The sequence below is a fragment of the Rhodococcus sp. Z13 genome (assembly GCF_025837095.1).
In the GTDB taxonomy this organism is placed as follows: Bacteria; Actinomycetota; Actinomycetes; order Mycobacteriales; family Mycobacteriaceae; genus Rhodococcus; species Rhodococcus sacchari.
The window spans coordinates 3736587-3792596 of the sequence record NZ_CP107551.1; the positions used below are offsets into that span (position 1 = coordinate 3736587).

Genomic DNA, 56010 nt, shown 5'->3' on the forward strand with positions numbered 1-56010 from the left:
CGCCACCAGCTCGATGGAGCGTCGCGGCAGCAGCCGTGCCAGCAGGTCGAGCATCGTGGCGTCCTTCCCGATGCACACCCGGAAGGTGCCCTTCTCGATCGCGTCGACGATCCGGTAGGCCGCCGTCGCCGACGAGGTGATGTTCGCGGCGGCGTCGGTGTCGCGGCCGGGGATCGATGCCCCGGAGTTCTCGGCGATGCCCGTGCGGACGGCGCCGGGGAAGACCAGGGTCACCGCGACGTTCGTCGTGCGCAGTTCGGCGTAGAGGCCCTCGGTGAGCAGTTTGACCGCAGCCTTGCTCGCCCCGTAGACGGACTGCCCGGGCACCGGCACGAACGCGCCCATGCTGGACACGTTGAGCAGGCTCGCCTCGGGCCGGCCCAACAGAACGGGCAGGAAGGCCTTGCACATGTGCACGACGCCCCAGTAGTTGACGTCGAGGACCTTCGTCATCTCCTCGTACGACAGCTCGGCGAAGGGCACGAACTTCTGGATGATGCCGGCGACATTGGCGACGCCGTCCACCTGCCCGTGCGCTGTGGTCACCTCGTCGACGAGTGTTTCGACGGCCCCACGGTCGGAGACGTCGACGGTGTGGGAGGTGAGCCGGTCCACGTAGGCGGCGGCCAGCGCGCGTGTGCCGTCGAGCCCGTCGGCCCGGAGATCGACGGCGGCGACCCGCGCTCCCCGGGCGAGCAGTTCGAGCACGACGTCGCGCCCGATACCGTTGCCGCCGCCGGTGACGACGAAGACCTTGTCCCGGATCTGCATGCTGTCTCCTCACATCGCTGCCCCCCCCACAGTGAATCCGCTCCGGGACGACATCGCCACCCCGACGTGTGCCGGGGTGCGCCGGTGGGTACCCGTCGGGGCACGCATCGGGCCGGACACGGAGGTGGACATGGGCACGTCGAAGAAGGAGAACGAGGAGGTCCGCAAGGACCCGCCAGGCCCCGTTGACCATGGTCGCGACGGTGGGATGGCCACCCGGGAGAACGCCCCCGAGGTGGTCGAGCGGTCGGACGACGAGAAGAAGTGAGCCGGCGACGGTCCGCCCGCCGAAACGAGGTTCGCCCGTGCTGCAGCAGGGGCGAACCTCGTTTCGGTGCGTCAGGACACCGGTCGCGTCAGTCGATCGTCACGGTGATCGACGACAGCGCACTGCCGAGGATCTGCGGGATGTTGTTGATCGGCCGATGGGTCTCGAACTGCACCTCGTAGGGCACGCGCAGGAGGGCCTCGAGCGTCGGCCAGTCGTGTTCGACGGTGTACCGGTACTTCGGCAGCAGTTCGGTGGTGATGTAGTCCCAGCGGTCGTCGAACACCGACCAGTCCCAGGACGGCAGCGGCGTGGTCAGCGTCGCCGCGCGCCCGTCGGGCAGGACACCGCTCACCCGGATCGGCTTGTAGTTCCGGGGATACACCACTCCGGCGACCGAGGGTGATCCGGCGAGGGTGGTCGCGTAGGTGAGGGCCTTGCCGATGCCGTCGCGGTAGTTGCGGGCCTCGTCCCACATCGCGCCGACCACGGTGTACTGCTCGCGGCGCAGCAGCGCGGCGTTCCCGGCTGCGACCCGGTCGGGTTCGCCGGAGGCGATGTCGTACCAGGCCTGCAGGACGGCGTCGTCGATGAGCCCGGCGGCGTGGAATTCCTCGATGGCACCGAGCCCTTCGTGCACGTACATGTAGTGCAGGGGCATGAGGTCGGAGAAGATCGCCTTCTGCATCGCGAGGATCCGCCGGATGTACCAGCGCAGGTCCTCGGTGGTGATCTCCGCGCCGTGGTCGGCGAGTTCCCGCAGTCCCTCGGGGAGCTGCCCGACGGCCTCGGGCCCGAAGGCCGATTCGACGGCGCCGATGATCGCGCGGGCGTTCTCCTGCAGTCCCGGCAGGTCGTAGATGTCGGTGGCGAGTTCGAAATCAGCGACGCCGCCGCCGAAGTCGGCTCCGACCTGCCCTCCCATGCCGGCCCACTGCAGTTCGCGGCGGGCGAGCTGGAAGTCCTCGTAGTAGCGGTACGAACGGATGAGATTGTCGCGGTTGGCCGCCACCGTGGTGTTCGGATTCCAGGAGGCGAGGGCGATGCCCGCCTCCGTGGTGGCCTGCGCGAGCCGGTACTGCGCGAGCAGCGCCGCGTAGTCGGTGGCCGGCCGCCCGGAGGCGCGGGCCCGATCGACGAGCACCCCGAGTTCGGCCGGGTCGGTGGGCAACTCCGGATGCACGCCACCGATGTCGGTCGCGAACCGATTGTCGAGCGGCAGGTTCAGATACGGCTCGCTCCCCTCGGCGTGGGCCGGTGCGAGAACCACCGTCGCGGAGACCACGACGGGCACGACCGCGGCGGCGGCACGCGCGAGCAGACGGGAGGCAGACGACACGGTTTCTCCCCGGGTGAAAGGTGTGTCAGGACAGTTCGTTCGAGAGCCAGTCGATCGTCTGCATGCCGAACAGGTCGGTGCCCCAGCGGTAGAGGTTCGTGACCATGAGCAGCATGTTGCAGTCGGTCGGCCGGTACAGCACCTCGGTGCCCCGCGAGCGGTAGGTCTCGGCGAGATCCCGGGAGTCCTGGGCGGGAACCAGCGACATGAACGAGTCGTCGGCGCCGCACGAGGTGATGAGGACATTCGAGTCGGGTGTGCCGGTCACGCCGAGCCGGTTGTCGTCGTAGACGTGCTGGAAGTCGGCGATGTCGGCGGGGTTCTCCCCCGACGTGAACAAGGTTTCGAGCGGCAGGAAGGGGGTGAGGAAGTAGTTGTTCTGGCAGGTGCCGCGCCACGCGTCGGCGAGGGCCTTCCCGGCGGGGTTGAGCTTCTCGTCGATCCTCATCTCGGGATACTGCGGTTCGAGCCCGAGCAGGGTGGCGAAGGCGAAGCCGGAGCCGATGCTCCCGGCGGCGGTGCGCATGAAGTTGCGCTGATCGACGACCATGCCTTCGAGGACGGTGGCGCGGATGTCGAGTTCGGGTGCATAGGTGGGGGCGAGCTCGGCGGCGAAGGCACCACCGACACCGCCGCCGGCGATGCCGAAGATGCCGATCGGCGGCGCTTCCCCGAGGCCCGCCTCGTCGACGTCGAGTGCCGCACGGACCCCGTTGAGCAGTGCCTTGCCGGCGTACTTACCGGCGAACACGCCGTGCGGAGCGGGGTCGGCGTCGTTGCCGACGTCGGAGATCACGGTGGCCATGCCCTCACCCCACATGAGGGCGAGCGGGCCGAGCGCCGACCACGCCGAGGCGTCGCCGAGAGCACCGCCGGACCACTGCGAGGAAGGATGGCAGCGGGGGCCGACGCTGTCGTTGGCCTCCTGGTAGGCGACCACCGGACGGGTGGCGTTGTCGCGTCCGTCCTCCGGGATCATCAGCACGCCGGTGCTGATGTCGCGGCTGCCGTCGAGGTTCTCGGTGACGTACATGATCTTCCAGGCCGACACGTCGCCCGGTTTGACGCCGGTGAACATGACGTCGAACTTCTTGGCCTTCAGCAGGGTTCCGGGAGCCTCGTCGCCGCGCAGTGGAGGCTCGTCGTAGAACGGGTCGTGGCCGAACGCGCCCTCCATGAACTCCTCGGGGCTCGCGAGGGTCGCGGTTCCCAGGGCGCCGAGGACGTAGCCGTTGAAGATCTCGTCGGGCATCGGCGTGTCGATGGGAACCTCGTCGACGGGCTGGGCTGCGGCGGGTGCGCCGAAACCGAGCAGGGCGACGGCCGTGAGCACGGCAGGAAACCAGGTGCGGGCACCACGGGAACGACGCGTCGTGCGAGCCACTGAAACCCCCTCGGTCGGTGTTGTGATCCCCGACACCATAGTCGACGGACAGGTGATCCGGACAGACCGGTCTCGTCCGTTCGGGCAGCTACGGGCGGTGTTCCACCGTGGTCATGTGGGTGAAGCCCAGGCGGACCAGCTCCCGCAGCACGTCGAGGTCGACGTGCTCCAGGCGCGTGACGTACAGGCAGGCGGCGCCGCGTTTGTGCGGGCCGAGGGCAGCGAGGAGGTCCTCGGCGGCGGGCGCGATCGTCAGTCCGTAGAGCGCGAGGTTCGTCTTGCGGGGCGAGAAACCCACGGCGAGGGAGTCGCCCTCGCGGCCGCTGTCGTACCGGTAGTGGTACCGCCCGAAACCGACCATCGACGGCCCCCACATCACGGCGTTCTCGCCGGTGACCTCGTGCATCAGGTCGTGCAGGGTCCATCCGTCGGCGCGTCGCACCGGGTGCTCGACGGCGTCGAGGAAGTCCGGTACGGGACGGTCGGTGGGCTGGGTCTTGTTCTCGGCCATGCCGGGCAGTCTTCCCGCCCGGACCGACATCCGCCTGTCACGGCACGGCCCGCAGGTCGTCGATGCGGTGGTCGAACCCGCCGTCGGGGGCGACGACGGCGTCCTCGAGACGGCCGTTCTCGAGCGGCCGGTCCACGAACACGGTGTGCAGCCCCACCTCCCGGGCGGCCTCCAGGTCATAGGGGTGGGAGGCGACCATCGCGGCGCGGGACGGGTCGACGCCGAGGAAGCGGCAGGCGCGTTCGTAGACGACGGGTGCGGGTTTGAACGCCCCGAACAGTTCGGCGGTGAAGATCGCGTCGGCCTCGAGGTCCTGTTCCTTGAACAACCGCACCATGGTGGACATGTCGGTGTTCGACAGCGGTGCGACCAGCGCACGAGCACGCAGGGCCTTCAGACCGGGCCGCACGTCCGGCCACGGTTCGAGGCGCTGCCAGGCACGGGCCACCTCGACGCGGGTCTCCGGCGGCAGGTCGATGCCGAATTGCTCGCAGACGTCGCCGAGGCCGTCGACGTAGGCGTCCTGCAGGCGGTACCACTGCTCCACCGACTGCTCGAGCCGGAGGACGCGCTCGTAGTAGTCGCGGCGCCACGCGCGGGTCATGTCGCCGGCGGTGGCCGGGTCGGTGCCGGGGCCGAGGGCGTCGGCCAAGGCGCGGGAGACCGGTGTGAAGAAGTCCGTGAGGGTGCCCTGGACGTCGAACAGGTAGGCGTCGTAGCGGCTCATGCCGGCCGGGTACCCCCGCGGGCGGCTGCGCGAATCGCCCTCGAGGCCCTCCCGCGACTCGCATACTGGGTCCGAGGCGTCGTCGCGCTGCCGGGGGTACTCATGGACGACCTGTCGCAGTACCGGGCCGATCTCGATCGCATCGAACAGCGGGTCGCCGGGGAGCTGGTCCTCGGCCGTACCCGGGTGCGGATCCTGGCGGGATGTGTGGCCCTGCTGGTCGTGGGCCTGATCCTCCCGCAGGCGAGCTCGGTGACATCCCTGACCAGCATCGCCCGCTGGGACGCCGAGACGGTCGCGTTGCCGCTGCGGATCTTCGACCTGCTGGCACTGGTGTTCGGGGTGCTGGTGCCGATCGTCGCGTTGCTGCGCCGGCGGTGGCGGATCGCCGCGCTCGCGACGCTCGGCACGGGTGCGGCGTCGATGATCGGGTTGTTCGCGTACTGGTCGCAGGCCGGTGCGGACGTGCCTTCGCCGCACGTCGGGTTGTTCGTGTGTTGGGCCGCGGTGGTGCTCTCCACCGTCGCCTGGCTGCCGGCCGTGCTCGCCGCCCCTCCCCTGCGCACGGCTCCCCCACTCACCGGTGGGGTGCTCGTGCCCCGCCGCGGCACGCGCTGATCTCCGTCGTTCCGCTTCCATGGTGGCGCACGTCACAGTTGAGGTGCAACACTGTAATCAGTGCAACACGCACTTCCGTCGCGTCCCGAGGAGGACGTCATGCGACATCCACACATGCAAGGATTCGGCCGGCCCGGTGGCTGGCAGCAGGCCGACGTACCCGACGTGAGCGACGCTCCCCGGTGGTTCGCCGGTCGCCTGCCCGAGGACTGGTTCACCGGCCTGCCCGACATCGAGATCGACCGCGAGGAGATCGTCGTCGTCGGGGAACTCCCGGCGCCCGAGGGCACCGGCGACAGCGAGATCGACGGGCGCATCGCCCGCTTCCGCGAGACCACACGCCCCGACCGCATGCGCATCGCCGACGAGGCCGAGGCCCGCTACGGACGCAAGGTGGCGTGGGGTGTGAAGGTGGGCGACCGGAGCGTCCTGTTCACCCACCTCGCCGTCCCCGTCATGACGCGGCTCCGGCAGCCTGAACGGAAGGTGCTCGACACCCTTGTCGACGCGGGGGTCGCGCGGTCGCGGTCGGATGCCCTGAAGTGGACGGTCCGGCTCGCCGGGCAGCATTCGAAACAGTGGCTGGACGAGTTGAGGGAGGCCATGAAGAAGGTCGACGACCTGCGATCCGAGGGACCGCAGGTCTGACGTCGACGGGATCCGTGCCTCGCACCGGATGGGCGGTCAGCCCACCGGGTGCAGGGTTTTCTCGACGTTCGGTTCCGCCGCCCGGAAGTGCCCGCGCAGCGTCGACGTCTCGTATTCGTGCCGGTACAGGCCCCGCGCCCGGAGCAACGGGATCACCTCGTCCGCGATGACCTCGAGGCCGTCGACGAGGATGTCGGGCTGCAGGTTGAACCCGTCGCAGGCACCGGCGAGATACCACTGTTCGATCCGGTCGACGAGTTGTTCGGGCGTCCCGACGAATCCCCCGTGCCCGGACCCGGAGTACCGGGTCCGACGCAGATATTCACGCACCGTGGGACGCGTCTGACGGATCTGTTCGAGGATGGATTCCCGGAAACCGATACTGCCCTGGAAGGTTTCGTCGATTGGACCGTTGAGGACCTCGTCGGGGAACGGCTCGTCCAGCTCGAGTTTCGACACGTCCACGCCGATGGCGTGGGTGAGCCATGCGGCCGAGTACGCGGAGGGGCTCGTGTCGTACAGCTCGTCGACGCGGCGGCGCGCCTCCTCCTCGGTGGACCCCAGGGTGAGCAGCAGACCGGGCAGGATCTTCACGTCGCCGGGCCGGCGTCCGTATCCGGCCGCCGCCGACTTCACGAGCCCGTAGTGTTCGCGCGCGGTCTCCGGGGTGATCTCCGCGGCGAACACCCCGTCCGCGTACCTTGCGGCGATGTCGCGGCCGGCGGGCGACCCGCCCGCCTGGAAGAGCACCGGGCGTCCCTGCGGTGAGGCGGGGGCTCGGAAGTCGCCCTCGTAGTCGAAGTGGGAACCGTGGAAGCGCACGGTCTCACCGGTTTCCGCCGCGGTCCACAGCTTCCGGGTGAGATCGGCGAATTCGGCTGCCCGCTCGTACCGTTCGGTGCGCGCCACGATGCCGGACAGGCCGAAGTTCGCGGCCGAGCGGTTGTCGCGGGTGGTCACCAGATTCCACCCGGCGCGGCCTCCGGAGATGTGGTCGAGGGTGAGGATGCGGCTCGCGAGTTCCACCGGATCGTTGAAGGTCGTCGATGCGGTGGCGAGGAGACCGATCCGTTCGGTGGCCCGTGCGACGTGCGCCCACAGCACCGTCGGGTCGAGCCGGATGGGGTTGGCGTCGTAGGCCGGATCCCCCAGGCTCAGCGCGTCGGCGAGGAAGACCGCGTCGAGCGTCGCGCGTTCGGCGAGCCGGCCGATCCGCTCCCAGTAGGCGGGTTCGACGAAGTCACGCGAGTCCAGCCGCGGGGAACGCCACGCGGACGGGATGTACCCGTAGACGAGCACGTTCACGCCCAGGAGCACATGGCCCTCACGTCGGTTGCCCATCGTCTAGACCCCCTGTCCCTGCGGGCGGGCATACGGATTCGACCCACCGACCGGCACGGTGCCATTGACGTAGTAGTCACCGAGGACACGTTCCTTGAACACGCGCGGGTTGTGTGAGGACAGCGTCCGGGCGTTGCGCCAGTGCCGGTCGAGTGCCAACGAGACCGAAGTCGCCGAGGCGCCCAGGGCGTCGAAGATCGTCGCCGTGATCTCGAGAACGGAATCGACGATGACGGACTGGGCCTCGTGGGTGCGGACGGTGGCGTCCACCAGTGCTGTCTTCTCCCGCTCGGCGTCCCCGAGGGCGTGAGCGCGGGCGACGACGTCGAGGGTCGCGCTCTGCTTCTCCAGCGCAGCCTCCGCCTGGAACAGTCGTGTGCCGATGTACCCGATCTGCTGCTGCAGGAGCGGATCCTGCGGCGGCACCTCGTTCACGCCGAGCGGGTAGTTGCGGGTGCGGCGACGCAGGCCCTCGGAGCCGTCGCGGAAGGCGGCGCGGCCGATGCCGACCAGCACCGACAGCAGTGCCGTCTGATAGAAGAGCCCCTGGTACGCGAAACGCTGCTCGGCGGGGAAGATTCCGTGCTCGTCGACGACGGCGTCCTGGTAGCGGGCCGAACCGCTCGCCGTGGTCTGCTGTCCGAATCCGTCCCAGTCGTCGAGCAGGGTGACGCCGGCCTGTTCCCGCGGCACGAGCGCGGTGATCAGTTCGTCGTTCTCATTGCGGCCGATGACGTCGAGCCAGTCGGCGTAGAGGCTGCCGGTGGCGTAGAACTTGTTGCCGGTGATGCGGGTGACGCCCTCGGACGTGGTGATGCGGGTGCCGATCTCACCGAACTTGGCGTTGCTCGCCTCGGTCCATCCCCCGCCGACGAACTGTCCCTGCCGGAAACGCTCCAGCCAGACCTCGGTGGACGGATGGTCGGGCGAGTTGAGCCGGTCCTCCACGAACGCGAGGTGGTTGCGGAAGATGTGGGCCACGTTCGGGTCCGCCTCACCGAGTTCGGCGAGCAGCAGGAATACCTGCTGCAGCGTGGCTCCGTCGCCGCCGAGTTCGCGGGGGATCCGCAGCCGGGAGAAACCCGCGTCGATCAGCCAGCGGACCTGCTCGTAGGGGAATTCACGTGTCCGTTCACGCTGCAGATTCCCCTCGGCGATCCGGGTGAAGACGGGCCGGTACGTCGCAGCGAGGGTGTCGAACTCCGCGAAGGAGCCCGCGAGGAGCGTGCGGATGTCGGGGGAAGTGGGGGCGACCATTGTGTTCACTTTCTCGGTGGGTCGAAGACGACGGCGTCCACGAGACGCGGGCGTCGAGGGTCAGCGGTAGACGCTCGTCGTAGGGGGCGCGAACGCGGGGGTGGCGGATTCGAGCAGGGGGATCGGTGCCCCGATTCCGAGAAGCGCGCGGAGGGTGCTCCCGGTGTCGACCGGGGACGACTCCCCGAATGCACCGGCCACCGCACGGACCCGGTCGAGCAGACGAGCGGGATCGTCGGCTGCGGGCTCCGCCGAACGCAGCAGCACACCGTCCGCGCCGGCGCCGAGTGCAGCACCGACGGCGGTGTCGGTGCGTGTGGCATCCGTACCGACCGGAACCTCGATCAGCACAACGATGTTGGACGAGCCTCGTTCCGTCCGGAGGCGGCTCACCACAGTCCCGGGATCGGGAACGCCGCCGAGAACGACGAGGTCGGTGACCGCCGGGATCTCGGCGAGCAGATCGTCGTCGTCGGCGTACCACGCGAGGACCGGTGCGCCCTGCACCGACGCGGGGGCGCTCAGCGGCCCGGCGATGTCGACGACACCGTGGTGGTCGACCCGCCTGATCCGGTCGGACTGCACGAGGATGCCGGATTCCTTGTCGGCGACGATGGAGTCGAGCGGCCAGCTCTGCCACAGCCGTGCGATGGCCGATGCCGTGTCGGCAGCGGTGACGGCACCCAGCTCGGCGCCACCGTGCCAGGCGGTCTCACCGTGGCCGCGCGGATCACGTGCGCCGAACAGTAGTCCGGTGCGGCCGTGGGTGAGGTGGTCGAGCGACAGCACACGGCGCGCCAGATTGTAGGGCAGGTCGTGGTGCGCCGTGCCGGTGACGACGAGCGGCGGACCACCCGCGGTCGCCAGGGCCGTCGCCACGAGGGACGGATCGATGTCGGTGGGCTCCGGACCGGTGTCCGTCCGGGCGCTGCGGGCGATGCGGTCGATGCCGACCACCCCGAAGGCGGCACCGGTGCCGGCCCAACTGTCGTGGACCGCGGAGTCGTCGAGGAGACGCACTGCCTCCTGTCCGGTGAAACCGACTGCGACGATCGGCCTGCGGGCCGGTAGGGACGTCATGACGTGTGGAGCACCTTTCCTGAACCGAGGTCGGCGCGCAGCAGGTCGTGAACCTCCGGCGCCCTGTCGGTGTCGTAGAGATCTTCGGTGGGGAACGTGTCGACGAGGCGTCCTCGCGACATCACCCCGATGCGGTCGCACATCCACTCGACGAGACCCAGTCCGTGCCCGATGAACACGCACGTCAGGTCGAGTCGCTCCCGCAGGTCGAGCACGAGGTCGACGACCCCGGCCTGGGTGGACACGTCGAGGGCGGAGGTCGGTTCGTCGAGGATCAGCAGATCCGGCGACAGGGCCAGTGCCCGTGCCAGGCAGACCCTTTGCGCCTGACCTCCGGAGAGCGCATGCGGATAGCGATCGGCGAATGCGGCCGGCAGACCGACGAGTTCGAGGGCCTCGGCCACCGCGTCGGACACACCACTATTGTCGGGCACGGTCCCGAAACGCCGTAGTGGACGAGCGATCTGCTCACCCACCCGCACGGCCGGGTTGAGCGAACCGACGGGGTCCTGGAAGACGTACTGCAGGCGCGGGCGGGCGGCGCGGAACGTGTCACGGTCGGTGCCCGAGAGCGGCTCCCCCTGGAAGTGCACGCTCCCGGAGGTCACGTCGAGCAGACCTCCCATGAGTCGGGCCAGCGTGGACTTGCCCGAGCCGGATGCGCCGATCAGACCGTAGATCTCGCCGGGCCGTACCTCGAGGGACACGTCGTCGACGGCGACGAACTCCGAGCGGCGTGTGCCGGTGCCCCAGCCGCCGACCGTGAAACTGCGTGTGACGTTCTCGAGTTTCAACACCGGGGTGACCGGATCGGATGTCTCCGCAGCGGTTTCCGTCACTGCCTGGGTGACCGCACCGCCTGCCAGCGAGCGGGCACCGCGCCAATGCGGCAGGGTACGTCGCCTCCCGAGGCGGGGGACGGCGGCGAGCAACTGCTTCGTGTAGGGATCGCGGGGCGAGGACAGGATCTCGTCACGGGTCCCGGCTTCCACGACGGCACCGTTGCGCAGTACGACCACCGAATCGGCGAGGTGTTCCACCACGTCGAAATCGTGGGTGATGAGCAGCAGGGAGGCACCGGTGGAGGAGGCCACGTCGCGGAGCAGGTCGAGCACCTGCCGCTGCACGATCGTGTCGAGCGCGGTGGTCGGCTCGTCGGCGACGAGCAGCGTGGGCTCGGCCAGGCCGGCGAGTGCGAGCACGACGCGCTGGCGCATCCCGCCGCTGAGCTCATGCGGATACGAGTTCAGTACCCGCTCCGGATCGTCGAATCCGACCCGTCGCAGCCACTGGGCGGCGAGCTCGCGCCGTTCGGCGCGGCGCGTGCGCGGACGGTGCCGCACGAGCACCTCGTCGAGCTGGCTGCCGACCCGGAAGGACGGATCGAGCGAACTCAGCGGATTCTGGAAGACCATGCCGATGCCCGAGCCCCGGAAGGTGTTGAGCCGCTTCTCGCTCAACCCCGCGAGGTCGACGGCCTCGCCGGACCCGCTCCGGAACCGGATCGATCCGCCGGCGAGATACGCTCCCGGGGGCAGGAGGCCCAGGAGGGCCGCGGCCGTCAGGCTCTTCCCGGAACCGGACTCCCCGACGAGGGCGAGTACCTGACCCGACGCGATATCGAAGGACACGTCGCGGACCGTCGGCTCGTCGTGCGGGTCGCCGCGGAAGGCGATCCGCAGGTCGGTGACCGAGAGGATCCGATCGGACGGCTTGGGGCCGGGTACGGCCAGGACGTCGGTGTCGTGGAGTGTGCTCATCGCCGGGCTCCTCGCCGTGACCGGGGATCGAAGACGTCGTTCAGTCCGTCGCCGAGCCAGTTGAAGGCGAGCGCGACGAGCAGGACTGTCAGGCCGGGGATCAGCGCGACGTAGAGGTGACCCGAGATGACCACCTTGGCGCCGGACGCGATCATCTGCCCCCAGTCCGGCGCGGGCGGTTGGACACCGATGCCCACGGCACTGAGGCTGGCGGAGAACACGACCATCGCCCCCACGAGGCTCGTCGCGTAGACGACGATCGGGCCCACGACATTCGGCAGGCCCTCGCGGACCGTCAGCGACCACCGTCCCGCACCGAGCGACACCGCGGCCTCGACGTATTCACGGCCTCGCTGTTGTTTGACCTCGGCGAACACCACGCGTGTGATGTAGGGGACGACGGCGAAGCCGATGGCGAAGACCACGACACCGGCCCCGGGGCTGAGCAGCGCCGCGAGCGCGATCGCCACGAGGATCACCGGGAAGGCGAACAGCACGTCCACGACCCGCATGATCAGGCCGGACACGCGCGGACCGGCGAACCCCGCAGCCAGTGCGGCGGCCGATCCGACGACGGTCGCCGCGGCGACGGCGACGACGGCGAGCAGGAGCGAGGTGCGGCCACCCCAGAGGAGCCTGCTGAGGAGATCCCGGCCGAGTTCGTCGGTTCCGAGGAGATGTCCGGCGCTGCCGGGCGGGAGGAACTTGGCGGTGGGGTCGGTCAGGATCGGATCGTAGGGCGCCAGCAGCGGAGCGAACAGCGAACACACCGCGACCACCGTGATGACGACGAGACCGGCGACCAGCTGGGCACGGTGCCGTCCGTGCCCGGACGGGGATCGCTTCCTGGCGACCACTTCATCGAGAAGTGTTGCCATCAGGCACCTCTCATGCGTGGGTTGAGGACGTCGACGACGACGTCGGTGACGAGGTTGACGACGAGATAGCACAGGGCGACCAGCACGATGCCTCCCTGGATCACCGGATAGTCCTTGCCGTTGACCGCGTTGACCAGCTGGGTTCCGATGCCGGGCCAGTTGAAGACGATCTCGACGAAGAACACTCCCGTGATCAGGGTGCCGATCTCGAGGCCGGTGATGTTGACGACGCTCGGCAGGATGTTCCGGAAGACGTTCCGGCCGTAGAGGGTCCGGGGCGTGATGCCCTGGGAGCGGAAGGTCCGGAACCAGTCCGACGAGCGTTCCCGGATCACCCCGACCCGCACGAAGCGCGCCAGCACGAGCATCGAGATCAGCGCCGCCGACACCGCCGGCAGGACGAGATGCTGGAGGAGGTCGCCGAAACCACCACCCCCGCGGGATTCCATGCCGCCCACCGGAAGCCACTTCAGCTGCAGCGCGAACACGCTGATCAGAACGAGACCGAACCAGTACACCGACAGGTTGCTGCCGACCTGCACGACCAGCATCACCAGGCGGTCGATCCAGGCGTTGTGGAAGATGCCGGCCACGAAACCGATCGCGGTCCCGAACACGAGGCAGACGACCACCCCGGCCGCCGTGAGGATCAGCGTGTTGACGAAGTTGGGCACGAGGATGTCGAACACCGGGGTGCCCAGGGTGAGGGACAGTCCGCCACCGTCGGCGAACAGGTTCTTCACCCACACGAAGTACTGTTCCCACAGCGGCCGGTCGAGACCGTAGGTGGCGCGGATCTCGTCGAGCTGTTCGGGTGTGAATCTCGATGCGAACTGCGCCTCGACGGGATCGCCCGGCGTGAGTGCACCCAGCAGGAATGCGAGCACCGAGACGATCACCAGGATCGGGACGATGTTGAGTGCACGGATACCGATCCGCCGGAGGTGGTTCATCACTCCCCCGAGAGCCAGACGTTGCTCAGGTCGTACCAGTTGGTGGACGCGAAGGTGAATCCTTCGACGTTCGAACCCGTGGCGTAGTACCGGTTCAGGTTCACGGCCGGGATCACGAGAGCCCTTGTGCGCAACTGTTCCTCGGCGGCCTGCCACAGCGCGATGCGCTGGTCGGCGTCGTCGGTGTAGAGCGCGGTTTCGATCGCCTGGGTGACCTCGGGGTACTGCTCGGGATTCAGGCCACGGTTCTTGAGGCCGTTGTACCCGTTGTGGAGCCATTCGGCGTTCGTCTCACCGAACTCGTCGATGTTCAGGCCGTCGCCGGGCTGCGGGTTGTACACGCGGGCGGAGTAGTTGACGCGGTCGAGGCTGACCACCTCGGTCTCCACACCGATCTGCTTGAGGTGCGCCTGCAGCCACTGGCCGACGTTCTCGTTGGCCACGTCGACCACGAGATTGAAGCGCAGCTCGCCCGGCTCGTAGCCGGCTTCGGCGAGCAGCTGCCGCGCCCGCTCCGGGTCGTATGCGAAGTCGACGACGTCGTCGCGGTAGGCCTCGTTGCCCGGCGGCAGGAAGGAGTACTGCGGCGTGGCGTACCCGTTGTAGACCTCGTCGGCGAGCGCCTGCCGGTCCAGGCCGTGGATGAGGGCCTCCCGGACGCGGTCGTCGTCGAAGACGGGATTGCGCCGGTTGAAGGAGAAGTAGATCAGCTCCGCCCCGGTGCCCTCGGGCACCTCGAGTCCGGCGTTCTCGAGCGTCTCGACGTCGTCGGGTTGCACGTAGCTGATCAGGTCGACCTCGCCGTTGAGCAGGGAGGCGACGCGGGTCTGGTTGTTGGGGATGACGCGGAAGGTGAGCGTATCCAGGTGCGGCTGCTCGCCCCAGTAGTTCTCGTTGCGTTCGAGTTCGATCCGGTCGCCGATCGCCCGTGAGACGAAGCGGTACGGGCCGGTGCCCTCCGGGTGCTCGGCGAAGCCGTCGTTTCCGTAGGTCTCCCACACCGCCGGGTTACCGATGGGCAGGGTGTACATCGACTGTGCGAGGATCCGGGGGAATCCCAGGAAGGGACGGGCGAATTCGAAGGTGTACGTGTACTCGCCGGTGGGAGCGGCATTGGTGAGGTTGCCGAACCACACCTTCACCCGACCGGCGCTCTCCTCGTCGAAGAACTCGTACGACCGGTCCCACACGCGGCGGACGTTCTTGTGCAGCGCCTCCGCGTCGAAGGGGGTGCCGTCGTGGAAGGTGACGCCCTCACGTAGCTGGAAGGTCCAGGTCCGTCCATCCTCGCTGTGCTCCCAGCCGGTGGCCAGCACGGGGACGAGTTCGGGGGTGCCCTCGGTGGTCGTCAGGTCCTCCCCGACGAGCGGCTCGAAGATGTTGCGGGAGACGCGGTAGGTCTCCCAGAACACCTGCCGGTGCGGGTCCAGTCCCCGCGGTTCGAGGTACAGACCGGTAACGAAATCACCGCCGTCGACGGGATCCGATCCCGCGTCGGCGCTCGCTCCACCGGACCCGCACCCCCCGAGGAGCAATACAGCCGCCAATCCTGCCGACGCGACCGCGAGACGGTTCCTTTTCCGCACTTATCCACACTTTCGTTCGAAACACACAGATGTCCGGTGGTTGAACTTAGCGGCGCCCGGTGCGGCGAGCATCCTATGGAATCACCGTGATTCGAAGTCTTCACGGCTTGTTCCGGACGTATTCCTGCCGGAATTAAAAATCACTGCAGCGCACAATTGTTGCCGCTCACTCCTCCCGGAGGCTACCTTCCGACGAGACTTCCGAGGACGCTCACCCTCGTGCCGCGAAGCAGGCGCATCCGTCCCGGAGGACCGGGATACATCACCTCGGCAGGCGCATCGGCACCGGTGCGCCTGCCTTTCGTACGACAGGAACCCGATATGTCCGCGCTCCCCACAGGTCGCTCCGCATCCGGTGTCGATATCCGGGTACTGACCGAGGAACGGGAACTGGCCGAGGCCTTCGACCTGTTCCGCACCGCCATGGTCGGGCTGCCCTGGTCGGCTCCGCTGCCGGCGGGTGCCGCCGGGAAGGTCTTCGAGGCCGGCCGAACCCTCGGCGCCTTCACAGACGGGAAACTCGTGGGGACCGTCGACTCGACGAGCGGTGCCCTCACCCTGCCCGGGGGACGCACCGTCCCCCACGCCGCGGTGACCCACGTCGGGGTCCTTCCCACCCATACCCGCAGGGGCATCGTCTCCCGTCTGGTGCGCCGTCAGCTCACCGACGCCCGCGACGCGGGGAAGGTCGTTGCGACGCTACGGGCCTCGGAGGCAACCATCTACGGGCGCTTCGGGTACGGGATCGCGAGCCGGGTGAGCTCGGTCACGGTCGACACGCGCCGCGGCGGGTTCCGCCCCGAGGTGCCGGCAGGAGATCCGGTCCGCCTCCTCTCCCCGGAACGGATGTGGGACGTCCTGCCGGCCGTGCACGCGCGTGTCCCGAACGTCCGCCCCGGCTTCATCACCCGCTCGTCGCAGTGGTGGGCGGCGCAGGAGTTGCGCTTCGACCCGGCCCGGGGTCCGGCCTACACCGCGGTGGCCGGGCAGGAGGGCGCCCAGACCGGTTTCGTCCGGTACCACCCGATCGGCACCAAGACCTGGTTCGGCAGCCACGAACGCAGCATCGTCGTCGACGACCTGTTCGCGCCGTCCAGCGGAGCGTTCGTCGGGCTGATCCGGTTCCTGTGGGACCTCGACCTCGTCGACCGGATCGTCGTCCCCGGCCTGCCCGTCGACAGCTCGTTGCCGTGGCTGTTGACCGACCAGCGCGCGGTGGCCACCACCGGGATCCGGGACGAGACGTGGTTGCGGATCCTCGACGTCGAAGCCGCCCTCCGGGCGCGCACCTACGGGAGCGGCGAATCCCTCGTCCTCGCCGTCCACGACCCCCTGTTGCCCGAGAACACCGGCACCTACCGCATCGATGACGGGCGCCTCGAGTCCGTGACGCCCGGCATCTCCTCCGATTCCGACCTCGAGGTCGACGTCGCGACACTGGGCAGCGCGCTGCTCGGCAGCGTGCGCTGGCACCAGCTCGCCGATTCCGGCGCGGTGCGCACCGGCTCCGGCGACGCGATCGCCCGCGCCGACCGGCTCTTCGCCACCGACCTGGCGGCCTTCGCCGGCACGAACTTCTGATCCCCTTCCCCCACCCCCCGAAGGATCATCTGTGAACACACATCGACGACCCGCCTCCCGCGCCCTGCGGAACATCGGTATCGCCGCCACCGCCCTGACGGCTCTGCTCGTCTCGGCCTGCACCGGAAGCGCTCCGGCCACCCGCTCCGGCGACGACGGTGACATCGTCGCCGGCGGCACCTTGTGGGTCGCCTCTCTCGCATCGGACATGGACTCGCTCGACCCGCTCACCGGCTACGACACCAACGCGTGGGCCGTGCAGCGGGCGATCACCCGGCAGCTCGTCACCTTCCCCGGTTCCACCGGGGAACTGAAGGACGACACCGAGATCGTGCCCGACCTCGCAGAGTCGTGGGATGTCAGTGAGGACGGCCGCACCTACACCTTCCATCTGCGGGACGGCATCACGTACTCGGGCTCGTCGAACCGCGAGATCGTCGCCGGCGATTTCGTCTACGCCGTCAAACGGTTCTGCGATCCGAACAAGCAGGTCGCGGCGATCAACTACTTCCACCTGTCCTTCGAGGGCTTCACGGAGTTCTGCGACGAGTTCGCGACCGTCCCCACGGGTGACCTCGCGGCGTCGAAGCAGTTCATCGACACGCACGAGATCTCGGGTGTGCAGGCCGTCGACGACAAGACCCTCGTCATCACGGCACCGACGAAGTCGTACGACTTCCTCGACATCCTCACTATGAACTTCGTGACGCCGCTGCCCCCGGAGGTCGCCTCGCAGTACTTCGGCGACTCGCTCGAGTTCCGGAAGAACTTCCCGTCGTCCGGTCCGTACCGGATCGACGCCTACCAACCGGGCCAGCAGCTGGTGCTGAAGAAGGTCGAGGGCTACAACCACGACGCGGACCCCGCCCGCGCCGCGTACGTCGACGAGATCGTCGTCGACTTCACTACCAACAGCGAGGACAGCGTCGTCCAGAAAGTTCGTTCCGGAGAGGCCGACCTGACCCTGTACATGGACGTTCCGCCCCGGGCCGTGCTGAACCAGTACGCCTCGGCGAACGACCCGAACCTGCACACCTCCGACAGCGGCGCGGCGAACTTCATCGTCATCAATGCCAAGCCGGAGGCGACCTTCCCCGGCGCGACCGCCCTGCGCGACCTGCGCGTGCGGCAGGCGCTCGCCTATGCGGTGAACAAAGCGAATCTCGTTCAGGGACAGGGTGGCCCGGTTGCCGCGAAGCAGAACGGACAGATCGTCACATCCACCCTGCTCGGTCACGAGCCGTTCGATCCCTACGCCACGCCCGACAGCAAGGGAGATCCTGACAAGGCCCGGCAGCTGCTCGCCGAGGCCGGTTACCCCGACGGCCTGACCCTCGACGCGGTCTACAAGTCCACTGCCCAGTTCGAGTCCATCGCCGTCACCCTGAAGGAGGATCTCGCGGCTGCGGGAATCACGTTGAATCTCATTGCCCTGCCCGGTACCGAGTACACCTCCTACCTCCAGGACCCCACCTCCCGGTACGACGTCGCCCTGAGCGGTTCGTTCACGCCCGACTGGCAGGGACGCTCGACCCGCATGCTGCTGGGCGGCTGGCTGAACTCGGAGGCTGCCCCGTGCGGCAAGGGCAACGTCAACGGCATCTGCTACAGCAACGATCGTCTCAATGAGCTTGCACGTCAGGCGTTCCCGTCGGACGATCCGGCACCGATCTGGGCGGAGGCCGATCGGGTCGTGTCCACTGATCTTCCGTGGATCCCGCTGTTCGAGAAGCGCAAGAACCTCATCTCGTCCGACCGGGTGACCAACTGGACGTGGGCATCGCTGCCTGCGCAGGCCGACTACACCAACATCGCTCTGCGTCCGGGGTCCTGAGATGCCGCTGCTGCAGGTCGAGAATCTCGGCGTCTCGTTCCGGTCGACGCCGGTGGTACACGACGTGTCGTTCACCGTCGACAAGGCCCGCACCCTCGGCATCGTGGGTGAGTCCGGGTCCGGCAAGAGCATGTCGCTGCTCGCCGCGACGGGACTGCTCGGGCCCGGTGCCGTCGTGAACGGGCGCACCCTGTTCGACGGCACCGACCTGGTGACCGCGTCGCCGCGGCACCTCCGGTCGATCCGCGGTCGCGACATCGGATTCGTGTTCCAGGATCCGTCGAGCAACCTGCACCCCCTCGTGCCGATCGGCCGGCAGATCGGCGAGGCGCTCACGGCGCATCACCGACTGGATCGGAAGACGGTGCGACGCCGGGTGATCGAGCTGCTCGACGAGGTGGGCATTCCCCGGGCGCAGGAGCGGCTGGACGACCATCCCGTCCACTTCTCCGGGGGCATGCGCCAGCGGGTGATGATCGCGATCGCGCTCGCCAACAATCCGCAACTCGTCATCGCGGACGAACCGACCACGGCGCTGGACGCGACGGTGCAGGCGTCGATCCTCGCCCTGCTGCGCCGATTGCAGCAGGACCACGGCATGGCTCTCGTCCTCGTCAGTCACGATCTCGCGGTGGTGTCGGAACTCGCCGACGACGTGGTGGTCATGCGCAGTGGTCGCGTCGTCGAGTCCGGTCCGGTCGATCGGGTGTACAACGCGCCCACCCATTCGTACACGGTGGAACTGCTCGAGCCGCTCGCGCAACCCGTCGCCGCGCCGGCCGGCCCGCGGCCGGAGCGACCGGAGCTGGTGCGGATCGAGAACCTGACGAAGGGATTCCGCATCTCCCGCAAGGAGCACCGCCCGGTCCTGTGGGACATCGACCTGCGGATCGGTGAGGGCGAGATCGTAGGACTGGTCGGCGAATCCGGTTCGGGGAAATCAACACTGAGCCGTATCGTGACCGGTCTCGACGTCGCGGACACAGGTACGGTGAGTTTCCGCGGCACCTCCTACGTCGCATCCGGCAAGCGCCGGCCGGTGGTGGATCCACAGGTGCGGCGCTCGATCCAGATGGTCTTCCAGGATCCCTACGGCAGCCTGAACCCGCGCCGGAAGATCGCGCAGATCCTGGCGGCACCTTTCGAACTGAGCACGGACCTGCCGGGTCCGCAGATCCGGCGGCGGGTCGGAGAACTGCTCGAGTCGGTCGGGCTCCCCGGTGATTTCGCCGACCGCTATCCCGTGCAACTGTCCGGCGGGCAGCGTCAGCGTGTCGCCATCGCCCGTGCGCTCGCGCTCGATCCGGCTCTCGTCGTCGCCGATGAACCGGTGTCGGCACTGGACAAGACCACCGCCCGGCAGATCGTGGAACTGCTGCGCAGCCTGCGCGACGAGCGGGGGACGTCCCTGCTGTTCGTCTCGCACGATCTCGGAGTGGTGTCCGCGCTGTGCGACCGCGTCGCGGTCCTGCACGATGGGGTGATCGTCGAGCAGGGCTACACCGACGAGGTGTTCGCCGACCCGGCCCACGACTACACCCGGACCCTGCTCGGCGCGGTGCCGGGAAGCACCCGGAAGGAGACCGTCGATGCCTGACCTGTGGACCGAACCCGCCGGCGTCGACACCCTCACCGACACACCGCCGCGGAACGGGCGTCGGCTGTTCGCTGCCCTGGTGGAGGACCGTTCGGCGCGCCTCGGGCTGGGGACGATCGTGCTGGTGGTCCTCGCCACGCTCGCCGCCCCGCTCGTGGCGGCCCTCGTCGGGCACGGCGCCACCGAGCAGTTCCGCGAGACCGCGCTCGACGCCTCGGGTATCCCGATCGGCCCGTCCTCAGGCTTCTGGCTCGGTGCCGACGGGGAGGGCCGGGACGTCCTGGTGCGCACCCTCTACGGCACGCAGATCTCCCTACTCGTCGGGATTCCCGCGACGACGCTGGCGATGGTGATCGGCACGATCATCGGGGTGGCGTCGGGCCTGGCCGGCGGCATCTTCGACCGCGTGACCGGCCAGGTGATCGACATGGTGCTGTCGTTCCCTTTCGTGGTGACGGCGCTGAGCCTGCTCGCGCTCAACCGCGGTGCCGACGGCCGGCCCGTGGTGAGCCCGATCGTGGTCGTGGTGGTGATCATCGCCGCGTTCACGTGGACCTACTTCGCGCGCCTGAGCCGGGGGCTGACGGTGACTCTGCGATCCTGCCCGTTCGTCGACGCGGCGGTGACCCTCGGCGCGGGACGCCGATGGATCCTGTTCCGGGAGGTTCTACCGAACGTCCTCCCGGTGATCGTCGTGTACTGGGCCGTGCAGCTTCCCGCGAGCATCGTGGCGGAGGCGACCCTGTCGTTCCTCGGCGTCGGCATCCAGGCTCCCACACCGAGTCTCGGCAACATGATCGCCGACGCCCAGCGCACGTCGCTCTATCAGGTGCAGCCGTGGTATCTGCTCGGTCCGGCCATCGCTCTGTTCGTCATCGTGCTCGGCTTCAACGCGTTCAGCAGCGGGCTGCGCAACGTCCTCGATCCGAAGGGACGGTGATCTCGATGCTCCGGCACGTCACACATCTCATCACCCGTTCGGTGACCACCCTCGTGCTCGTCCTGCTGGCAGCCTTCGTCCTGACCCGCATCGCCTATCGCGATCCGGCCACGATGCTCGCGCCACGCAACGCGAGTCAGGAGGGGATCGAGGCGGTGGCCCGCGCGCTGCGCCTCGACGATCCCTGGTATCTGCAGCTGAAGCACTACCTGTTCCGGGGGCCCGACATCCAGGGCGCCCCCATGGGACTGATGAACTGGCCGCCGGCGCTCGGCTATTCGTTCCGGCAGAACACCCCGGTGACGGAATTGATCCTGTCCAAGGTGCCGGTCACCGCGTCGCTGGCGCTGGGAGCGCTGGTGATCTGGATGACGCTCTCGCTCGTGCTCGGGGTGGAAACCGCGCGCCGGGAGGGTTCCGCGGTCGATCACGGGTTGTCGGGCCTGGCGTACGTCGCGTTGTCGTTGCCGACCTTCCTCACCGGCATGCTGCTGTCGTACTTCCTGTTCTTCACGTTGTCCACGCACGGGCTCTACCTCTTCCCCAGCAGCGGATACGTCCCGCTGTCGGAGAACCCCTTCGAGTGGGCCCGGCACCTGTTGCTGCCGTGGCTGACCCTGGCGATCGCCGAGATCGGCATCTTCCAGCGGGTGGTGCGCGGGTCGATGCTCGAGGTGCTCGGCACCGACTACATCCGGACGGCGCGGGCGAAGGGACTGTCGGAGCGGGTCGTCCACTACCGGCACGCACTGAAGGCGGCGCTGAACCCCGTCATCACCCTCGGCGGGCTCGAACTCGCCGTGATCATGGGCGGGGCGATCGTGACGGAGACGATCTTCGGCCTCGACGGGGTGGGGCGACTGGCGGTGAACGCCGCCCTCGAAGGGGACTTCCCCGTCGTGATCGGGACCACCGTGTTCGCTGCGGCGGTCTTCGTGGCGTGTTCGTTCGCCGTCGACCTGATCACGCGGTGGCGCGAGCCGGCGCGCATCTGACCGGCGTCACCACGTGACGTCCTTCTCGCAGCGCTTGCCGTCGACCGTCGACTCGACCTGCACGGTGGCGTGGTCGAGTCCGTGTGACGACAGCGCGGTGCGGGCGGAGTCGAGGATCCACTGCGGGTCATGGTCGCTGACGAGGTGGACGGTCGCGACGTCCATGCCGGTGGTCAGGGTCCACACGTGCAGGTCGTGCACACCGGAGACACCGGGGAGCGCGAGCAGGTCGGAGCGCAGGATGTCGACGTCGAGATGGGCGGGCGAGGTCTGTGTGAGGATGCGCAGCGACTCGGCCGCCAGACGCAGCGCGCGGGGCACGACCCACAGCGAGATGAGCACACCGACGACGACGTCGGCGAAGCTCCAGCCGAACATCAGGACGAGACCGCCGGCGACGAGCACCCCGACCGAGCCGACCGCGTCGGCGAGGACCTCCATGTACGCGCCGCGCACGGCGATGCTGTCCTTCGCGTCGGAACGCAGCAGGAGCATGACGACGATGTTGGCGGCGAGGCCGGCCAGGGCGGTGACGATCATCGGCAGGCCGGGCAGTTCCGGGGTGTCGCCGATCCGCTCGATCGCCTCGTAGAAGACCCAGCCCGCGACGCCGAGCAGCAGCACGGCGTTGACCATCGCGGTGAGCACCTCGGCGCGGTGCCAGCCGAAGGTGCGCGAGGCGACGGAGCTGCCCTTGCGGGCGAGGATCAGCGCGACCATGCCCATCGAGACGCCGACGACGTCGGTGAGCATGTGCCCGGCGTCGGCGAGCAGGGCGAGCGATCCGATCCACAGGCCGACGCCGGCCTCGAGGACGAAGAAGGCGCCGAGGATGCCGAGGGCTATCGCCATCCGCCGGATCACAGCCCGGCTGGGACCTGCGTTGCCGCCGTGCCCGTGACCGACACCGTGTGAATGACCGTGACCCATCGCTCTCCCTCGTGAACCTCGGGCCATCGTATGCACGAATGCGCATACATTCAACGGTTACGGTTCCGGGGCTCAGTCCTCCGGCTCGTAACCCGGATGCTCGACGGTGGGCGGCAGCGTCGCGATCGCCGAGATGCGCTTGAGTCCCGCCGCCTGCAGCAGGTCGACGGTCAGCGACCGCAACTGCGCGAACACCACCGTCGCCGACACCCCCGCTCCCTCGATCAGCTCGGGTTTCAGCTTCTTCGCGACGCTGCGCAGCACCCGCGCGGCCTCGGCCTGATCGGGCTGTTCCCCCGGCTCGGCGAGCACCATCTCGCGGAGCACGTCCACGGCGTCGGCGAGCTCGGTGAAACGCTGCACGAGCCGGATGTCGAGGATCTCGTCGTCGCGGACCAGCGTCAGCGACCGCCGTGCCAGCACGCGGATGTTGCGCATCGCGTTGTCGATGGGATCGGCCGCCGCGGTGAGGATGACGAGCCGCCGCCGGCTGTTCCAATACAGCGGCGAGATCGTGCTGACCTCCCGGCCGCCCTTGATCTGGGTCCGCATCGAGTCGATCGCGGACTGGGTGGCGCGCGCCTGACGCAGAGCGTCGTCGATCGGCTTCGGGTTGTTCTCGACCAGCCCCGCCTCGACCTTGCGCAGCACCTCGCTCGCCGTGGCGAGGATGTCGGCGGCGTGACGTCGTGCCCGCCGCACCGGGTGGGTGGGGATCATGGCGACGACCGCGACGCCGGTGAGACCACCGACCAGCGCGTCGACCATGCGCTCGGCACCACCCGCCCCGCCCGGTGGCAGCAGCGTCGCCACGAGCACCGCGGAGTTGCCGGCCTGCATCGCGAAGATCGGGCCGCTGTTCAGCGCGACGGCGGTGCCCATGGCGATGCTCACGACCAGCGCGATCTGCCACGGTCCGCTGCCGATCTGCGAGACGATCAGGTCGCCCACACCGATACCGACGGTGACACCGCAGACCAGTTCCACCGACCGGCGCAGCCGCGCCCCGAGACCGAGGCCGAGCGAGACCACGGCCGCGATCGGGGCGAAGAAGGGCTGGGCGTGCCCGACGAGGTCCTTCGCGACCCACCACGCCAGACCCGCCGCGAGAGCGCACTGGATGATCGGCACGGCCGACGAGCGCAGACGACCGGCCGAGTCGTTCAGGCGCCTACGCAGTCCCTGACGGGTCGGCCGGCGCCTGTTCGACGCAAGCATTCAGCAGACGTTATTCGACGCCGAGCTCTTCGGCAGCGCGCGGATCGCAGTCCTCGAGCAGGTCGAGGCAACGGGCGTGTTCGTCGGTCTCCCCGATGGCCTGCGCGGCGCGGGCCAGGACGGCGACGCAGCGGAGGAAGCCGCGGTTGGGCTCGTGGCCGTAGGGCACGGGACCGAAGCCCTTCCAGCCGTTGCGGCGCAGCTGGTCGAGGCCGCGGTGGTAGCCGGTGCGGGCGTAGGCGTAGGCCTGGATCGTCTCACCGTTGTCGATGGCGGCCTCGGCGAGATACGCCCAGGCGATCGAAGCCGTCGGATGGTCGGCTGCGACCTTCGCGGGGTCCTCTCCGTTCAGCAGTGCCGACTCCGCGTCGTCGTCGCCGGGCAGCAGGGTCGGCTGGGGTCCGAGAAGATCACCGAAAGACGTCATGGGGCCATTCTGCCCTCCCGCCGCGAACGGTCGATAGAGTCCCCGGGTAACCGCAGCCCGCCGAACGAGGTGCAGCACGTGTCCGACCCGAAGAACGAGAAGACGCCCGAGGAGACCTCGCCGACCCCCCAGGCCGGGTCCGCGGGCGAGCCTACGGCCGGAAAAGGCGCCGACGTCGAAAGCCCCAGCGCCGAGTCGCCTGCAGCGGAGACCCCTGCAGCGGAGAGCACCGAGGCCCCTGCCGCGGAGAGCGCAGAGGCGGCGGACGCTCGTCCCGTCGAGGACGCGGCGCCGGACGAGACGGTGAGCGTGCCGGAGCAGAGCGCGCCCGAGAAGACGGTGAGCCCCACGGCCGAGACCGTCGCGCTGCCGGTGACCGAACCCGCACCGGCTCCTGCTCCGCAGCATTCGGACCCGGCGGAGGCTCCCACGGTGCAGATCCCGGTCCGCAACCACGTGCCCAAGGCCCCGCCGCAGCGCATCCCGCCGCGCACCGAGGAGCCGGCACAGCCCGCTCCCGCCCCGGTCACGATCCAGCCCACCCCGACCCGCATCCCGCCGGTCGAGGAGAAGGGCCGCGGCAAGTGGCTGCTCGCCGCCGGCACGGCCGTGGTGGTCGTGATCGCGGCGATCGCCGCGATCCTGTTCTACCAGCAGCGGGAGGACAACTCCCCCGAGAGCGGCATCCGGTCGAGCATCGAGACCTTCGTCGAGGCGCTGAAGGCCGGCGACCTCACCACCCTGCGCGCGACGACCTGCGGCGGTCTCGCCGACTTCTACGCGTCGGTGGATCCGGCGGACTTCGCCGACATCCACCGCGTCGCGGTGCAGCAGGGTGAGATCCCGGTGGTGACGAGCATCGACCGCATCCAGATCACCGAGAACACAGCGATCGCACAGGTCACCGCGCACACCGCGAACAGCCCGTCGGACGTCACCGACCGCACCTTCGACCTCGAGCTCGTCGGCGAGGAGTGGAAGGTGTGCAGTGAGTGAGTAGGTCTCGTCGCCCGCTCCCGACGGGTCGCGACGAGAACTGCACGGTCGACGGAACGACGAAGGGCGCCGGCACGAGGCCGGCGCCCTTCTGCGTGTCCGCGGACCGTGTCGATCAGGGGACCGTGTCGATCAGGCCGAGATCGAGCGACCCGCCGACTTGAGGTCGTTGCAGGCCTCGATGACGCGCTGCGTCATGGATGCCTCGGCCTTCTTGAGGTAGCTGCGGGGATCGTAGGTCTTCTTGTTGCCGACCTCACCGTCGACCTTGAGGACACCGTCGTAGTTGGTGAACATGTGCGCGGCGACCGGACGGGTGAACGCGTACTGGGTGTCGGTGTCGACGTTCATCTTCACGACGCCGTAGCTCAGGGCCTCGTCGATCTCGGACTTCAGCGAGCCCGAGCCACCATGGAACACGAGGTCGAACGGCTTCGAACCGGCCGGCAGACCCAGCTTCTTCGAGGCGACGGCCTGGCCCTCGGCCAACACCTCCGGCTTGAGCTTGACGTTGCCCGGCTTGTAGACACCGTGCACGTTGCCGAACGTCGCGGCGAGCAGGTACTTGCCCTTCTCACCGGCGCCGAGGGCGTCGACGGTCTTCTCGAAGTCCTCGACCGAGGTGTAGAGCTTCTCGTTGATGGCGTTCTCGACGCCGTCCTCTTCACCACCGACGACGCCGATCTCGACCTCGAGGATGATCTTGGCGTTCCTGGTCGCCTCGAGCAGCTCCTGGGCGATCTCCAGGTTCTCGTCGATGTGGATGGCCGAGCCGTCCCACATGTGCGACTGGAACAGCGGGTTGCGGCCGTTGTTCACGCGCTCCTGCGAGATGGCGATGAGCGGGCGGACGAAGCCGTCGAGCTTGTCCTTCGGGCAGTGGTCGGTGTGCAGGGCGATGGTCACGTCGTACTTCTCGGCGACGACGTGGGCGAACTCGGCGAGGGCGACAGCACCGGTCACCATGTCCTTCACGCCCAGGCCGGAACCGAACTCGGCACCACCGGTCGAGAACTGGATGATGCCGTCGCTACCGGCGTCCGCAAAACCCTTGATCGCGGCGTTGATGGTCTCGGACGACGTGCAGTTGATCGCAGGGAACGCGAAGGAGTGCTCCTTGGCGCGGGCCAGCATCTCGGCGTAGGCCTCGGGAGTCGCGATAGGCACAGCGGCTGTCCTCCAGTTGATTGTCGAGCAGCACCTCACCGCATCTGTGGTAGGTGCCAGGGTTGTCCTTGCAGTATGTCAAGCAACACGCGCGGATGACACTCGGATCGGTCGGGCGCCCGGCATCGTCGTTCGGGCCGGAACGGGACCGCCGGTACCCTGGGGTGCGTGACTTTGCTCCAAGCCTCGGAATCCGTGACCGATCTGGCTCTGATGCCGGGGTTCCTGGACCCCGTCAATCTTCTCAATTCGTTCGGCACCTGGATGCTCATCGGTCTGCTGCTCGTGGTGTTCATCGAGTCGGGCCTGCTGTTCCCGCTGCTCCCCGGTGATTCGCTGCTGTTCACCGCGGGTCTGATCGCCGCGTCGAAGTCCACCGAGGTCGAGCCGTTCGCGCCGTTGTGGGTGCTGATGGTGACGATCCCGATCGCCGCGGTGCTCGGCGACCAGGTGGGGTACTTCATCGGCGCCAAGGGCGGCACCCGCCTGTTCAAGGACGACGCGAAGCTGTTCAAGCAGTCGTACCTCGACGAGGCGCACCGCTTCTTCCTGCGGCACGGTCCCGCGATGATCTTCCTGGCACGTTTCGTGCCGATCGTGCGTACCTTCGCCCCGCTGGTCGCGGGTGCCGCGAAGATGCCCTACCGGGTGTTCATCGTCTACAACGTCCTCGGCGGCATCGTCTGGGGCGCGGGTGTGACGCTGCTCGGCTACCTGCTCGGGCAGATCACGTTCATCGCCGAGAACATCGACTACATCTTCCTGCTGATCGTGCTCGTCTCGGTCGTGCCGATCCTCAGCGAGATCGGCAAGCGGCTGCTGGCCTCGCGCCGCGGCAAGGCCGAGGCCGACGACGAGGCGACGAAGCCGATCACGCGCATCGAGGCGCCGTAGTCCTCGACGACGTCGAAGAAGGTGGGTCCCATCCCGGCTACCGGGATAGGACCCACCTTTTTCGTCAGCGCTGTTCCTCGCGCGCGGCGGCGACCGCGTAGGCGGCTTCCATGAGCATCCAGCCGCCGAGCTGCACCGACATGTCACGTTCGGGCACCGACGAGGCGCGCACCGTGCCGTCCGAGAACTTCGCCACCGACATCCCGAATCCCGGCAGTCGCGCCGGCTGCGACCAGTCGCGCCCGAAGACCGGCAGCTCCTCGACCTGCAGCCGGTTCTCCCAGGCCGCCTCGGCCGAGGCCAGCACGATCCGCGCGGCGACGTTGCGGGCGCGGACGTCGTCGCCGTCGAGGACGGGCAGCGCGGTGGCGACCATCGCGAGGTAGCGGGCGAGGATGCCGTTGAACAGGCCGCCGTCGCCGCCTCCCCCGCCGGTGACGACGCTGCACTCGGTGAGGTGCTCGTCGACCGCCGCGACCAGCGCGTGGACGCGTCGGCGGTGCCGCGGGTCGTCGAGTTGCAGGGCCAGCTCCGTCTCGAGACCGAGGGTCACGCCCTGGCAGTAGGAGTAGAGGGCACGTTCGGGTTCGCCGTCGCGGATGCCGTCGAAGATCAGGCCGGTCTCCGGGTCGAGCAGCGTGTCGTGGATCCAGTCGGCCATCTCCTGCGCCCGGTACACCTTGCCGGTGCGGGCCAGCAGCAGCCCGGCCGGGCCGTTGGCGGGGGTGTTGTAGAAGTTGTCGCGGCGCCGCCACGGGATGCCGCCGCCGCGGTCGGGCTGCCAGGCGTCGACGAGTTCACCGGCGAGGGTCGCGATGGCGTCGCGGTGGTCGACGTAGAGGTGGCGTTCGGCGCGTTCGAGGGCCAGGCCGAGCCAGGCCATGTCGTCGAAGTAGTCGTTGGTCCAGCCGGTGATGTTGCGCAGCCGGTGGGTGCGGGTCAGCCGCACCACGCGGCGTCGGCGGCGCAGGGTGGCGTCGCGTTCGGCGGCGTCGACGGCCGTGTCGATCAGGTGGGCCTGCCACCAGTAGTGCCACGTGAGGAACAGTCGCTCACGTCGGACGGCGGGCCAGCCGACCACGCCGAGTGCGGTGCCGGGCAGACCCCACAGGCGCCGCACGTGCCGCGACACCAGTGCTCCCTCGGAGGCATCGGCGCGTTCCGCCCACAGCCCCGACCGTGTCTCCATCATCCTTCTTCCACAGTGCCCGACCGATGCGGCCGCCGTAGGCGGTCCGTGATTCTTCATCCCGGAAGCCGGGGGCGGTGTTACCAGGCGTCGGCGAGATCGGCGTGCTGCCGGATCCACGCGTGCATCGCGATCCCCGCCGCGACGCCCGCATTGATGGAGCGGGTGGAGCCGAACTGTGCGATGGAGACGGTCATCGACGCGACGTTGCGGGCCTGCTCGGTGACGCCGGGGCCTTCCTGGCCGAACAGCAGCAGGCAGCGGCGCGGCAGGGTCGCCGTCTCGAGCCGCACCGAGCCGGGGGTGTTGTCGACGGCCACGATCGTCAGGTCCTGCTCGGCCGCCCACGCGATCAGCGCGTCGACGTCCGGGTGGTGCAGCAGGTGCTGGTAGCGGTCGGTGACCATCGCGCCGCGCCGGTTCCAGCGGCGGCGGCCGACGATGTGGACGGTGCCGACCGCGAAGGCGTTGGCGGTGCGCACGACGGTCCCGATGTTCGCGTCGTGGGCGAAGTTCTCGATGGCCACGTGCAGCGGGTGCCGGCGGCGGTCGATGTCCGCGACGATCGCTTCCCGGGTCCAGTAGCGGTAGGCGTCGACGACGTTGCGGCGGTCGCCGTGCGCGAGGAGTTCGGGGTCGTAGCGCGGGTCGGTGGGCGGCTCGGTGCCGTACTCCTCGATCCAGGGCCCGACACCGTAGGGGTGCTCGCCCCACTCGGTGGGACCCGCCGCGTCCTCGGCGGAGGGCAGGGGGTGCGTGTCGGTCACGATCAGAAGGTTTCGTTCGAGTCCGGCGCGACGCGGAAGCCGTGGCCGGTGATGTCGTTGACGCAGGTCACGTCGGCCTCGGTGGCCGAGCACGTGTAGCCGAGCCGGGACAGTTCCCCACCGGAGGGCAGCGCGGGGGCGACGCCGTCGGGCGACAGGTAGACCGGGCCGCCCGAGCACATGAACTCACCGGTGTCGGTGTCGCGGACGCGGATGCCCTGACCCCAGTTGACCATGCAGTCGTCCGGTCGTGCCGGGATCGGGTCGGTGGGCCCCTCGCAGCCGGCCTCGGTGCGCGTGGGCAACTGCACGATGCCGCACTGGAAGGTGCCGTCCGGGCTGGCGAAGTAGTACGACTCGTTGCGCTGGTATTCGACGTCGACGAGCGGCACCGGCTCCTCGGTGGTGGGTTCCGGCTCGGTGGTCGTCGGGACGGTCTCCGTGGTGGTCGGGGCGGCGGTCGTGGTCGGCGTCGCGCTCGTGGTGGTCGGGGCCGCGGCGGTGGTGGTCTCGACGCCGTCGGCCGATCCTCCGCAGCCCGACAGCACCAGAACGGCACCGGTAACGACAGCGATCGGCCACACCCGAGTTCTCACGCAACACCTCTCCCGACAACGTGCAGGTGTCACTCTATCGACACGAGGTCACCTGCTCGTCAGCAGCCGGTTGACCAGCCGGTTCGCCCGGTCCGGGGAGAACTGGGCGAGGGTGCTCAGCAGGGTCGCCTTCAGCCCGACGGGGTGGTGGACGCGGCCGGAACCGCGGCCCGGCCGGGTGACGTCGAAGACCTTGCGGGCGACGTCGTCGGCGGTGAGATTCACGCCGAGGGAGCGGCGGGAGCCGATGTCCATGTCGTCGATCATGTGGGTCGCGACGAACAGCGGCCACAGGTCCAGCACCCGGATGCCGTGGCGCGACCACTCGAGTTCGAGCGCCTCGGTCAGGCCGCGCACGGCGAACTTGGTGGCGCTGTAGGTGGCAAGTTCGGGCTGGCCGTAGATCGCCGACGCCGAGCACAGGTTGACCAGCTGGGCGCCGGGGGTGTCGCGCAGATAGGGGAAGGCCGTGTGGCAGCCGAGGAGCACGCCGGTGACATTGACGTCGACGAGCGCGCGGTGCCGCTCGGCCGGGATGTCCTCGAACGGCCCGGACGAGAGCAGCCCGGCGTTGTTGACGAGGATGTCGAGCCGGCCGTCGCTGCAGAAAGCGCCGAGCACACGTGTCCACGCGTCGGCATCGGTGACGTCGAGGACGTCGGTGACGACCTCGCCGGTGAGGGATGCGGCTTCCTCGGCGAGGCTCGCCAGGCCTTCCCGGTCGACGTCGACGGCGCCCACACGGTAGCCGTGACGGGCGAAGAGCAACACTGTGGCCCGGCCGATTCCGGCCGCGGCTCCGGTGACGAACACGCTGGGGGCGGACATGGCCTCACCCTAACGGCGTCCGGGCGACTGCGGGAGGAGTCGGGGATAGGCTGGAACCGGAGGAGCAGTGCATCGTCGTATCGTCGCCACCGTCGCGTTCGTCACCGTGGGATATCTCGTCGTCCTCGCGTTGTGGCGCGGGTTGTTCCTGCCGAATTCCGAGCCGGGGACCGAGGGTTTCCAGGTGGTCTTCCTCGTCTCCCTCTACGGCATGGTGCTCGGCCTGTCGATGGCGTTCGCCGGTCGCCCGTCGGGGGCGGTGCGCCGGATCGAACGGGAGGGCTACGAGGGCTGGGCCACGATCCGGTCCGCGACACCCCTGGACACGACGGCGACCGGGCAGCTCACGCGGCTCGATCTGGAGCTGACCGTGCCGGGTTCGGATCCCTACCGCGGCACGGTCGTCTACGAGGTGGATCGCCGCGATCTGCACCGGTACGTGGCCGGGGAGGTCGTCAGTGTGTGGGTGGATCCGCTCGACCGCGACCGGATCCTGCTGTACCCCTAGGAGTCCCGCCGGGTGAGGGCGAGCAGACCCTCGACGAGCAGCAGCTGCGCGAGTACGTAGGTGACCAGCACGAAGCCCTCGGCTGCGGCGCGGGTCCGTTCGTTCTTCAGCAGGGTGCGGCGCACCACGATGGACCCGTCGGAGACGGTGAAGATCAGCCCGCCGAGGCCGAGCCAGCTGCGCCGGTCGCGGCCGGGCACGGGCAGTCCGCCGCGCACCGGTGCGCCCGGCGCGAGCCCCGGGTCGCCGGCAAGGGTCGCGGTGGTGGCGAGGAGCGCGCCGTAACCGGTCAGGGGGGTGGCGACGGAGCGGTTGCGGGCGGTGAGCAGACCCGCCGCACCGGCGAGCGTCCCGATGCGCTGGAGAGCGACGGGCGTGGAGATCCGGGCGCCGCAGCGGGCGAGGATCGTCGAGTAGGCGGTCTGCATGACACCGAAACAGGCTGCGCCGCCGATGATCCGACGGTCCTCGTCGGAGCGGATCATGGCGACGTCGCCGAGGGTCGCGGCGGTGAGACCGGTGAGCAGCAGCGCGGTGTCGACGCGATCGGTGTCGCGGGAGCGCCGCAGGACCCGCACCGCGAGGGCGGGCCCGATGAGCGGCTTGGCGATCTTCTGCAGCGTCTCGTTGCCGGTGACACCACCGGCGACGGTGACGGCCGAGGCCGCGGCGAGGACGGCGTGTTCGGCACCCCAGGGCTTACGACTGAACCAGCGCATGCGCGCACGCTACCGCCTGACCGGGCCGACAGGTGCGAAGTCGTTCAGCAGCGGCGGGCACCGCCGGACGCGGTGGCGCGCAGGAAGGTCGGGGCCGGCAGGTCGCGTCGCGCCGCGGCGGCGGTGACCGCCCGTTCGATGTCCGCGACCCGCTGCGTCTCGCACAGCGCGATCGCCGAGCCGCCGAATCCCCCGCCGACCATACGGGCCCCGAGCGCCCCCGCGGCGACGGCGGCGTCGACGGCGGTGTCGAGTTCGAGGCAGCTGACCTCGAAGTCGTCGCGCAGCGAGCGGTGCGAGGCGTCGAGCAGCGGCCCGAGTTCCCGGAGGTGACCGTCGCGCAGGAGCCGCGCGGCGTCCTGCACGCGGGCGATCTCGGTGGTCACGTGCCGGGCGCGGCGGTGCAGCACCGGGTCGGCGAGCGGATCCGGTGAGGGGGCGTCGCGCAGGGTGGTGACGCCGAGCAGCCGGGTGGCCTCCTCGACCTCGCGGCGCCGCTGCCCGTACTGCCCGTCGACGAGGCGGTGCCCGGTGCCGGTGTCGACGACCAGCACCGTCAGTCCTTGGGTCGTGGCGTCGAAGGGGATGTGCTCGGCGCCGCCGTCGGCGAAGTCGAGGAGCAGGGCGTGGCCGGGGCGGGCGTGCAGGGCGGTGCGCTGGTCGAGTCCGCCGGTGGGGGCGCCGGCGTAGTCGTTCTCGGCGCGGACGCAGGCGGCGGCGAGACGGTCGCGTCCCGCGGTGTCGGTCGGCAGCCCGCACAGCTCCGCGAGCGCGAGCGCCACCGACGTCTCGAGCGCCGCCGACGACGACAGCCCCGCCCCGACCGGCACATCGGAGGCGACAGCGATGTCCGCGCCGGTGAAGCCCGGCGGATCGAGGGACCAGACGACCCCGGCGACGTAGGCGGCCCAGCCGTCGGCGCGACGGTCGGCGAGGTCGAGGTCGACGGGGTCGAATCCGCTGCTGCGCAGGCACAGTCGGTTGTCGGTGCGCCGTCGTACCGCGACGGCGGTGACCTGCGGCAGTGCGATGGGCAGGCACAGCCCGCCCGCGTAGTCGACGTGCTCGCCGATGAGATTGACCCGACCCGGTGCGCACCAGCAGCCCTCGGGGTCCGTCCCGAACTGCGCGGTGAACAGGGCTCGGGCCTGCTCGCAGACCGTCACGGCGCGACCTCCCGCAGTCGGGCGGCGATGCGTTCGGGGGTGGTGTCGCTGATCCAGGCGCCCATCGCGGACTCCGATCCGGCCAGGTACTTGAGCTTGTCGGGGGCGCGGCGCAGCGAGAAGAGTTGGCAGAACAACCGTCCCGATTCCCGGTCCTCCCCGACCGGCGCCTGGTGCCAGGCCGCAATGTAGGGGGCGCGGTCGACGCCGGGGAAGAACCGGTCGACCCGGCCGAGCAGGTCGCGGTAGGCGACGGCGAGCTCGTCGCGCTCGGGATCGTCGAGGGCGGCGAGATCGGGTACGTCGCGGTGCGGGGCGAGATGGATCTCGAGGGGCCAGCGCGCTGCGGCGGGGACGTAGCCGGACCAGTGCTCGCCGGACCACACGACCCGGGTGCCGGCGCGCAGTTCGGCGTCGAGGACGTCGCGCTGCAGCGACCGCCCGGTGCGGGCGCGGTGCTCGCGGGCCCGGTCGAGCAGGGTCCGCGAGCGCGGCGGCACGAACGGATAAGCGTAGATCTGCCCGTGCGGATGCTGCAGTGTCACACCGATCTCCACGCCGCGGTTCTCGAAGCAGAACACCTGCCGCACGCCGGGCAGGGCCGACAGCGCGGCGGTGCGGGCGGCGAGGGCATCGACGACGGTGCGCGCCCGCGTGAGCGGGAGGTCGGCGAACCGCGCGCCGTGGTCGGGGGTGAAGGCGACGACCTCGCAGCGACCCGTCGCCGGGCGTCGCGGCCACAGCGGCTCGTCGTCCACGAGGTCGGAGGTGCCGGAGGGGGCACCGAGCGACGGGAAGCGGTTCTCGAACACCGCGACGTCGTAGTCGCCGGCCGGGATCTCGGTGGCCGACGTCGCGGTGCTCGGGCACAGCGGACAGTCTGCGGCCGCGGGCAGGAAGGTGCGGTCCATACGGTGCGCTGCGAAGGTCACCCACTCCCCCGTCAGCGGGTCGCGGCGTATCTCGGACGCCGCCGCGACCGGTGGCAGGTCGCGCCGGTCGTGGACCTCGCGGGTCGCGGCACCGGAGACGAACGGCTCGGTGTCGTCGAAGTAGATCAGCTCCCGACCGTCGGCGAGGTGCGTGACGGTCTGCCGGACCCGCGTCGTCACGCCTACTGTTCGGCGAGACCCAGATCGGCGAGGCCGAGCAGGGAACGGTATTCGAGGCCCTCGGCGGCGATGACCTCGTCGGCGCCCGTGGCGCGGTCGACGACGGTCGCGACACCCACGACGATCGCACCGGCCTCGCGCAGCGCCTTGACGGCGGTGAGCGGCGAGTTGCCGGTGGTGGTGGTGTCCTCGACGACGAGGACGCGCTTGCCGGTCACGTCCGGGCCCTCGATCTGACGCTGCATGCCGTGGGCCTTGGCGGCCTTGCGGACGACGAACGCGTCGATCGGGCGGCCGGGGGCGTGCATGACGGCCAGGGCGACTGGGTCGGCACCCATGGTCAGGCCGCCGACGGCGTCGAACTCCCAGTCGGAGACCAGTTCGCGCAGCAGCTTGCCGATGAGCGGACCGGCCTTGTGGTGGAGGGTCGCGCGGCGCAGGTCGACGTAGTAGTCGGCCTCCTTGCCGGAGGACAGGGTCACGCGGCCGTGCACCACCGCCAGCTCGCGTACCAGTGCTGCCAGTTCGTCGCGGTCACTCATTGCGTCCTCACCCGTCGTCGTGTCGCGACACCGTCCCGGTCGCGTCCTTCGTCGGGGAAAGAGCCTAGTCGTTCGGGTGCGACGATCAGGCAGCGACGGTGTCGGCGCCACCGTCCGCGGTGATCTCACCGGTGGCGGCAGTGGTCTCGGCGCCGGTGGCGGCCGTGGTCTCGGCACCGGTAGGGGCAGTGGCGCGGACGTCGGTGCGCTCGGCGACGGCGACCGGCGCCGGGGCCTCGAACAGCGCGACCGGGCCGATCCCGGCGACCTTCGCGAACAGCGACGTCGGGAATCGCGCGACGGACTCGTTGAGGGTGCGCCCGAGGTCGTTGTGGACGCGGACGGCCCCGCCGATACGACGCTCGCGGGACTGCAGTTCGCGGGCGACGCGGATGAACGGCCAGTGGTTCACGCCCTCGAGACCGCCGATGAGGTCGTGCAGCATCGCCGACAGTGCGTTCTCGGCGCCGGCGCGTTCGGCGAGACCGAGACGTCGGTCGCGGACACCGATGGCCAGCGAACGCGCGCCGACGACCGGGCGGATGCGTTCGCGTTCCACGCCGGCGCCGGCGGAGGCGGCGATGAGTGCCGGGACGAGGTCGTACCGGTCGTCGAGTTCGTGGAGCAGCAGGCGCAGACTCTCGCGGTGGCGCTCCTGCAGGGTCCGCATACGGCGCACGCCGACCCGGATCCACAGCACCACAGCAACCACCACAGTCACACACAGCACCACAGCCACAGAAGTCACGGGCAGGAATCTACCGAGCGGGTGTGGCGCATCGAACGTTGCCTCCGGCGTGTCCCGCAGGGTGTGTCCGTACCGTGATCTGGAAACGGATGACGCCGGTTTCCGTTGCGGCGCCGGAACACTCCCCGGCACGTCCGGCGCACAGCGCCCTGCGCTACGTACGTCCGCGACCGTTCCCGAAGGTGTTGGTCAGCTTGCGTACGAGGGTCTGCGGCACCAGTCGGCCCGCGGTGGTGAGCACCTTGTACTGCAGGCCCGGGATACAGCGGACCTTGCCCTTCTCCAGATCGGCGAGGGAGGTGCGCACCACCTGATCCACGTCGAGCCACATCAGGTTCGAGGTGTTCGACATGTCGATGCCCGCCCGCTTGTGGAACTCGGTGCGGACGAAGCCCGGGCACAGCGCCTGCATGCGCACCCCGGTCCCGGCGAGCCCGCCGGCGAGACCTTCGGTGAAGGACACGACGTAGGCCTTGCTGCCGGAATAGGTCGACCCGCGGCCGGGCAGCAGTCCGGCGACGCTCGCGACGTTGACGATGTCGCCGCGGCCCGCCTCGATCATCGACGGAAGGGCGGCGCGGGTGAGCCGGACGACGGCCGTGACGTTGACGTCGAGCTGGGCCTGCAGCAGTTCGGGGTCGGCGGTCCAGAACTCACCGCTGGTGCCGAAGCCGGCGTTGTTGATCAGCACGTCGACGCCCTGCTCGAGCCGCCGGGCCACCTCGGCGCGACCGTCTGCGGTGGCGAGGTCGGCGGCGAGGATCTCCGAGGACGTGCCGAACCGCTGCTTCAGCTCGGCGGCGAGTTCGTCGAGGGCGGCGCGGTTGCGGGCGACGAGCACGAGGTCGTGGCCACGACTCGCGAGGGTGCGGGCGAAGCCGTCACCGATTCCCGAGGTGGGGCCGGTCACGAGGGCGACGGGACGTCCTGAGGTCATGGCGTCACCCTAGTGCCGCACCACCCCCGTAGCCAGGGTCTTCTCGGTGCCGGCGTTCAGCGCCGGGCTGTCAGTGCTGGGCGGAGGGGCGGCCCGGGTCCTGGGCGGCGCGATCGAGCTCGTCGGGTTCGACGACCGGCGGCAGCACGTGCAGGATGCCCGACAGCCGAGCGACCGTCTCGATCGCCGAGTCCCACTCGCGGCCGGTGCTGCCGACGGGGATGGAGCCGAGGGTCCACTCCCCTTCGCTCCACAGCATCTGCACGTGGTCGGGGATGGACTGGGTGAACGCAACCATCCGCTGGTCGCACACGCGCCGCGCGATCTCGAGGTCGGTGGCGAAGACGATGCGGGGGCCGATGGAACCGAGCAGGTTCATGTCGGCGTCCTTCGGCGGCGGCGTCGACTTCAGCCGCAGGTCGATGTCGACGTCCGAGCCGACCTGGCGTCGCACGGCGACGATCGTGGCGGTCTCCTCGATGTCGAAGAGAACGAACTCCTCGCCGCGGCGGACGCCCCTCACGATGTCGATGGCACCGAGATATTCCTGCTTGGCGAGGGCCGCGCGGTGCCAGTGGGACGGCAGGTGGTCGTCGGCGGCGGTGTACTGGTAACCCTGCGCCTTCGCCCAGATCTCCCGTACGCGACCCGACTGTTCCCGCCGCGTACGGTCGACGTAGAGCAGGGCGAGCGCGCCGAGGAGCGCGATCGCCGCCAGAGCGAACCACATGAGCGTCATCGTTCAGTCAGCCTAGCGGGTCAACGTCCCGGACCGCCGAAGGACGGGATCGACGCGCTGATGACGGTGTCGGCGGTCATCCGGCCGCCTTCGACCGCGCTGCCCGTCGCCACGGCGGTCGCCCCCACCCGGAGGCTGTCGGGGGTGTCGCCGGTGAGCGTGATGATGGCCGTCTCGGGGGTCAACAGCACCGTGACAGTGGTGCCGCCGACGACCTCGAGGGTGATGCTCGTGCCGTCGTTGGCGGTGATGGTGCCGACGACCGCTCCGGCGTCCTCCATGATCTCGCCGATCCCGCCGGGGAGCCGGTCGAGGGGCAGTTCCTCCGACGGTGAGGGCGGCGGGGACGGGCGGGTCTCGGCCGGTGGTGCCGGCACGAGGGTGGCGGTGTTCGGGCCGGACGCCGACCGGCCGGGTGTCTCCTCGGTGCGGCTGAGCAGGTAGCCGACGGTGCCGCCGAGCGCGATGAGCACGACGGCGGCGAGGGCGATCAGCCCCCAGCGCGGGCCGCGCGGGGACTTCCCGGGTTCGGGGTTCGGGGTCGATCCAGGCGGGGTCGATCCGGGCGGGGTCGATCCGGGCGGGGGTGTGCCGGCGGGCGGGTAGCCCTGCACCGGATAGCCCTGGGTGGGATACGCCTGGGTGGGATACGCCTGGGTGGGATACGCCTGGGTGGGATACGCCTGGGTCGGCTGGTATCCCGCCGGCGGCGGATAGGCCTGGGTGGGGCGGTACTCCTCGTCGGGACGGCCCATCGGCTGGTACTGCGTGGGCTGGTACTGCGTGTACGGCAGGGTGGGGTTGGTCACCGGACGCCCGTACGCCACGGTGGGGTCGTCGGTGTGCAGCACACGGGTGGCGTCGGCGTCCCCGATCGCCTGCGTGCGTGCCTCCGGCTCGTCGAGTGCGTAGGCCCGTTCCTGCGGCGTGCGCGGATCCCGCGGGTCCGTCGGGTCCTGAGGATTCGTCATGGCCCTTCCCAGAGTAGGCGTGTGCGGTCCCGGTGGCGGGTGCCACCGGGACCGCACACGGGTGACATCAGGCGCCGAGCACGAGGTGGTCGCCGTCCTCGCTCACGCCCACGTGGACGGTGTCGCCGTCCTTGATCTCGCCGGCCAGCAGCTTCTTGGCGAGCTGGTCGCCGACCGCCTGCTGGATGAGGCGACGCAGTGGACGTGCACCGTACTGCGGGTCGTAGCCCCGCACCGCGAGCCAGAACCGGGCGCTGTCCGAGACGTCCATCGTCAGGCGCCGGGCCGACATGCGCTCGGCGAACTGGTCGAGCTGGATGTCGACGATCTGCTCGAGCTGCTCCTCCGAGAGCGGGTCGAAGATCACGACGTCGTCGAGCCGGTTGATGAACTCCGGCTTGAACGCCGCCCGCACCGCCGCCATCACGTGTTCCTTGTCGCCCCCTGCACCGAGGTTCGACGTGAGGATCAGGATGGTGTTGCGGAAGTCGACCGTGCGTCCCTGGCCGTCGGTGAGGCGACCGTCGTCGAGCACCTGCAGCAGCGTGTCGAAGACGTCCGGGTGGGCCTTCTCGACCTCGTCGAACAGCACCACCGTGTAGGGGCGGCGCCGCACGGCCTCGGTCAGCTGGCCACCGGCCTCGTAGCCGACGTAGCCCGGAGGGGCACCGACGAGACGGGCCACCGAGTGCTTCTCGCTGTATTCGGACATGTCGATCCGCACCATGGCGCGCTCGTCGTCGAACAGGAAGTCCGCGAGTGCCTTCGCGAGCTCGGTCTTGCCGACACCCGTGGGGCCGAGGAACAGGAACGAACCCGTGGGCCGGTTGGGGTCGGCGACCCCGGCACGGGCGCGGCGCACCGCGTCCGAGACGGCCTGCACGGCGGCGTCCTGGCCGACGACCCGCTTGCGCAGCTCGTCCTCCATCCGCAACAGCTTGGCGGTCTCGCCCTCGAGCATGCGGCCGGCGGGGATGCCGGTCCACGCCGAGACGACGTCGGCGACGTCGTCCGGGCCGACCTCCTCCTTGAGCATCACGTCGTCGCGGGAGGCACCCGACGCGGCCTGGGCCGCCTCGAGCTTCTTCTCCAGCTCGGGGATGCGGCCGTAGCGCAGCTCGGCAACCTTGCCGAGGTCACCGTCGCGTTCGGCGCGTTCCTCCTCGCCGCGCAGGGCCTCGAGCTGTTCCTTGATCTCCCGCACCGAGTCGATCGCGGCCTTCTCGTTCTGCCAGCGGGTGGTGAGCTGGTTGAGCTTCTCCCGCTCGTCGGCGAGTTCGGCGCGCAGCTTCTCGAGGCGTTCTTTCGAGGCCTCGTCGCTCTCCTTCTGCAGCGCCATCTCCTCGATCTCGAGGCGGCGGACGATGCGTTCGACGGTGTCGATCTCCTCGGGACGCGAGTCGATCTCCATGCGCAGCCGCGACGCCGCCTCGTCGACGAGGTCGATGGCCTTGTCGGGCAGGAACCGCGAGGTGATGTACCGGTCGGACAGTGTCGCCGCCGCGACCAGCGCGGAGTCGGTGATGCGCACGCCGTGGTGCACCTCGTAGCGCTCCTTGAGGCCGCGGAGGATGCCGACGGTGTCCTCGACGCTCGGTTCACCGACGAGAACCTGCTGGAAGCGACGTTCGAGCGCCGCGTCCTTCTCGATGTACTTGCGGTACTCGTCGAGGGTGGTGGCACCCACGAGCCGCAGCTCACCGCGGGCGAGCATCGGCTTGATCATGTTGCCGGCGTCCATCGCGGACTCGCCGGTCGCGCCGGCACCGACGATGGTGTGCAGCTCGTCGATGAAGGTGATGATCTGCCCGGCCGATTCCTTGATCTCGTCGAGCACGGCCTTGAGGCGTTCCTCGAACTCGCCGCGGTACTTCGCGCCCGCGACCATCGAGCCGAGGTCGAGCGAGATGACGGTCTTGCCGCGCAGCGACTCGGGGACGTCGCCGGCGACGATGCGCTGGGCTAGCCCCTCGACGATGGCGGTCTTGCCGACGCCCGGTTCGCCGATGAGCACCGGGTTGTTCTTGGTGCGCCGGGAGAGCACCTGCACGACGCGGCGGATCTCGTTGTCGCGTCCGATGACCGGGTCGAGCTTGCCTTCGCGGGCCCGGGCGGTCAGGTCGGTCGAGTACTTCTCGAGGGCCTGGTAGGTGGCCTCCGGGTCGGCGTTGGTCACCCGCCGGTTGCCGCGCACGGTCGTGAACGCCTCGCGCAGGGCGTCGGGCGTCGCGCCGTGGCCGACGAGCAGCTTGGCGACGTCGGAGTCGCCGCTGGCCAGGCCCACGAGCACGTGCTCGGTGGAGACGTATTCGTCGGTGAGCTCGGTGGCGAGCTTCTGTGCCGCGCTCATGGCCGCGATCGCCTCGCGGCCGAGCTGCGGGGTGGTGGTCGCGCCGCTGGTCTGCGGCAGCCGCCGGACGAGGTCCTCGGCTTCCCGCCGGACCGTGGCGGGGTCGACGCCCACCGCTTCGAGCAGCGGGCCTGCGATGCCGTCCGTCTGGTCGAGCAGCGCCACGAGCAGGTGAGCCGGACGGATCTCCGGGTTACCCGCAGTGGACGCCGCCTGAAGTGCGGCGGTCAGTGCGGCTTGGGTCTTGGTCGTCGGATTGAACGAGTCCACTGCGCGCCCCTTTCCTTCTCGAGTGCACCCGACGCGCGGTTGAGTGCATCCGTGTCAATTCTGCAATCGATTCTGCGCCTCGGACGGGATATCCGCGGCTGTCGAACTCTCCAACGCATCGTAAGTTGAGTTTGTTCCACTCAACTTTCTTCAGCGTGGTGACGTGCGTCACTTTTTGTTGTGATCGGTGACGCGAGCGGTCGGTTTGTGGCTCTCCGGCCTGTGAACGGCTACAGTGGCGGCGTTCGCGCAGATCGATCAGGGTGCAGGAGGATGGCGTGGAGGCTTTCGCCATCGCCCGCGTGCAACTGAGCTACGCATCGATCATCGCCACCCCCGCCGGCGCCGAGCGGTTCGCCACCGCCTTCTACACCGCCCTGTGGAGCGAGGCGACCGGAATCCGCGACCTGTTCCCCGCCGGCATGGTGTCGATGCGGCAGCGCTTCGCGACCGCCATCGGCTGGGTGATCAACCGCCTCCACGAACCCGCCCCCGTCGAACGGTTCCTCGGCCAGCTCGCCCGCGATCACCGCAAGTACGGGGTCGAGCCCGTGCACTACCGGATCGCCGGCAACGCGCTGCTGGTCGCGATCCGCGAGTGCACCCCGCCGATCCTGTGGACGGCGGCACTCGAACGCACCTGGGCCGAGGTGCTCGATCGGGTCGTCGAGACGATGGCATCCGCCGCGGCCACCGACGACCTGCCCGCCTCCTGGGGCGCCACCGTCGTCGGGCACGAACGCGTCCTGCCCGATCTGGCGATCATCCGGCTCGAGACCGACAGCCCCATCCCGTACCACGCGGGCCAGTACATGAGCGTGCAGATCCCGCAGCGCCCGCACATGTGGCGCTACCTGTCCGCCGCGATTCCGCCGAATCCCCAGGGGCAGATCGAATTCCACGTGCGCCGTGTCTCGACGGGCTGGGTGAGCCCCGCCCTCGTGGGCGAGGTGGCCGTCGGCGACCGGTGGACGATCGGCCCGCCGCTCGGTGGCCTGCACGTCGACTTCGACAGCGGCGAGGACGTTCTCATGCTCGCCTCCGGCACCGGCCTCGCGCCGCTGCGCGCCCAGATCATGGAGATGGCCATGCGCGGCAACAATCCGCGCGTGCACCTGTTCTACGGCGGCAAATACCCGTGCGACCTCTACGACCTCGAGACGCTGTGGCAGATCGCGATGACCAATCCGTGGCTGACGGTCGTGCCCGTGGTCGAGGAGAAGGAGAACCCCTACTGGAATCCGGTTCCCGTGAAGGAACCGCCGCCGGGGCTGCACCGCACGATGTACGGCAAGCTCGGCAAGGTCGCCGCGCAGTTCGGTTCGTGGGCCGACCGCCAGGTCCAGATCTCCGGGTCGCCGTCGATGATCCGCACGACGCTGTACGCATTGTCCGCCGCGGGCACGCCGCGCGGGAACATCAGCTTCGACCCGCTCTGATCCAGCCCTACAGACCTGCCCCTACAGACCCCGAGCCGTCACGGCACGTGCGAAAGCCGGGTGCGCATTGGAGATCACCAGCTCCGAACCGTCCTCGGAGACAGCGACTCCCAGCGCCGCCCGTCGCGGTTCGACGATCCGCACCGCCAGATAGATCGGCAGGAACGACAGGCCGAACACGCCCAGCAGCACCAGACCGTAGATCATGGGCGCACCCCGCAGGAGCGCGATCACCAGCGCGACGAAGACGACGCCGAGCACGGTGCACGTCGCGGCGGCCGCCAGCTGCCAGCGGGTGCGGACCGACACGCAGCGGGCGCATTCGGGCCAATCGATCGCCGCGACCTGCACGGCGTAGGCGGCCGCGAGCGCCGAACCGAACCGGCGCGACCTCCCTCGCGGCGCCTCCGCGGTCGAGACCGTGACACGGGCACGCCCGGTCTCGGGTTCTCCGTGACGGGGGCAGATCGGGGGAATCGGTTCCACGAGCCTCACGGCGCTGTCGCCGGCCGAAGCCACGGCCCCCACGCCCGGCTGCTCGATACCCAGCCGCACCTCGGTCCGTTCCGACTCCCCAACATCCATGGGTGGGAGTATGTCAGTTCACCCCGGCAGGCAAAACCGACAGCCCCTATCGGCCGTGTCGCCTCTCCACCTCGGCCACGAAATTCGGGTGGGCGTAGGCGACGACGAGCGCCGACCCGTCGATCGGAGCCTCGAAACCCCACCAGCCCTGCCGCATCTGACGCACCAGCACCGTCGGCGCCGGAACGAGGAAGGTCCCGAACACGAACAGCGACCACAGAGCCATGTGTTCGCGGGCCATCCCTGTGACCGCCATCTGCACCGCGACGAGCAGGCAGACCAGTCCCCCCAGCAGGAACAGCTTCATCGCCCATCGTGTCAGCCGATCGACCCGGACGCACCGCGCACACATCGGGACGTCGAACGAGATCACGTGTCGTTTCTGCCGCATACGCGCACGCCAGGTGCTGGCCTTCGCCGCGGCCTCGGTACCGATGATGCGAATCTGTGCGCGGCTGTGCCGGATCTTGCGGTGCGTGGTTACCCACGTGTGCACGCGCTCGATCTCCGGTGTCCCGTGCACGGGACACACGGGTGGCAACTCGTTCTTCACCGTCAGCTGGAACGGCAGACCTCCGAGTCGTGTCGGTATCGCATCGTCGCGCTCCTTCGTCTCGAAACGAACATGCGCAAGACCATTTTTCGTGTTCCCCCCACTTGTCACAGCGTGCACTGTAGCGGGCCGTCGCGAACGCCGCTGAGATGGCCTACACTCTCGTCCGATCACGACTGGGGGGATGTCTTGACACAAGCGTATCTACATGTGGAACCCGAGGATCTGCGCACTGCAGCGCGCGATCTGCAGGATCTGGCCGAACAGGCGGACGCTGCACGCCACTACGCCGACCGATGGCTGTCACCTCCGGAGAACGAGGGCCTGATCTACTTCGACGTCGCCGAGCGGGTGCACACGGTCCGCGCCCGGCTGACCGCCCTCTACGAGGAACTGGGGGTGGCCACCGACCGGGCCGCGACGGCGATGGCCGACTCCGCACGGGCCTACGAGGACACCGAACTGGCGACTTCCGCCCAGTTCGAGCGCACGAACCCGGATGTCGGCTGGTGAGCGCCCGTCCCGACGAAGCGCTCGTCGAACCCACGGCCTCCGATCCCGTACCCGATCTGCTCGAACGCACCCTGGGGTTGTACTACCTCTCCCCCAGCTTCTACGTCGCCGAACTGTGCAAGTTCGTGGTGGGCACGGATCCGTGGGCGTGGGCGGCCCAGTACTGCGGTGGCGACTGGGAATCGGTGCTGCGCACCAGTGACGGTGTGAGCAAGCTGGCCGCCTTCCACCGCGGGTACGCGACGGCCGTCGGGGAGGTCCACGGCGCGGTCGCCCCGTGGGAGGGATCTGCGGGCAGAGCCGCAGGTCTTCGTCTCGCCGATCTGCACAGCGCCCTCGACGAACAGGCGCATGCCGTCCAGGGGATCTCCGGGCAACTCGAGCAGATCGCCCTGGCGATGTACGAACTGAACCAGACCTTCGCCGAGATCCTCTCGGCCATAACCGATGCCGGTATCAGAGTGCTCGTCAGGCTCGCGTCGACGAGCGTCGCCGCCGCTACCGGCGTCGGCGCTCTCGGATCGGCTGTCATCGCGGCATCCTCCCTGGTGGACCTGGCGATCATCTCCGACCTGTGGAAGACGGCGATCGACGTCCACACCAAGGTGTGGACGACCGTCCAAGGTCTCATGGGGGTGCTCGCCGGCAATCTCGCGAAGATCGAGAACATCGAGATCCCCCGCCTCCCCACCGTCTAGGGCACCACCGGTGCCGTACAGGAATCGAGAAGAGATGGACGAACCCGAGATCGTCGTCGACGTCGCGCGCGGCGACGCCGCCCTGTCCCGCGAGATCCTCGCATCGCTGCGGTCGATCGCCGACGCCGGGGGCGACCCGGCCTTCGCGAAGCTCGTCGAGCGGGTGGTGTCGGGTGAGCTGGGGGTGCGGGAACTCGCAGGGACGGAGGCGTTCTCGTCGATGCTCGACCGTCTGGTCGCGCCGGTGCTCGAGGCGTTGAGGGAGACGACCTACGAGGACCTCGTGGAGCGGCAACCCGACCGGGAGGTGTAACGCGGGTCACATCTCCGGGCGATGAGGTATCGAAGGCCACACACAAAGGAACGATCATGAGAAGGATTCACGTGTGGCTCGCGATGCTCGCTCTCATCGCGGGGATCGGGTCGCTCGGCCCGACCGCGGCCGCCGCAACGCCCTACTGCGGCATCCACTGGGGCTCGCTGGAGAAGACGAACCCGACCACGGCCGATTCCTCCGCCGCCGGCGTCCGGGCGGGGCGGCACGAGTGCTTCGACCGGATGGTCGTCGACCTCGCCGGTCCCGCAACCGGATACCGCGTCGGCTATGTGCCGGTGGTCCACGAGGACGGATCCGGATTCGAGGTCCCGCTCCGCGGCGGCGCCTACCTGCAGGTGGTGGTGTTCGCTCCCGCCCACGAGGTGCCGGCGAACCGCCGCGAGGTCGTCGGCGTCACCGGCTACGACACCCTGCGGCAGGTCGCGTGGGCCAACAGTTTCGAGGGGCAGACGACCCTCGGGGTGGGTGTGCGCGCCCGGCTGCCGTTCCGGGTGTTCACCCTCGACGGGCCGGGCGGCGGCTCCCGAGTGGTGCTCGACGTGGCGCACCGGTGGTGAGCACCACCGGGGGTGCTCAGCGATAAGAGGCGCGCAGGGTCTTCTTGTCGAGCTTGCCGAGCGGGGTCAGCGGCAGTGCGTCGAGGAAGTCGACCGACTTGGGTGCGTGCACGGAACCCTTTGCTGCACGAACCTTCTCGATGAGTTCCTCGGCGGGTACCGTCTGCCCTTCGCGCAGCACCACACACGCCTTGACGGCTTCGCCCCACTTCTGGTCGGGCACGCCGACCACCGCGACCGACGCGACGGCCGGGTGCGAGGAGATGACGTCCTCGATCTCGCGGGGGAAGACGTTGAACCCGCCGGTGACGATCATGTCCTTCTTGCGGTCGACGATCGTCAGGAAACCGTTCTTGTCGGCGCGGGCGATGTCGCCGGTGTGCAGCCAGCCGCCGCGCAACGCCTCGGCGGTCTCCTCGGGCTTGTTGAGGTAGCCCTTCATCACGAGCGGTCCGCGCACGCAGATCTCACCGAGTTCGCCCTGCGGCACCTCATTGAGGTCGTCGTCGAGCAGACGCACGTCGAGCCACGGCACGGGTCGGCCGCACGACGCGAGCCGGCCCGGGTCGTCGACGAGATGTTCCTCCTTGCGCAGCACCGAGATCGTCATGCCGCACTCGGACTGGCCGTAGAACTGGAAGAAGACCGGGCCGAGCCGTTCGATGCCCTCCCGCAGCCGCGACGGCGACATGGCGGAGGCACCATAGAACAGGGTCTCGAGGCTCGACAGGTCGCGGGTGTCGAAGTCCGGGTGGTCGAGCAGCATGTAGATCATCGTCGGCACGAGCATCGTCGAGTTGATGCGGTACTTCTCGATCGTCTCGAGCACGAGCGCCGGATCGAAATGCGGCAGCACGTAGAGGCATCCGCCGCGCAGCAGGGTGGGCACGAAGAAGGCGGCACCGGCGTGCGAGAGCGGAGTGCACACGAGGAAGCGGGGCTCCTCCGGCCACTGCCACTCGGCCATCTGGATCTGGTTGAGCGCGGCACCCGAGCGGAACGATCCCATGACACCCTTGGGCTTGCCGGTGGTGCCGCCGGTGTAGACCACCGAGGAGGTGTCCTCGATGTCGACCGGCGCGGAGACGAGCCGCTGCTCGGTGAACTGCTCGGCGAGGGCGAGGATGTCGGTGCCCACCGAGGAGGGGCCGAGGGAGAACAGGTTCTTCAGGCTCGGCACCTGGTCGCGCAGTTCGGCGGCGCGCTCCTCGAAGTGGCGCGGGTCGAAGATCAGGGTCTCGATCCCGGCGTCGTTCGCGATGTAGACGTGGTCGGACAGCGACCCCATCGGGTTCAGCGCGGTGTTGCGGCATCCGGCGACCATCGTGGCACCCATCGAGATGAGCACCTCGGGCCGGTTCTTCGACAGCATCGCCACGACCGATCCCTGGCCGACCCCGACCGACGCGAGAGCCTGCTGGAAGCGGCTGATCGCGGCACGCATCTCGGCGCCCGTGAGCACGACGTCGCCGAGATGCAGCGCGGGCCGGTCGGCGCTGCGATCGAGGGCGGTGATGAGGAGGTCGGGCGTGAAGGCGGGGCGATACAGATCGGCGTACTCCTCGGGCATGGTCGTCCTTCCGGTTCTGTGCGGTCCGATGTGTGACGGCCCTGCGCGGTGTTCCCCCACTGTGGTGACCATCACCTGCTCTCGTCACGATAACCGCTCCGGCCCGAAAACTGAAACATGTTCCATTCTGCTGGGACGGGGGATCTCCCCTAGAGTCGTGGCCAGGTCCTGAACAGCCGCACCATCAGGAGTCACGCATGCAGCCGGCCGCGCCGCTACCGACCGAGACCGACACCGCCGTCTCCGCCACGGTCGTCGAACACCACCGGCTGCGGCACGACCTCGCCGTCGTCCGCCTCGAATGCGACGAGGCGATCGTCCCGTTCCGCGCCGGCCAGTACGTCGACGTGACGATCCCGCAGCACCCCCGGCTGCCGCGACGCCTGTCCCCCGCTCTTCCGCCCTCGCTGGACGGCAAACTCGAGTTCCATGTGCGCACCGTCCCCGGTGGCTGGGTGAGCGGCAGCATCGTCGCCGACACCGAACCCGGAGACGTGTGGCAGATCGGCTCCCCGCGCGGCGGCGACCTGCACATCGACGACACCGGCCGCGTCGTCATCATGGTTGCGGGTGGCACGGGTCTCGCGCCGCTGCGCTCGCTGATCCTCGACACCGCGCGCCGCCCGGATCCACCGCGCACCTTCCTGTTCACCGGCGCCCGCCATCCCCGCGACCTGTATGCGGCGGACATGCTCGCGCTGCTCGGCGAGGCCCTGCCGTGGCTGACGGTGGTGCCGGTGGTCGAGTCCGTCCAGGACCCGGAGGTGCCCGACCCCTGGTACGAGCGTGTCGCCCCGAAGATGGGTGAGCTCGGCCCCGACCCCGAGGAACTGCTCGAGGGCAGCCTCGACGAGATCGTCACGTCCTACGGTGCGTTCGGCGATCACCAGGTGCTCGTGTGCGGCTCGGGGCCGATGGTGCGCGCGACGGTGCAGAAGCTGCTGGAGACGGGCACCCCGGCCGAGAACATCCGCTACGACCCGTACTGAGCCGCGATCCCTGCCGAGCCGCTACGACCCGACGGCGACCGTCACCCAGGCCCGCACGATCACGGCACCGGACGCCTCCGCGAACACCACCGCGACGTCCTCGACGTGCTCGTGGTCGGTGCGGTAGCGCTGCAGCACGGTCGTCGACGGTTCGCCGATCCGGTCGGCCGCCGGACGTCCGTGCACCCGCATCCGCACGCGCCGTACGTCCGCCGTCTCGAACCGCCCGGCGACGGAGCGGAGGAGGGCGCCGGTGACCGGGTCGTCCTCGGCCCCTCCCTCGACGGGAGACAGCGGCCCGGACGAGTGGACCTCGGCGACGAGACGGCCCACGGCATCGAGATGAGCGACCGTCCGATCGATCCGGCCGCTCTCCTCGTCACGGCGCACACTGCTCCGGCGGCGCAGCACGCCGGGGGCGGGTGGCGCGAAGAAGACGATGTCCACCTCGTCCACGCCGGCCGCCGGTCGCCCGGCCGTCTCCCACAACGACAGGACCGTGGGGAGGAGGACCTCCCGGTCGACGATCGTCATTCGTCCGCCCTTCGCTTTCGGGGACCGGCCGCTCAGGCGATCGGGGTGTTCGCGGCGGCGTCGCGGGCCGCGATGTAACCGAAGACCAGGCCCTGGCCGATGGTGGCGCCCGCACCGGGATAGCTGTGCCCGAACGCGTTGGCTGCGGTGTTGCCGATGGCGTAGAGGCCGGGGATCGGGTTGCCGTCCTCCCGCAGTACCCGTGCACGTTCGTCGGCACGCACGCCGCCGCAGGTGCCGAGATCGCTCAGCGTCATCTTCACGGCGTAGAGCGGGCCGTGGGTCAGGGGCCGCAGGTTTGGGTTCGGCTGCACCGTGGGGTCGCCGTAGTAGCGGTCGTAGGCGCTGCGCCCGCGTCCGAACTCCGAATCGGTCCCGGCCGCGGCGTCGTCGTTGAACGTCTCGAAGGTCGCGGTGAAGGTGTCCACGGGCACCCCCATCGACGCTGCGAGTTCCGCGGCGGTGTTGCCGCGGTGGGCGATACCCGCCTCGTACCAGGATTCCGGGAGCGGCTGGCGCGGGAACACCCCGGCCGCGAAGACGTAACTGTTGCGGTACTTCTGGTCGAAAACGATCCACATCGACTCGACCGGATCACCCGCGCGCTCACGGTCGAGGATCAGCTGGCCGAACGACATGTAGTCCGACGACTCGTTCGTGAAGCGGCGACCTGTCTGATCGACGATGAACGAGCCGGGCAGCGACCGCTCGGCGAGCATGACCATCGGCGGATTGCCCGGGCGCGAGGGTGCCACGGCGGGGAACCACCAGGCCTGGTCCATGAGGGCGAGATCGGCACCGACCTCCTGGGCCGCCTTGATCGCGTCGCCCGTGTTGGTCTCGGCACCGAGGCTCTCGTGCTCGAGCAGGCGTTCCGACTGGAACTTGTGCCGCATCGCCATGTCGTGGTCGAAACCACCGGCGGCGAGCACCACGCCGCGGCGCGCGGTCACGGTCACCTCGCGGCCGTTCTGCTCGACGACCGCACCGGTCACGCGATCCCCCTCGCCGACCAGCCGCACGAGCGACGTCTCGGTCCACACCGGGATACCCGCGCGCAGCACACCCGCGAACAGTCCCGCCGCGATCGCCTGCCCGCCGGCGACGTACTCCTTCTTGACGGCGAGCCCGGCGACGCCCTGGGCGAGCCGCTTGAAGATCCGCGGAAAACCCTTGTGCGGCACACGGAACATGAGGTTCATCCACTTGTAGTCGGCGCCCGTGGTGGGCATCGGCAGACCGGCCTCCATGAGCCCGGGGCGCAACCTCGCACGTTCCTCCCCGAGCACCGACAGGTCGAACGGCAGACATTCACAGCTACGGCCCACGGCCGAACCACCGGGCAGTTCGGGGTGGTAGTCGGCGTATCCTTCGGCCCAGAACAGCTTCATGGGTGTGGTGCGCCGGAGCATCTCGACCGTCGCGGTGCCGTGGTCGACGAACGCCTCACCCCGCCCGACGGGCGCGGTGTCGCCCACGACCGAGCGGACGTAGGTACGGCCGCGTCCGACGGTGTCACCCGAACCAGACTCCACGAGAACGGGATTGGCGGGAATCCAGAAAGCACCTCCGGAACGGGCCGTGGAGCCGCCGACGTATTGCGACTTCTCCACGATGAGGGTGGACAGTCCCGCTTCGTGCGCCGTGAGCGCGGCGGCCATGCCGGTACCGGACCCGATCACGAGCAGGTCCACAGTGGCGTCGCGGGCGGGGGTCGCAGCCGGTACGGATGTCCTGGCCATCGGCTCTCTCCTTCACATCGTCGTCTGCGCGACGGTAGGGCAGTTCGACAGGGTGAAACATGCATGATCCCGATCACCGGGAAGACGAGCTCGGATGTTCCGTCTCCGGCATCGCCCGGATCACCTCCGGGATCGAGATTCCGACGGGGACACCCCCACCGCGCATCCATTTCACCACCGGTCACCCGGGGTATCCGACGGTCGGTGGAGGCACACCGGAATCCCGCCGGAGGCCGAGGAACGACGCTGTCCTGTCGATGAGGAATGGATGTCGTTGCAGGAATCGCATGTACAGCGGGAGCCGCCCGCAGATCGTCCGCAGATCTACCGTACAGGGGATGGCGCCGAGCGCTGTCGCTGCCGTTCCGATCAGAGGACCGGCGTGGACACCTCTGCGAAGTGATCGACGTATCTCGACGATCCTGGTGACGAAGATGCAGGACGCGAATCCGGTCTCGCCGTCCTCGATCTCGCGATATGTCTCGAGGTGATGGCCGCAGCCGAGCAGGTGTTCCTCCCCTCCATCGTCGCGTGGCGTCCGAGTGGGGTGACCGAATCGGTGGGCCGCACCGAATGGACGCACCTGTGGGAGCAGGAGTTCACCGATCACGATGCCCTCGTGGGCCAGTATCTGGATCATCCGGTGCACTGGAGCATCGTCGATCGCTGGTTCGACCCGGAGTGCCCCGAATTCATCGTCCGTGACCGGGTGTGCCACACCTTCTGCGCTGTGGAGGACATCGCCATCGAGTGAGAACGACGAAGTCCTCGAGCCATCGGTGATGGTCCGAGGACTTCGTCTTCAGCGGAGTACCGTCACTCGAACAGTGAGCGCATCATCTTCCAGATCTCCTGCCGTGCAGGCTCCGTCAACGACAGCGACGGGAACGTCAGGAAGCCGTGGAACAGACCGTCGAATCGGCGGTGCCGGACCTCGACCCCGGCGTCCGCGAGTCGTTGCGCATAGTCGTCACCGGCCGAGCACGGCGGATCGAGTTCCGCGGTGATCACGACGGCCGGAGGAAGTCCGGCGAGCGAATCGGCCCGCGTCGGGATCACCCGGGGGTCGTCGGTGCCTTCCGGCGCGTACTGCTCCCAGTACCACTTCATCGCCTTGGTGGTGTTGTAGTACCCCGACCCGTACTTCCGGTACGACTCCGTGTCGAAATCGTCGTCGATGACCGGATAGAACAACGCCTGACCGAACACTGCAGGTCCCCCGCCGTCACGCGCTGCGATGGCCACGGTCGCGGCGAGGTTGCCCCCGGCACTGTCCCCCGCGAGCACGATACGTGTGGGATCCCCGCCGTACGCCGTGATGTTGCCGGCCGCCCATTCGAGTGCCGCGTACACGTCCTCGTGCGCTGCCGGCGCACGATGTTCCGGCGCGAGCCGGTAGTCGACGGAGACGACCACGACACCGACCCCCTCCGCCATCGAACGGCAGAACTCGTCGTGACTGTCGAGATCGCAGAACACGAAACCACCGCCGTGGGCGAAGACCACCACCGGAATCCCGTCCTCGGGATGGTCGGGACGATAGATACGCAGTGCCAGGTCTCCACCGGGCCCCTCGATACCGATGTCGTGCACATCCCGCATCGCGGGCAGATGCTGGAGAGGTGCACGACGACTGCGGATGAGGTCACGGAGTTCCGCGGGCGGAACCGTGGTGACGTCGGGAAAGCCCGCATCCAGGACCTTCAGCATGGACTCGACTTCAGGGTGCAATGACATGTGGGTCTCCTCGATGTGGTGCGTTCGGCCACGCTAGGACCGGGAGCCCCGGGTCCGGAACCCACTGTCCCGGCCAGCGGTCCACCGGAAATGCGTCACGCTCAGTGGGACGAGGTCCCCGATCGCTCGGGCCAGGACGCGAGGATGACGAGCAGTCCATATCCGACGGTCGTCGATCATCGGCGACCGGAGATCCGGAGGAAGCGACATCATGACAGCCGCGTACGGTACCGAGTCCGCAGCGGACCGATGCTGGCATGGACCAACGGCGGGCCTCGTCGTGACGAACACGCTCGTGTCCTCGCCACGGACGGCACGGTCATCGAGGGACTCTATGCGGCGGGCACGGTGAGCTCGACGTTCAGTTGGGCCAAGGACGGCGGTTTCCACATCGCCGATGCGTTCGTGTTCGGCCGCATCGCGGGCGAACACGCCGCTCGTCGTATCGGTTGAGTCGAGCGTCGAATTCGCAGACCGGATTCCGTGGACCGGGACCATTCGTGCTCCCCGTGTTCGTCGCGAGCAGACTTCGGGGAGACGCCGTTGCGAAGGAGGGGCCTGTCATGGCAACTGTCCCGAGTCCACACCCGAAGGTGCGAATCGGAATCACCAGCCCGATCGTCACGCGACTTCCGGGCACGTACGACGAATGGGAGGCCGCCGCCGGGATCGACGAATTGACACGGATCGCGGTGACCGCGGATCGCCTGGGCTTTCATCACCTCACCTGCAGTGAGCATGTTGCTGTGCCGGTCTCGGTGGCCGAGGTCCGGGGCGGGACCTACTGGGACCCCTCGGTGACACTCGGATATCTGGCGGCCCGCACCGAACGGATCCGGCTCGCCACGCAGGTCCTCGTCCTCGGTTACCACCATCCTCTGGAGATCGCCAAGCGCTACGGCACCCTGGACACGGTGAGCGGCGGGCGCCTGGTCCTGGGACTCGGCGTCGGTTCGCTCGAGGAGGAGTTCACGCTGCTCGACGTCCCGTTCACCGATCGTGGTGCCCGCGCCGACGACGCGCTGGCCGCGCTGCGCGCCTCTCTGTCGACGCGTGAACCGTCCTACCGCGGAGACTTCTTCGAATATTCGGATGTGGTGGTCGATCCCTGTGCGGTGCAGCCACGGGTACCGCTGTGGATCGGCGGCCGCACCCGGCGCTCCCTGCGTCGCGCCTGCGAGTTCGGTGACGGCTGGGTGCCTTTCGGACTGCCGCTCGACGAGGTGACGGCGATGCTCGACGCGCGGCCGCAGCCGGACGGTTTCGAGGTGGTGCTGTCGGTCTCGGGACTCGATCCGATCGGCGATCCCGACAGGACGCGGCGACGGCTCGATCGGGCGATCGCCGCGGGCGCGACGATCGTCGGCGCCGGGGTGCGGGCCCGGTCCGCCGACCACTACTGCGATCAGCTCTCCGGTCTCGCCGAGTTGTTCGGCCGGGACTTCGGCGACCTCGGAACGACCTGAACCGGATCGTTTCCCGCTGTCCGGGAAACCGTGGCGGCATCCCGCCGGCCGGCCGTTAGCGTCGGTGCGACAGACTCTGCCCCACGACCACAGGAGCACCCGTGACCGTTTCCGAAGCCGACGTCCGTTCGCAACGCATCCGGGCCACGGTGCACGCCTATCTCGACGCCGTGGCCGCCGGTGTCGCCGCCGACATCGCCGCCCTGTACGCCGACGACGCAACCCTCGAGGATCCCGCCGGGAGCGAACCGCATGTGGGCCGGGCCGCGATCGCCGAGTTCTACAACGGGGTCGAGGGCACGGAGAACAACACCGAACTGCTCACCCTGCGGATCAGCGGCTCGACCGCCGCCTTCCACTTCCGCGTGGTCACGAAGGCGGGTGGCCAGACCTACGAGATCGAGCCGATCGACGTCATGACCTTCGACGAGGACGGTCGTATCACCAGCATGCGTGCCGTCTGGGCACCCGAGGACGTGCGCCGCCGCTGATCCCCCGGCCAGGACCGTTCGCGTACCGCGCCGTGGCGACGGACACTGGTACGAACGCCGACCGATAGGAGCTTCTCGATGACAGCCGAGCACGCGGTGCTGGACCCCCGCCGGATCCGGGACGTGATGGGCAACTTCTGCACGGGCGTCACCGTGATCACGGGACTCGACGGCGACGACCCGCTCGGGTTCGCCTGCCAGTCGTTCGCGTCGGTGTCCCTCGACCCGCCGCTCATCTCGTTCTGCCCCGCGCGCACGTCCACGACCTGGCCGAAGATCCGCCGTGTGGGCAAACTGGCCGTCAACGTGCTGTCGGAGAGCCAGCGCACCCTGTGCGCGGCCTTCGGTGCCAGCGGCGGGAACAAGTTCCGGGGTGTGCGCTGGACCCCCGGCGACAACGGTGCCCCGGCGATCGAGGGTGCCATCGCGCGGGTGGAGGCGACGGTCGAGACCGAGCACGACGCCGGCGACCATACGATCGTCCTGGGCCGGGTCACGGGCCTGACGTCGCTGCATCCCGACAGCCCGCTGCTGTTCTTCCGCGGCACCTACGGCGGCTTCCGCCACATGTGACAGCCGGCTTCCGCCACATGTGACAGCCGGCTTCCGTCACATGTGACGGCACCGTCCGATCCGGCCGGTCGCGGGAATAGCCCCGCGACCGGTCGGGTTGTTCCGAGGGTGTGCCCGGCGGCCGATACCGGGCCCCGACACGTAAGGACCCTCGGTGACCGTTCCCCTCTCCATTCTCGATCTCGCGCACATCGGCAAGGGTGAGACCGCCCGCGACAGCTTCGAGGCCAGCGTGAAGATGGCCCAGCTCGCCGAGCAGTGGGGTTACCGGCGCATCTGGTACGCCGAACACCACAACATGCCGACGATCGCGTCGTCCGCGACCAGCGTGCTCATCGCGCACGTCGCCGCGCACACCTCGACGATCCGGCTCGGCGCCGGCGGCATCATGCTGCCGAACCACTCCCCGCTGACCATCGCCGAGCAGTTCGGCACCCTCGCCACCCTGCATCCCGGCCGGATCGATCTCGGTCTCGGCCGCGCGCCCGGCAGCGACCAGAAGACGCTGCGGGCGCTGCGCCGCGACCCGTCGTCGGCCGACAGCTTCCCGCAGGACGTCCTCGAACTGCAGGCGTACCTGAAAGGCGAGTCGCGCATCCCGGGCGTCGACGCGATCCCCGGCAAGGGCACCGACGTGCCGCTGTACATCCTGGGTTCGTCGCTGTTCGGCGCGAAACTTGCTGCGCTGCTCGGCCTTCCGTACGGTTTCGCGTCGCACTTCGCGCCGCAGGCCCTCGAGGAGGCGGTGGCGCTGTACCGCCGCGAGTACCAGCCCTCCCCCGAGCACCCCGAGCCTTACGTCATCGCCGGTGTCGGCGTGATCGCCGCCGACACCACCGAGGAAGCCGAGGCGCTGTTCGCGGCGGCCGAGCGGACGCGGGTCGTGCAGATGGTCGGGCGCGGACGCACCTTCACCGAGGAGGAGATCGACATGCTGCTCGACTCCCCCGCCGGTATGCAGGTGCGGCAGATGATGCGCTACACCGCGGTGGGTTCGCCGGAGCAGGTGCGCGACTACCTCGACCGTTTCACCGAACGCGCCCGGGCGGACGAGCTCATCGTCGTCTCGTCGGCACCCGGGCGT

57 protein-coding genes and 1 pseudogene (2 of these 58 running past the window's edge) are annotated in these 56010 nt (G+C 69.2%); 23 read left to right on the top strand and 35 right to left on the bottom strand.

The features are described from left to right. A protein-coding gene (locus OED52_RS17130; protein ID WP_264152040.1) for an SDR family NAD(P)-dependent oxidoreductase crosses the window boundary here: on the bottom strand, positions 1-771 show its 5' portion. Its footprint begins 30 nt before the window's first position; 771 of the gene's 801 nt are visible here — the first part of the coding sequence; its start codon is at positions 769-771; the stop codon falls past the left edge of the window. Positions 772-901: 130 nt separating this feature from the next. Between OED52_RS17130 and OED52_RS17135 the strand changes: the two genes are divergently transcribed. Beyond that, positions 902-1039 (top strand): hypothetical protein, encoded by a 138-nt coding sequence (locus tag OED52_RS17135; RefSeq protein ID WP_264152041.1) that lies wholly within the window; start codon positions 902-904, stop codon positions 1037-1039. Between the two features lie 88 nt (positions 1040-1127). Here OED52_RS17135 and OED52_RS17140 read toward each other — a convergent pair whose 3' ends face one another. From OED52_RS17140 to OED52_RS17155, 4 genes are all read right to left on the bottom strand, one after another. Beyond that, the gene (locus tag OED52_RS17140; RefSeq protein WP_264152042.1) at positions 1128-2378 is read right to left on the bottom strand and encodes a hypothetical protein; all 1251 of its coding nucleotides are present in this window, start codon (positions 2376-2378) and stop codon (positions 1128-1130) included. 25 nt (positions 2379-2403) lie between these two features. Continuing rightward, a complete protein-coding gene (locus OED52_RS17145) occupies positions 2404-3762 on the bottom strand; it encodes a lipase family protein (protein ID WP_264152043.1) in 1359 nt (452 codons plus the stop codon). 88 nt (positions 3763-3850) lie between these two features. Next, on the bottom strand, positions 3851-4273 hold the full coding sequence (locus OED52_RS17150; RefSeq protein WP_264152044.1) for a DUF1801 domain-containing protein: 423 nt from the start codon (positions 4271-4273) through the stop codon (positions 3851-3853). A 37-nt stretch (positions 4274-4310) separates the two neighbouring features. Next, the gene (locus OED52_RS17155; protein WP_264152045.1) at positions 4311-5000 is read right to left on the bottom strand and encodes a haloacid dehalogenase type II; all 690 of its coding nucleotides are present in this window, start codon (positions 4998-5000) and stop codon (positions 4311-4313) included. A 102-nt stretch (positions 5001-5102) separates the two neighbouring features. On the opposite strand from OED52_RS17155, the gene OED52_RS17160 reads away from it, so the two are divergent. Both OED52_RS17160 and OED52_RS17165 read left to right on the top strand, forming a co-directional pair. Next, on the top strand, positions 5103-5618 hold the full coding sequence (locus OED52_RS17160) for an Rv2732c family membrane protein (RefSeq protein ID WP_264152046.1): 516 nt from the start codon (positions 5103-5105) through the stop codon (positions 5616-5618). 99 nt (positions 5619-5717) lie between these two features. Then, the gene (locus tag OED52_RS17165; RefSeq protein WP_264152047.1) at positions 5718-6266 is read left to right on the top strand and encodes a hypothetical protein; all 549 of its coding nucleotides are present in this window, start codon (positions 5718-5720) and stop codon (positions 6264-6266) included. A 36-nt stretch (positions 6267-6302) separates the two neighbouring features. Here OED52_RS17165 and OED52_RS17170 read toward each other — a convergent pair whose 3' ends face one another. Genes OED52_RS17170 through OED52_RS17200 form a run of 7 tightly spaced genes read right to left on the bottom strand, consistent with a single transcriptional unit; the run spans position 6303 to position 15082 of the window. After that, positions 6303-7607 carry an LLM class flavin-dependent oxidoreductase gene (locus OED52_RS17170; protein WP_264152048.1) on the bottom strand — a complete coding sequence of 435 codons (1305 nt, stop codon included), beginning with the start codon at positions 7605-7607 and terminating at the stop codon, positions 6303-6305. Between the two features lie 3 nt (positions 7608-7610). After that, a complete protein-coding gene (locus OED52_RS17175) occupies positions 7611-8873 on the bottom strand; it encodes an acyl-CoA dehydrogenase family protein (protein WP_413247681.1) in 1263 nt (420 codons plus the stop codon). 51 nt (positions 8874-8924) lie between these two features. Beyond that, entirely contained in the window at positions 8925-9944 is a 1020-nt protein-coding gene (locus OED52_RS17180; protein ID WP_264152050.1) for an LLM class oxidoreductase, read from the bottom strand. Then, positions 9941-11704 carry a nickel ABC transporter ATP-binding protein NikE gene (gene nikE / locus OED52_RS17185; protein WP_264152051.1) on the bottom strand — a complete coding sequence of 588 codons (1764 nt, stop codon included), beginning with the start codon at positions 11702-11704 and terminating at the stop codon, positions 9941-9943. The genes OED52_RS17180 and nikE overlap by 4 nt, the downstream gene beginning before the upstream one ends. Next, on the bottom strand, positions 11701-12582 hold the full coding sequence (locus OED52_RS17190) for an ABC transporter permease (RefSeq protein ID WP_264152052.1): 882 nt from the start codon (positions 12580-12582) through the stop codon (positions 11701-11703). Before OED52_RS17190 ends, nikE begins: the two co-directional genes overlap by 4 nt. Further along, complete coding sequence (locus OED52_RS17195) at positions 12582-13535, bottom strand: ABC transporter permease (RefSeq protein WP_264152053.1); 954 nt, start codon at positions 13533-13535, stop codon at positions 12582-12584. The genes OED52_RS17190 and OED52_RS17195 overlap by 1 nt, the downstream gene beginning before the upstream one ends. Next, positions 13535-15082, bottom strand: coding sequence for an ABC transporter substrate-binding protein (locus OED52_RS17200; RefSeq protein ID WP_264152054.1), 1548 nt, complete (start codon positions 15080-15082; stop codon positions 13535-13537). The genes OED52_RS17195 and OED52_RS17200 overlap by 1 nt, the downstream gene beginning before the upstream one ends. Positions 15083-15442: 360 nt before the next feature. On the opposite strand from OED52_RS17200, the gene OED52_RS17205 reads away from it, so the two are divergent. The 5 genes from OED52_RS17205 to OED52_RS17225 are packed head-to-tail and all read left to right on the top strand — an operon-like array spanning position 15443 to position 22068. Further along, the gene (locus tag OED52_RS17205; protein ID WP_264152055.1) at positions 15443-16702 is read left to right on the top strand and encodes a GNAT family N-acetyltransferase; all 1260 of its coding nucleotides are present in this window, start codon (positions 15443-15445) and stop codon (positions 16700-16702) included. A 31-nt stretch (positions 16703-16733) separates the two neighbouring features. Further along, positions 16734-18536: an ABC transporter substrate-binding protein gene (locus OED52_RS17210; RefSeq protein WP_264152056.1), complete on the top strand. Its 1803-nt coding sequence runs from the start codon at positions 16734-16736 to the stop codon at positions 18534-18536. A 1-nt stretch (position 18537) separates the two neighbouring features. Further along, positions 18538-20133, top strand: a complete 1596-nt coding sequence (locus tag OED52_RS17215; protein WP_264152057.1) for a dipeptide ABC transporter ATP-binding protein — start codon at positions 18538-18540, stop codon at positions 20131-20133. Continuing rightward, the gene (locus tag OED52_RS17220; protein ID WP_264152058.1) at positions 20126-21073 is read left to right on the top strand and encodes an ABC transporter permease; all 948 of its coding nucleotides are present in this window, start codon (positions 20126-20128) and stop codon (positions 21071-21073) included. Before OED52_RS17215 ends, OED52_RS17220 begins: the two co-directional genes overlap by 8 nt. Positions 21074-21078: 5 nt before the next feature. After that, the gene (locus tag OED52_RS17225; RefSeq protein ID WP_264152059.1) at positions 21079-22068 is read left to right on the top strand and encodes an ABC transporter permease; all 990 of its coding nucleotides are present in this window, start codon (positions 21079-21081) and stop codon (positions 22066-22068) included. A gap of 6 nt (positions 22069-22074) precedes the next feature. On the opposite strand, the gene OED52_RS17230 is transcribed toward OED52_RS17225, so the two are convergent. The 3 genes from OED52_RS17230 to OED52_RS17240 form a co-directional block, all read right to left on the bottom strand. After that, complete coding sequence (locus OED52_RS17230; RefSeq protein ID WP_264152060.1) at positions 22075-22998, bottom strand: cation diffusion facilitator family transporter; 924 nt, start codon at positions 22996-22998, stop codon at positions 22075-22077. A gap of 72 nt (positions 22999-23070) precedes the next feature. After that, positions 23071-24216 carry an FUSC family protein gene (locus OED52_RS17235; protein ID WP_264152061.1) on the bottom strand — a complete coding sequence of 382 codons (1146 nt, stop codon included), beginning with the start codon at positions 24214-24216 and terminating at the stop codon, positions 23071-23073. Positions 24217-24226: 10 nt separating this feature from the next. Continuing rightward, on the bottom strand, positions 24227-24643 hold the full coding sequence (locus OED52_RS17240) for a DUF3151 domain-containing protein (RefSeq protein ID WP_264152062.1): 417 nt from the start codon (positions 24641-24643) through the stop codon (positions 24227-24229). A 78-nt stretch (positions 24644-24721) separates the two neighbouring features. Here OED52_RS17240 and OED52_RS17245 point away from each other — a divergent pair, with 78 nt between their 5' ends. Continuing rightward, positions 24722-25639, top strand: a complete 918-nt coding sequence (locus tag OED52_RS17245; protein WP_264152063.1) for an Rv0361 family membrane protein — start codon at positions 24722-24724, stop codon at positions 25637-25639. A 132-nt stretch (positions 25640-25771) separates the two neighbouring features. Here OED52_RS17245 and fbaA read toward each other — a convergent pair whose 3' ends face one another. Beyond that, positions 25772-26806, bottom strand: a complete 1035-nt coding sequence (gene fbaA, locus OED52_RS17250; protein WP_264152064.1) for a class II fructose-bisphosphate aldolase — start codon at positions 26804-26806, stop codon at positions 25772-25774. A gap of 213 nt (positions 26807-27019) precedes the next feature. Between fbaA and OED52_RS17255 the strand changes: the two genes are divergently transcribed. Beyond that, positions 27020-27700 (top strand): VTT domain-containing protein, encoded by a 681-nt coding sequence (locus tag OED52_RS17255; RefSeq protein ID WP_264154744.1) that lies wholly within the window; start codon positions 27020-27022, stop codon positions 27698-27700. Positions 27701-27764: 64 nt separating this feature from the next. Here the strand turns inward: OED52_RS17255 and OED52_RS17260 are convergent, their stop codons facing one another. From OED52_RS17260 to OED52_RS17275, 4 genes are all read right to left on the bottom strand, one after another. After that, positions 27765-28892 (bottom strand): glycoside hydrolase family 76 protein, encoded by a 1128-nt coding sequence (locus OED52_RS17260; protein WP_264152065.1) that lies wholly within the window; start codon positions 28890-28892, stop codon positions 27765-27767. A gap of 77 nt (positions 28893-28969) precedes the next feature. Beyond that, positions 28970-29656, bottom strand: coding sequence for a TrmH family RNA methyltransferase (locus OED52_RS17265; protein WP_264152066.1), 687 nt, complete (start codon positions 29654-29656; stop codon positions 28970-28972). Between the two features lie 2 nt (positions 29657-29658). Beyond that, positions 29659-30252, bottom strand: coding sequence for a hypothetical protein (locus OED52_RS17270; RefSeq protein ID WP_264152067.1), 594 nt, complete (start codon positions 30250-30252; stop codon positions 29659-29661). Between the two features lie 48 nt (positions 30253-30300). Next, on the bottom strand, positions 30301-31080 hold the full coding sequence (locus tag OED52_RS17275) for an SDR family oxidoreductase (protein WP_264152068.1): 780 nt from the start codon (positions 31078-31080) through the stop codon (positions 30301-30303). A 67-nt stretch (positions 31081-31147) separates the two neighbouring features. Between OED52_RS17275 and OED52_RS17280 the strand changes: the two genes are divergently transcribed. Then, positions 31148-31588 (top strand): hypothetical protein, encoded by a 441-nt coding sequence (locus OED52_RS17280; RefSeq protein WP_264152069.1) that lies wholly within the window; start codon positions 31148-31150, stop codon positions 31586-31588. On the opposite strand, the gene OED52_RS17285 is transcribed toward OED52_RS17280, so the two are convergent. From OED52_RS17285 to clpB, 9 genes are all read right to left on the bottom strand, one after another. After that, the gene (locus OED52_RS17285; RefSeq protein ID WP_264152070.1) at positions 31585-32307 is read right to left on the bottom strand and encodes a lysoplasmalogenase; all 723 of its coding nucleotides are present in this window, start codon (positions 32305-32307) and stop codon (positions 31585-31587) included. The two genes, OED52_RS17280 and OED52_RS17285, sit on opposite strands and share 4 nt — an antisense overlap. 44 nt (positions 32308-32351) lie before the next feature. Further along, complete coding sequence (gene galK / locus OED52_RS17290) at positions 32352-33473, bottom strand: galactokinase (protein WP_264152071.1); 1122 nt, start codon at positions 33471-33473, stop codon at positions 32352-32354. After that, positions 33470-34585: a galactose-1-phosphate uridylyltransferase gene (gene galT, locus OED52_RS17295; protein WP_264152072.1), complete on the bottom strand. Its 1116-nt coding sequence runs from the start codon at positions 34583-34585 to the stop codon at positions 33470-33472. The genes galK and galT overlap by 4 nt, the downstream gene beginning before the upstream one ends. Before the next feature lie 2 nt (positions 34586-34587). Beyond that, positions 34588-35127, bottom strand: coding sequence for an orotate phosphoribosyltransferase (gene pyrE, locus OED52_RS17300; RefSeq protein ID WP_264152073.1), 540 nt, complete (start codon positions 35125-35127; stop codon positions 34588-34590). An 85-nt stretch (positions 35128-35212) separates the two neighbouring features. Continuing rightward, complete coding sequence (locus OED52_RS17305; RefSeq protein WP_264152074.1) at positions 35213-35875, bottom strand: LemA family protein; 663 nt, start codon at positions 35873-35875, stop codon at positions 35213-35215. Between the two features lie 154 nt (positions 35876-36029). Next, positions 36030-36812, bottom strand: coding sequence for an SDR family NAD(P)-dependent oxidoreductase (locus tag OED52_RS17310; RefSeq protein WP_264152075.1), 783 nt, complete (start codon positions 36810-36812; stop codon positions 36030-36032). A gap of 70 nt (positions 36813-36882) precedes the next feature. Beyond that, on the bottom strand, positions 36883-37542 hold the full coding sequence (locus OED52_RS17315; protein ID WP_264154745.1) for a type III secretion system chaperone family protein: 660 nt from the start codon (positions 37540-37542) through the stop codon (positions 36883-36885). A 29-nt stretch (positions 37543-37571) separates the two neighbouring features. Beyond that, entirely contained in the window at positions 37572-38522 is a 951-nt protein-coding gene (locus OED52_RS17320) for a hypothetical protein (RefSeq protein ID WP_264152076.1), read from the bottom strand. Between the two features lie 67 nt (positions 38523-38589). Beyond that, the gene (gene clpB, locus OED52_RS17325) at positions 38590-41142 is read right to left on the bottom strand and encodes an ATP-dependent chaperone ClpB (protein WP_264152077.1); all 2553 of its coding nucleotides are present in this window, start codon (positions 41140-41142) and stop codon (positions 38590-38592) included. 278 nt (positions 41143-41420) lie between these two features. On the opposite strand from clpB, the gene OED52_RS17330 reads away from it, so the two are divergent. Beyond that, a complete protein-coding gene (locus OED52_RS17330; protein ID WP_264152078.1) occupies positions 41421-42581 on the top strand; it encodes an FAD-binding oxidoreductase in 1161 nt (386 codons plus the stop codon). A gap of 21 nt (positions 42582-42602) precedes the next feature. Here the strand turns inward: OED52_RS17330 and OED52_RS17335 are convergent, their stop codons facing one another. Together OED52_RS17335 and OED52_RS17340 are read right to left on the bottom strand one after the other, a co-directional pair. Next, the gene (locus OED52_RS17335; protein ID WP_264152079.1) at positions 42603-43166 is read right to left on the bottom strand and encodes a hypothetical protein; all 564 of its coding nucleotides are present in this window, start codon (positions 43164-43166) and stop codon (positions 42603-42605) included. Between the two features lie 46 nt (positions 43167-43212). Next, complete coding sequence (locus tag OED52_RS17340; RefSeq protein ID WP_264152080.1) at positions 43213-43662, bottom strand: hypothetical protein; 450 nt, start codon at positions 43660-43662, stop codon at positions 43213-43215. A 267-nt stretch (positions 43663-43929) separates the two neighbouring features. Here OED52_RS17340 and OED52_RS17345 point away from each other — a divergent pair, with 267 nt between their 5' ends. From OED52_RS17345 to OED52_RS17360, 4 genes are read left to right on the top strand one after another with little or no spacing between them, the layout of a single operon-like run. Continuing rightward, a complete protein-coding gene (locus tag OED52_RS17345; protein WP_264152081.1) occupies positions 43930-44232 on the top strand; it encodes a hypothetical protein in 303 nt (100 codons plus the stop codon). Then, complete coding sequence (locus tag OED52_RS17350; RefSeq protein WP_264152082.1) at positions 44229-44930, top strand: hypothetical protein; 702 nt, start codon at positions 44229-44231, stop codon at positions 44928-44930. The genes OED52_RS17345 and OED52_RS17350 overlap by 4 nt, the downstream gene beginning before the upstream one ends. Before the next feature lie 34 nt (positions 44931-44964). Then, a complete protein-coding gene (locus OED52_RS17355) occupies positions 44965-45243 on the top strand; it encodes a hypothetical protein (RefSeq protein WP_264152083.1) in 279 nt (92 codons plus the stop codon). A 56-nt stretch (positions 45244-45299) separates the two neighbouring features. Next, positions 45300-45824 (top strand): AMIN-like domain-containing (lipo)protein, encoded by a 525-nt coding sequence (locus OED52_RS17360; protein WP_264152084.1) that lies wholly within the window; start codon positions 45300-45302, stop codon positions 45822-45824. A 16-nt stretch (positions 45825-45840) separates the two neighbouring features. On the opposite strand, the gene OED52_RS17365 is transcribed toward OED52_RS17360, so the two are convergent. Then, entirely contained in the window at positions 45841-47394 is a 1554-nt protein-coding gene (locus tag OED52_RS17365; protein ID WP_264152085.1) for an AMP-binding protein, read from the bottom strand. A 197-nt stretch (positions 47395-47591) separates the two neighbouring features. Here OED52_RS17365 and OED52_RS17370 point away from each other — a divergent pair, with 197 nt between their 5' ends. Then, entirely contained in the window at positions 47592-48383 is a 792-nt protein-coding gene (locus OED52_RS17370; RefSeq protein ID WP_264152086.1) for an FAD-binding oxidoreductase, read from the top strand. A 21-nt stretch (positions 48384-48404) separates the two neighbouring features. Here OED52_RS17370 and OED52_RS17375 read toward each other — a convergent pair whose 3' ends face one another. Beyond that, entirely contained in the window at positions 48405-48917 is a 513-nt protein-coding gene (locus tag OED52_RS17375; RefSeq protein ID WP_264152087.1) for a hypothetical protein, read from the bottom strand. 32 nt (positions 48918-48949) lie between these two features. After that, positions 48950-50659: a 3-ketosteroid-delta-1-dehydrogenase gene (locus OED52_RS17380; RefSeq protein WP_264152088.1), complete on the bottom strand. Its 1710-nt coding sequence runs from the start codon at positions 50657-50659 to the stop codon at positions 48950-48952. Between the two features lie 490 nt (positions 50660-51149). Between OED52_RS17380 and OED52_RS17385 the strand changes: the two genes are divergently transcribed. Continuing rightward, entirely contained in the window at positions 51150-51413 is a 264-nt protein-coding gene (locus OED52_RS17385; RefSeq protein ID WP_264152089.1) for a Dabb family protein, read from the top strand. Between the two features lie 62 nt (positions 51414-51475). Here the strand turns inward: OED52_RS17385 and OED52_RS17390 are convergent, their stop codons facing one another. Beyond that, positions 51476-52396, bottom strand: coding sequence for an alpha/beta hydrolase (locus tag OED52_RS17390; RefSeq protein ID WP_264152090.1), 921 nt, complete (start codon positions 52394-52396; stop codon positions 51476-51478). Positions 52397-52624: 228 nt separating this feature from the next. Here OED52_RS17390 and OED52_RS17395 point away from each other — a divergent pair. The 5 genes and pseudogenes from OED52_RS17395 to OED52_RS17415 all read left to right on the top strand — a co-directional run. Continuing rightward, positions 52625-52849, top strand: a pseudogene (locus OED52_RS17395) (FAD-binding protein); the annotation flags it as partial. 140 nt (positions 52850-52989) lie between these two features. Continuing rightward, positions 52990-53862 carry an LLM class F420-dependent oxidoreductase gene (locus OED52_RS17400; protein ID WP_264152091.1) on the top strand — a complete coding sequence of 291 codons (873 nt, stop codon included), beginning with the start codon at positions 52990-52992 and terminating at the stop codon, positions 53860-53862. Between the two features lie 101 nt (positions 53863-53963). Then, the gene (locus tag OED52_RS17405) at positions 53964-54353 is read left to right on the top strand and encodes a nuclear transport factor 2 family protein (protein ID WP_264152092.1); all 390 of its coding nucleotides are present in this window, start codon (positions 53964-53966) and stop codon (positions 54351-54353) included. A gap of 78 nt (positions 54354-54431) precedes the next feature. Continuing rightward, entirely contained in the window at positions 54432-54926 is a 495-nt protein-coding gene (locus OED52_RS17410; RefSeq protein WP_264152093.1) for a flavin reductase family protein, read from the top strand. A 154-nt stretch (positions 54927-55080) separates the two neighbouring features. Then, on the top strand, positions 55081-56010 hold the 5' portion of the coding sequence (locus OED52_RS17415) for an LLM class flavin-dependent oxidoreductase (protein ID WP_264152094.1). It continues 60 nt past the right edge of the window; 930 of the gene's 990 nt are visible here — the first part of the coding sequence; it begins with the start codon at positions 55081-55083; its stop codon lies beyond the right edge, outside the window.

Bases quoted from the DNA above. Each gene is read 5' to 3' on its own strand.
- OED52_RS17135 (WP_264152041.1), top strand. From the start codon at position 902: ATGGGCACGTCGAAGAAGGAGAACGAGGAGGTCCGCAAGGACCCGCCA.
- OED52_RS17150 (WP_264152044.1), bottom strand. From the start codon at position 4,273: ATGGCCGAGAACAAGACCCAGCCCACCGACCGTCCCGTACCGGACTTC.
- OED52_RS17155 (WP_264152045.1), bottom strand. From the start codon at position 5,000: ATGAGCCGCTACGACGCCTACCTGTTCGACGTCCAGGGCACCCTCACG.
- OED52_RS17160 (WP_264152046.1), top strand. From the start codon at position 5,103: ATGGACGACCTGTCGCAGTACCGGGCCGATCTCGATCGCATCGAACAG.
- OED52_RS17165 (WP_264152047.1), top strand. From the start codon at position 5,718: ATGCGACATCCACACATGCAAGGATTCGGCCGGCCCGGTGGCTGGCAG.
- OED52_RS17170 (WP_264152048.1), bottom strand. From the start codon at position 7,607: ATGGGCAACCGACGTGAGGGCCATGTGCTCCTGGGCGTGAACGTGCTC.
- OED52_RS17180 (WP_264152050.1), bottom strand. From the start codon at position 9,944: ATGACGTCCCTACCGGCCCGCAGGCCGATCGTCGCAGTCGGTTTCACC.
- nikE (WP_264152051.1), bottom strand. From the start codon at position 11,704: ATGAGCACACTCCACGACACCGACGTCCTGGCCGTACCCGGCCCCAAG.
- OED52_RS17190 (WP_264152052.1), bottom strand. From the start codon at position 12,582: ATGGCAACACTTCTCGATGAAGTGGTCGCCAGGAAGCGATCCCCGTCC.
- OED52_RS17195 (WP_264152053.1), bottom strand. From the start codon at position 13,535: ATGAACCACCTCCGGCGGATCGGTATCCGTGCACTCAACATCGTCCCG.
- OED52_RS17205 (WP_264152055.1), top strand. From the start codon at position 15,443: ATGTCCGCGCTCCCCACAGGTCGCTCCGCATCCGGTGTCGATATCCGG.
- OED52_RS17215 (WP_264152057.1), top strand. From the start codon at position 18,538: ATGCCGCTGCTGCAGGTCGAGAATCTCGGCGTCTCGTTCCGGTCGACG.
- OED52_RS17220 (WP_264152058.1), top strand. From the start codon at position 20,126: ATGCCTGACCTGTGGACCGAACCCGCCGGCGTCGACACCCTCACCGAC.
- OED52_RS17225 (WP_264152059.1), top strand. From the start codon at position 21,079: ATGCTCCGGCACGTCACACATCTCATCACCCGTTCGGTGACCACCCTC.
- OED52_RS17230 (WP_264152060.1), bottom strand. From the start codon at position 22,998: ATGGGTCACGGTCATTCACACGGTGTCGGTCACGGGCACGGCGGCAAC.
- OED52_RS17235 (WP_264152061.1), bottom strand. From the start codon at position 24,216: ATGCTTGCGTCGAACAGGCGCCGGCCGACCCGTCAGGGACTGCGTAGG.
- OED52_RS17240 (WP_264152062.1), bottom strand. From the start codon at position 24,643: ATGACGTCTTTCGGTGATCTTCTCGGACCCCAGCCGACCCTGCTGCCC.
- OED52_RS17255 (WP_264154744.1), top strand. From the start codon at position 27,020: ATGCCGGGGTTCCTGGACCCCGTCAATCTTCTCAATTCGTTCGGCACC.
- OED52_RS17260 (WP_264152065.1), bottom strand. From the start codon at position 28,892: ATGATGGAGACACGGTCGGGGCTGTGGGCGGAACGCGCCGATGCCTCC.
- OED52_RS17275 (WP_264152068.1), bottom strand. From the start codon at position 31,080: ATGTCCGCCCCCAGCGTGTTCGTCACCGGAGCCGCGGCCGGAATCGGC.
- OED52_RS17285 (WP_264152070.1), bottom strand. From the start codon at position 32,307: ATGCGCTGGTTCAGTCGTAAGCCCTGGGGTGCCGAACACGCCGTCCTC.
- pyrE (WP_264152073.1), bottom strand. From the start codon at position 35,127: ATGAGTGACCGCGACGAACTGGCAGCACTGGTACGCGAGCTGGCGGTG.
- OED52_RS17310 (WP_264152075.1), bottom strand. From the start codon at position 36,812: ATGACCTCAGGACGTCCCGTCGCCCTCGTGACCGGCCCCACCTCGGGA.
- OED52_RS17315 (WP_264154745.1), bottom strand. From the start codon at position 37,542: ATGTGGTTCGCTCTGGCGGCGATCGCGCTCCTCGGCGCGCTCGCCCTG.
- OED52_RS17320 (WP_264152076.1), bottom strand. From the start codon at position 38,522: ATGACGAATCCTCAGGACCCGACGGACCCGCGGGATCCGCGCACGCCG.
- OED52_RS17335 (WP_264152079.1), bottom strand. From the start codon at position 43,166: ATGGATGTTGGGGAGTCGGAACGGACCGAGGTGCGGCTGGGTATCGAG.
- OED52_RS17355 (WP_264152083.1), top strand. From the start codon at position 44,965: ATGGACGAACCCGAGATCGTCGTCGACGTCGCGCGCGGCGACGCCGCC.
- OED52_RS17360 (WP_264152084.1), top strand. From the start codon at position 45,300: ATGAGAAGGATTCACGTGTGGCTCGCGATGCTCGCTCTCATCGCGGGG.
- OED52_RS17365 (WP_264152085.1), bottom strand. From the start codon at position 47,394: ATGCCCGAGGAGTACGCCGATCTGTATCGCCCCGCCTTCACGCCCGAC.
- OED52_RS17370 (WP_264152086.1), top strand. From the start codon at position 47,592: ATGCAGCCGGCCGCGCCGCTACCGACCGAGACCGACACCGCCGTCTCC.
- OED52_RS17375 (WP_264152087.1), bottom strand. From the start codon at position 48,917: ATGACGATCGTCGACCGGGAGGTCCTCCTCCCCACGGTCCTGTCGTTG.
- OED52_RS17380 (WP_264152088.1), bottom strand. From the start codon at position 50,659: ATGGCCAGGACATCCGTACCGGCTGCGACCCCCGCCCGCGACGCCACT.
- OED52_RS17385 (WP_264152089.1), top strand. From the start codon at position 51,150: ATGGCCGCAGCCGAGCAGGTGTTCCTCCCCTCCATCGTCGCGTGGCGT.
- OED52_RS17390 (WP_264152090.1), bottom strand. From the start codon at position 52,396: ATGTCATTGCACCCTGAAGTCGAGTCCATGCTGAAGGTCCTGGATGCG.
- OED52_RS17410 (WP_264152093.1), top strand. From the start codon at position 54,432: ATGACAGCCGAGCACGCGGTGCTGGACCCCCGCCGGATCCGGGACGTG.